This is a genomic window from Streptomyces sp. NPDC045022 (assembly GCF_056432605.1).
The window spans coordinates 1-53,280 of the sequence record NZ_JBWKIR010000007.1 but is presented as its reverse complement, the minus strand read 5'-3'; the positions used below and the strand labels follow the sequence as shown (position 1 = coordinate 53,280).

Sequence of the window (53,280 nt, the reverse complement as noted above, 5' to 3'; positions counted from 1 at the left end):
GAAGTAGACGGGGTCGCACAGCTTGCCCATGCCGGCGTAGATGGAGATGAAACCGAGGAAGATGCGCAGCGGGAGCAGGACGACGCCGAGGTTCATCCGGCGGCCCGGGTAGTACGCGTGCCGGGCCGGGTCGTCGCCGTGGCGCTTGTGGGGGCGCGGGGTGTCGGTGTCGGACGGGTCCGCGTAGGCGTCGTACGGATCCAAGTCGCCGTCCGCGTAGCCCGGTTCGTCGTAGGCGCCGCTCACCGTGCGCATGTGCGGCAGCAGGCGGGTGCCGTTGGCGTCGGGGACGGTGCGCTGGTGGCCGACGAGGGGGGTCTCGACGGTCCGGTCGAGCTCGTCGTAGACGTCCGCGTAGCCGGTCCCGAGCCGCGGGATGACCCGGGTGGCGCCGGCCTCGGGCTCGTCGAGGTGGCGGACGCTGCTGCCCCGCACGGCCTGGAGGAGCCGGTGGGCGCCGGTGTCGTCGGGGGCGGACTTGCCGCTCCACACGAGGGGGCGGCGGCGGCCCGCCGTCCCCGCGACCGGCATGCGGGCGGGGTCCTGGGTGGCGCTCAGGTGCCGGGCGATCCGCGGGGATTGGCTGCGCTTCGCCGACGCGCCCAGCTGCACGCGGAAGCTGGCGTGATTGACGATGACCTGCGCCGGATCGCTCGGCACCTTCACCATGCTCAGCGCGGGAGCGTCGTCGTAGCCCGACGAGTGGTCCTCCGTGGGCGTGCGGGGTGTTCTGGTGTCCACACTCATCTAACCGAGTGACGTGGTGTTAGGACACTGCTTTGACCGCCCGGATGTGTCCGGACCGCGTCAAAGCCGCCCGTGACGCCACATGGATGCCGGAATTACCCCGCACAGGTGAGGTACCGGACGCGCGTTCAGGCGCGTCGGCGCGCCGCCTCGTACAGCACGACCCCCGCCGCCACACCGGCGTTGAGCGACTCGGCGCCGCCCGGCATCGGGATGCGGACGCGGACGTCGCACGTCTCGCCGACCAGGCGGGACAGGCCCTTGCCCTCGCTGCCGACCACGATGACGACCGGGCCCCCCAGGGCCGCCAGCTCCCCGAGTTCGGCCTCGCCGTCCGCCGCCAGGCCCACGACCGTCAGGCCGGCCTTCTTGTAGGCCTCCAGGACCCGGGTGAGGTTGGTGGCGCGGGCGACCGGCGTGCGGGCGGCCGCACCGGCGGAGGTCTTCCAGGCGCCGGCGGTCATGCCGGCCGAGCGGCGCTCGGGGACGACCACGCCGTGGCCGCCGAAGGCGGACACCGAACGCACGATGGCGCCCAGGTTGCGCGGGTCGGTGACGCCGTCCAGGGCGACGATCAGCGGCTCCTCGCCCTCGTCGTGGGCGGCCTCGGTGAGGTCCTCGGGGTGCGCGTACTCGTACGGCGGGACCTGCAGGACCAGGCCCTGGTGGTTGAGGCCGTTCGTCATGCGGTCCAGCTCGGGGCGCGGGGCCTCCATGAGGTTGATGCCGCCGCGCTCGGCGGCGAGCTGCAGGGCCTCGCGGACGCGCTCGTCGTTGTCGATGAACTGCTGGACGTAGAGGGTCGACGCCGGCACGCCCTCACGCAGTGCCTCGACCACCGGGTTGCGGCCGACGACCAGCTCGGAGGCGGACTTGCCGCCGCGGCCCCGGGCGACGGGGCGGCGTACGGCCTGCTTCGTCTTCGCGTTGGCGATGCGGTTCTTCTTGTGGCCCTTGCGCATCTCGGCCGGCGGGGTCGGCCCCCGGCCCTCCAGCCCCTTGCGCCGCTGGCCGCCACTGCCGACCTGCGCGCCCTTCTTGCCGGACATGCGACGGTTGTTCGCGGCCATGACCTACCTGTCTCTGTGGTGCGTGCGGATACGTACGTCTATGCAGTGTGCCGCCCGGGAGGCCGGGCGGCACAATCGATCACCGGATCGAAAGGGAATCAGCGGGGGCCGAGCGTCCAGCGCGGGCCCTGCGGGCTGTCCTCGATGACGAGTCCGGACTGGTTGAGCTGGTCGCGGATGGCGTCGGCGGTGGCCCAGTCCTTGCGGGCGCGGGCGGACTCGCGCTGGTCGAGGACGAGGCGTACGAGGCTGTCGACCACGCCGTGCAGGTCCTCACCCCGGTCTGCCTCACCGGCCCAGTGCGGGTCGAGCGGGTCGAGACCGAGGACGCCGAGCATCGCCCGCACCTCGGCGAGCCGCTCCACCGCGGCCTCCTTGTCGTCGGCGGCCAGCGCGCTGTTGCCCTGCCGGACGGTGGTGTGCACGACGGCGAGGGCCTGCGGGACGCCCAGGTCGTCGTCCATGGCCTCGGCGAAGGCGGGCGGGACCTCGGCGGCGGGCTCGACGACTCCCCCGGTCTTCTCCGCGACGCGCTGGACGAAGCCCTCGATCCGCGCGAACGCGGACTCGGCCTCGCGGAGCGACTCCTCGCTGTACTCGATCATCGAGCGGTAGTGCGGGGTGCCCAGGTAGTAGCGCAGCACGATCGGGCGCCACTGCTTGACCATCTCGCTGACCAGCACGCTGTTGCCGAGCGACTTGGACATCTTGTCACCGGCCATGGTGACCCAGGCGTTGTGCACCCAGTACTGGGCGAAGTCGTCGCCGTAGGCCTTGGCCTGGGCGATCTCGTTCTCGTGGTGCGGGAAGATCAGGTCCAGGCCGCCGCCGTGGATGTCGAAGGCGCTGCCCAGGTACTTGTGCGCCATCGCCGAGCACTCCAGGTGCCAGCCGGGACGGCCGGGGCCCCACGGGGTCGGCCAGGTCGGCTCGCCCGGCTTGGCGGACTTCCACAGCGCGAAGTCGCGGGGGTCCCGCTTGCCGGACTCGCCCTCGCCGGACGGCTGGAGCAGGTTGTCCAGCTCCTGCCGGGACAGCTCCAGGTAGTCCGGGAAGGAGCGCACGTCGAAGTAGACGTTGCCCTCGGCCTCGTAGGCGTGGCCGCGTTCGATGAGGCGCTGCATCATCTCGACCATCTCGGGGATGTGGCCGGTGGCGCGCGGTTCGTACGTCGGCGGGAGGCAGCCGAGGGCGTGGTAGCCCTCGTTGAACGCGCGCTCGTTCTCGTACCCGATCGCCCACCAGGGCCGGTTCTGCTCGCGGGCCTTGGCGATGATCTTGTCGTCGATGTCGGTGACGTTCCTGATGAACGTCACGGACATGCCGCGGTACTGGAACCAGCGGCGCATGATGTCGAAGTTGAGGTACGAGCGGACGTGCCCGATGTGCGGTGCCGCCTGCACGGTGGCGCCACAGAGGTAGATCGAGACACAACCCGGCGTGAGCGGGGTGAAGTCGCGGATCTGCCGGGCGCTGGTGTCGTACAGGCGAATGGTCACCACTCCAGAGTAGTGGGCGCCGGGCAGTGCCATGAGCCCACCGCGCTACGAATGCCGCGCCTCACAGCACCCCGACGACCTTGCGCGGCGTGATCCGCACGACCACCCGCTCGGCGTCGTTGGCCGACGCGGGGTTGAAGTCCGCGTACTGCTTGCCCGTGTACTTCTGGCTCAGCTCGTCGATGAGTTCCCGGCCGCCCTCGGTGGTCATCTCGGCGGTGCCGCGGATCTCGGCGTACTCGTAGGGCTGCTCCGGGTTCATGACGACTACCGTCACCCGGGGGTCGCGGTCCAGGTTCTTCTTCTTGCGGCGGTCGACCGTCGTGGAGAACAGGAGGGTGTCACCGTCACGCTTCACCCACACCGGGGACATCTGCGGGCTGCCGTCGGGCTGGACGGTGCCGACGACGATGAACACCTTCTCGTCGAGCAGGGACTTGAGCCGGTCGGACAGGGCGGCGGACATGCGTACCTCCGGAAAGCCTTGGTCAGCGGTGACTCGTCGGTGACTCTCCGGGTACCCTCGCACGCTCTCGGCTCACCCGCACCACAAGGCACTCCGGCCGGCGCCGTCAGCCCGTCCGGACCACCAGTGCCGTCGCCACCGCCATCAGGCCCTCGTCGCGGCCGGGGAAGCCGAGGCCGTCCGTGGTCGCGCCCGAGACCGACACCGGTGCGCCGGCCGCCGCGGAGAGGATCTTCTGGGCCTCGTCCCGGCGCTTGCCGATCTTCGGGCGGGGCCCGACCACCTGGACGGCGATGTTGCCGATGGTGAAGCCCGCCTCGCGGACGATTCGCGCGGCCTCGGTGAGCAGGGTGGTCCCGGAGGCGCCGGACCACTCGGGGCGGCCGGTGCCGAAGTGCTGCCCGAGGTCACCGAGCCCGGCGGCGGAGAAGAGCGCGTTGCAGGCGGCGTGCGCGACGACGTCCGCGTCGGAGTGACCGGCCAGGCCCGGTCCCTCGTCCTCCCACCGCAGGCCCGCGCACCACAGGTCGCGGCCTTCCTCGAAGGCATGGATGTCGGTGCCGATGCCGACCTGGGGCAGGAGCAGCGGCCCACCCGGCGGCAGCCGGACACCGGACGCCTCAGAAGCCATCGTTGAGCCTCCTGCGGGCCAGGACCGCCTCCGCGAGGACCAGGTCGAGGGGGCGGGTGACCTTGAAGGCCTCCTCGTGGCCGGGGACGGCCACGACCGTCAGCCCCAGCTGCTCCACCATGCTCGCGTCGTCGGTGACGTTCTCGGTGACGGTCTCGTGGGCGCGGATCAGCGTCGTGCGGTCGAAGCCCTGGGGCGTCTGCACCGCGCGCAGCCGGGCCCGCTCGGGCGTGGCGACGACCGGCTCGGGGTCGCCGGGCGCGGCCGTGGGCTCGACCTCCTTGACGGTGTCCGCGAGCGGAAGCGCGGGGACGACGGCGGGGGCGCCCTCGCGTACGGCCTCGATGACCGCGTCGACGGTGTCGACGGGGACGAGCGGGCGGGCCGCGTCATGGACGAGGACCACCGCGTACTCGGGAGGCAGGGCGGCCAGGCCGAGCCGGACCGACTCCTGGCGGGACTCCCCGCCGGGCACGACCAGGAAGTCGGTGCGCTCGGGGAGCGCGTGCGCGTCGAGCAGGGACTTGACCTCGGCCCCGCCGTCCGGCGGGGCGACGACGATCACCAGGGAGACATGGCGGGACGCGGCGAGCGCCCGGACCGCGTGGATGAGCATGGGTGTGCCGTTCAGCGCGCGCAGCGCCTTGGGGGCGCCCGGACCGAGGCGTACGCCCCGGCCGGCGGCGGGAATCACGGCGGCGACGGGGGGCTGCGCGGGCGAAGGGCGCGATTCGTCAGACATCGGTTCCTGTCAGGTTTGTGTGCTCGACCTAGGTGGGTATGGCCTGGAGGAGTGCCGGGCGCGACGCCTTGACCGGACCCTTTCCGTGACCCTGGTCGAGCCATCCGCCCGGGCCCGGCACCTCAAGTATCGGGGGCTCCCCCGAGGTGTACGGCAGGTTTCGCCCGCAGGTGTGCGACGGGCTTCACCCAACCCGGCGACCGCGATCTCCCCGGGGACGAGCATGCCGCAGCGCCCGGCGACAATCAGTGTCATCGGGCACCGCGGCATTTCACCGTGCTGAGCGTGCTGCGGGCAACGGATCGCTGCCGCCGCGTGTCAGGAGGCGAGCACCTCGTCGAGCAGGGCCTCGGCCTTGTCCTCGTTCGTGTTCTCCGCGAGGGCCAGCTCGCTCACCAGGATCTGGCGGGCCTTGGCGAGCATGCGCTTCTCACCGGCGGAGAGTCCACGCTCGCGCTCACGACGCCACAGGTCACGCACGACTTCCGCGACCTTGATGACATCGCCGGAGGCGAGCTTCTCCAGATTTGCCTTGTAGCGACGGGACCAGTTCGTGGGCTCCTCGGCATACGGCGCGCGCAGCACCTCGAAGACCCGGTCCAGCCCGTCCTGACCGACCACATCACGCACGCCGACGAACTCCGCATTGTCCGCTGGCACACGTACCGTCAGGTCACCCTGGGCGACCTTCAGCACCAAGTAGGTCTTGTCCACGCCTTTGATCTGGCGAGTTTCGATAGCCTCGATCAGCGCGGCCCCGTGATGGGGATAGACCACGGTGTCGCCAACCTTGAACGTCATGTGACAGGTACCCCTTCCGTGGCTATCCAGGGTAACACGGATACGGCGTCTTCTGAATGGCGTTTTCGCAGGTCAGGGCATATCTCGGGGCTTGACAACAGCAACCGGAACGTGCTGCGAGGGGCCTGCGGAAGCGGGTATTCGCAGGTCGGAGGGGCTCTCCGGGCGGGGCGAAACACGTACGTCACACGCCTCGGGAGCCCACTCCAAGTGGATGAACGTCCCGATTTGTCCGGTTCCAAGCGTACGACTTCCGCTACTCCGTTCGGTGACCGGAGGCGGATGTGAGCCGTTTCCGAAATTGATCAACGACGGCCGGAGGGGTGACCCCTGATCGATATCCGAGGTGGCCGCGCATTCCTTCACGGAAAATTTCCGGGCCGTGTTGCGAACGTCTTGCCCGGCGTCTTGGGAGCGCCTTGCGTCGCCTTATGTGAATGGCGGACGAGCGCCCCCGCAATGTGACAGCGGAGTCACCGGGGCCGGCCGGGGTACCCCCACCTGGTGGGAAGCCCGGTGCTTGGGGGAGGGTCGGGTGCGGTCGCCCGGGAACGGCTCGGTAACCTAAGGCCGCTGACAGACACTTAGGGTGGCTTTACAAGAGAGCCGCCCGCGCGTTCAAGGAGTTGCCGCCGCCGTGAGCAGCAGCCTTCGACGCGGCGCCCTCGCCGCCTCCGCCATCGTCTTCTCGATCGCCTCGCTCGCCGCATGTGGCGCCGGCAACAACGCCCAGACCCTGCAGGTCAAGCCGGACAACGCGGCGACCACCGTCGGGGACATCAAGATCCAGAACGCCGTGATCATCACCCAGCCGGACCTGAAGTCGACGGGCCCGGCCGCGATCTCCGCGACCGTGTTCAACTCCGGCACCCAGGACCAGACCCTCCAGTCGATCACCGTGGCCGGCGGCACGTCCGCCCAGCTGAAGCCGGCCAAGGGGCGGAGCCTGACCGTTCCGGCCGGTGGTTCGCTGGTCATCGGCGGCAAGGACAACGCCTCCGCGATGCTGCCCAGCGGCCGTGAGGCCGTCCAGGACGGCAACGCCCAGAAGGTCACCTTCACCTTCAGCAGGACCGGCCAGGTCAGCCTGCGTGCCTTCGTGGTCCCGGCCACCGGCTACTTCGGCCCGTGGGGCCCTTCCGAGGTCCCGTCCGCCTCCGCCTCCGCCTCGACGTCCGCCACCGGAGCCCCGGGTGCGAACGCGTCCAGCAGCGGCAAGCCGGCGAAGGGCGGCAAGACGACCCCGTCGTCCGGCGCCTCCGGCGAGGCCGTCATCCCGAGCGACTCGGCCTCGCAGTCGGCCGCCGGTCACTGAGCGGCCGTGAGCACGCGAGGGCGGCACCCCGGCCGGGGTGCCGCCCTTGGTCGTACGCGTGGCTCGGCGTCGTACGCGTGGCTCGGCGCAAGCGGATCGCGGGCCGTGACCGCGCCCCGCTCTACGGCTCGAACTTGTAGCCCAGCCCTCGCACCGTCACCAGGTAGCGCGGGGCACCCGGGTCCGGTTCGATCTTGGCGCGCAGGCGCTTGACGTGGACGTCCAGGGTCTTGGTGTCACCGACGTAGTCGGCGCCCCAGACGCGGTCGATGAGCTGCATGCGGGTCAGGACGCGGCCCGCGTTGCGCAGCAGCATCTCCAGGAGATCGAACTCCTTCAGGGGAAGGTCGACCTTGGAGCCGGCGACCGTGACCACGTGACGGTCGACGTCCATGCGGACCGGGCCGGCCTCCAGGGCGGCCGGGGTCACCTCCTCCGGCTCGCCGCGGCGGCGCAGCACCGCGCGGATGCGGGCGACCAGCTCACGGGAGGAGAAGGGCTTGGTGACGTAGTCGTCGGCTCCTATTTCGAGACCGACCACCTTGTCGATCTCGCTGTCCTTCGCGGTCACCATGATCACGGGGACGTTGGAGCGGCCGCGCAGCTGGCGGCACACCTCCGTACCGGGCAGACCCGGCAGCATCAGGTCGAGGAGGACGAGGTCGGCGCCGTTGCGCTCGAACTCGTCGAGTCCGTCGGGGCCGGTCGCCGCCACGGCGACCTCGAAGCCCTCCTTGCGGAGCATGTATGAGAGGGCGTCGGAGAAGGACTCCTCGTCCTCGACGACGAGCACTCGGGTCACGGAAGGACCTCCGGGGCGGGAAGCGGATCGTACGGGGATGACTCGGTGATCCCGGCCTCGTCGTCGAGGTCGGGGTGCTGCTGGGCGCGGTCGCGGGCCGCACCCGCCTCCGGCAGCCGCAGAGTGAACGTGGAGCCCTGGCCTTCGGCGCTCCACACCGTGACCTCCCCGCCGTGCGAGGCGACCACGTGCTTGACGATCGCGAGACCCAGGCCGGTGCCACCGGTGGCCCGGGAGCGGGCCGGGTCGACGCGGTAGAAGCGCTCGAAGATGCGCTCCTTGTCCCTGTCCGAGATGCCGATGCCCTGGTCGGTGACGGCGAGTTCGATCATGTCGCCGCCGGGCACGGAGAGCCTGCGGGCGGCTATGCCGACGCGGGTGCGGGCCGGGGAGTAGTTCACGGCGTTCTCGACGAGGTTGCCGAGGGCGGCGGCCAGCTGGCCCCGGTTCCCCCAGACGTGCAGGTCGGCCGTGCCGCCGGCGGCCATGGTGATCTGTTTCGCGCCCGCCTGGTGGCGGCAGCGGTCGATGGCCTCGGCGACCAGTTCGTCCACGCGGATCGGCTCGGCGTCCTCGAGGGGGTCGTCGTTCTGCACCCTCGACAGATCGATCAGCTCCTGGACCAGGTTGGTCAGGCGGGTCGCCTCGATCTGCATGCGGCCCGCGAAGCGCTGCACGGCCTCGGGGTCGTCCGAGGCGTCCATGACGGCCTCGGAGAGCAGGGAGAGCGCGCCGACGGGTGTCTTCAGCTCGTGACTGACATTGGCCACGAAGTCGCGTCGTACGGCCTCGATACGGCGGGCCTCCGTCAGGTCCTCGACCAGCAGCAGGACCAGGCGGGAGCCGAGCGGGGCCACGCGCGCGGAGACGGCGAGGGCCTCGCCACGTCCGGTGCCGCGCCGGGGCAGGTCCAGCTCGACCTGACGTATCTCGCCGTCCCGACGAGTGTCCCGGGCCATCTGGAGCATGGGTTCGACGGCGAGCTTGCCGCCGCGGACCAGCCCGAGGGCGTAGGCGGCGGAGCTGGCCTTGACGACGGCGTCGGCCTCGTCGAGGACGACGGCCGAGGAGCGGAGCACGGACAACACGGTGTCCACGCCGGGCGGGAGTACGGGATCGGTGTGCAAGGAAGTCCTGGTGGGTCGCTTCTGGTCGCGTTCGCTCCAGCGGAACGCCAGCATGGCGATGACGCCGGTGAGCACCCCGGCGATCGCTGCCGCTGCGGCGACCGCCGCGTTCACGTCCATGCCTCCAGGTTAGGCATGGGGTACGACATGACCACAGCCGTCCGCGTGCGACCTCGAACACTCGTCGCCCAGAGTTCACCTTGGAGCCAGTACTGGTTCATTTGGGGTGGCAGAAACGGACGCGTAGGGGGCAGAACGTGGGAGCGTGGGGAACGTGGGGGTTCGCACCGCCGGCTGCGCCCGGCGCGAGGTTCACGGCCCCCGGCACCCCCGAAGCACACGTACGAGAGGGAACCCTGATGCGGGACGCGTACCACGAGGAACTTGACTCGATCGGCGACGGACTGGTGGAGATGGCCCGGCTGGTCGGGTCGGCGATCGGGCGCGCCACGACCGCCATCCTCGATGCCGACCTGAAGCTGGCCGAGAGCGTCATCGAGGCGGACCAGAAGGTCGACGAGCTCCAGCACGACCTGGAGGCCCGGGCGATAGCCCTGCTCGCCCGCCAGCAGCCGGTGGCGACGGACCTGCGTATCGTCGTCACCTCGCTCCGCATGTCCGCCGACCTCGAGCGTTCCGGCGACCTCGCCCAGCACGTGGCGAAGCTCGCCCGGCTGCGCTTCCCGGCGCGGGCGGTGCCGCAGGACCTGCACGCCACCATCCTGGAGATGGGCCAGCTCGCCCAGCGCCTGATGGCCAAGGCCGCCGAGGTGATCATCACGAAGGACGTGGACCTCGCGCTCCAGCTGGAGCAGGACGACGACGAGATGGACCTGCTGCACCGCACCCTCTTCCAGCACCTGATCGACGACCGCTGGAAGCACGGCATCGAGACCGCCGTCGACGTCACCCTGCTCGGCCGCTACTACGAGCGGTACGCCGACCACGCCGTCGCCGTCGCCAAGCGCGTGGTCTACCTGGTCACGGGTGAGCACGCGGACGAGCTGCAGCAGGACATCCAGCCGGTGACCGGGGTCGAGGGCGCGTAACCCCTGCGGTGCCGGGGCTCGCACGACGCCGGGCAGGGCGCGCGGACGCCTCCGTGCGCCGTTGATGCGCCCAGCGGAACGGGCATGCAATGGGCGAGGGCATCCCTGCCCCAGCGTCCAGGAGGGACCCATGGCCGAATCGCCCAGCACCACGCCCGACCCCACGCAGGAGCGCGAGACCGAGCAGCCCGCCGAGATCAGGAGTCTTCCGCTGTTCGCCGCGTGCGGCTGCGGCTCGGGTTGCGGCTGCGGATGCCAGTCGGGCAACCCCTGCCAGTGCGGCTGACGGTACCAGCGCGCGTCGAGGGGCCGGTGTGACTCGAGTTCACAACGGCCCCTCGTCGTACCGGATGCCCTTGCCGGGCGCCGGGCGCAGCATGGAGGGGAGCCGGTGAGAAGGAGATGTGAGGCCATGGCCAGATACATGGACGTCCACCACGGGATGAAGGGCATCTCGGCCGACCAGCTGCTACAGGCGCACCAGGCCGACCTCGCCATCGAGCAGGAGGAGGGCGTGCACTTCGAGAGTGCCTGGGCGGATCCGGAGTCCGGGCTCGTCTTCTGCCTCTCCGAGGCGCCCTCGGCCGAGGCCGTCCAGCGCATCCACGAGCGTGCCGGACACCGGGCGGACGAGGTGCATCCGATACCACTGTCGGTCTGAGCGGTACGGCACTGCGGCACAGCGGGCCGCTGCGGAGGCCCTGCCGGCGGTGCGACGCGCGCGCTCCTGTCGTTCGACAGGGCGTCCCGCTCCCGCTGATCCGGTAAGGGCGTCCGTGTTCTCCCCAGCCGGGGGCGTCCGTGTCACCGCCCGCAACCGCCGCCCCCGCTCCGGCCTGCGCCGCCGTGACCGTCCGGTTCCGGGTGGAAGCGGAGCTTGCGGGCCAGCACTTCGCGGGCCAGTTGACTGACCGTACGGCCCTCGGCGAAGGCGCGGGCCCGCAACCGGTCCAGCGCCTGCTCGGGATCCACGTCCAGCTGCACCATCACCATGCCGACCGCCTGGTGGACCTCGGTGTGATCGGCCTCGGAGGCCGCCACCCAGGACGCCACCTCGTCCCCCGCCCCTTCTTCCGCGCCGGCGGGGGCGGTGACCTGCAGGTCCAGCAGCGCGTACGTCACCGCGTCGCGCACCCAGAGCGCGGTTCGCAGATCCCGTTCCACGAGTCCGCCCACATGGTCGCTGTGCAGGTCGACGGTGCCGATCACGGCGCCGCCGACGCCGAGCGGCAGGGAGAACACGGCGCGGACGCCGAGCGCGACGGCCTCGTGCGCGAAGATCGGCCAGCGACGGGCGTCGGGGCCCTGGGTGAGGTCGGCCGCGATGACCGGGGCGCCCCGGTCGAGGGCGGTCTGGCAGGGGCCGTCGCCCACGGTGTACTGCAGCTCGGCCAGCCGGGCGGCGACCCGGTCACTGGCGCACCAGGTGATGCGGACGCCCTTGCCGCCGCAGATCGACAGCGAGGAACCCGTGACCGGCAGCAGCCGTACGCACGCCTCGCACAGCGCGCCCGGCACCCGCTGGGGGTCGTCGGCGCGCCGGACGGCGGCGGCCAGCGTCTCGTTGACCTGCAGCCGCGCCTCCGCGTCGGGCGGCACACCCCCATCGGCCGGCGACTCGGACTCCCCGGGCGGCATGGTCATCACCCCCATCGTGGCGCGCGATCAGCGGACCACCGCGATTCCCGTGAGACCCGCCTGGTCCCGGCCGATGCGCGTCCCGAGTTCCCACCCCGGCGAAAGTAACTGCGGGTTTCTGCCACGGGCCCGGAATTCGTCGACCCGGCACTACGGCACGGTTCACCGCCTCTGGCGGAGGGTGCCGGTTCCGTAGGGTGTGCCGCTGTCCGGGTGCTCCTCGGGCGCCGGATCGCGTACGGGGTGGGCGCGGCGCCGGCTGCACGCGCCGAACGCCTCGAAGTTCCGGCATGCCTGGCGCAGGCTGAGGTCATGGTCGGGGCCGCCGTGCACCTCGTCGGCATCGTGCTCGTCCTGGCCGTCGTCCTCCCAGCGGCAGACCCGGCAGGTCTCGAACGTTCCACGTTCGGCCAGGGTGACGAAGCCACAGCACGGACAGCGGTACGGGCCGTCCTCGACGCTCCCACGGACACTCATGAAGGTCATCCCCGCATCCTGGGTCGCAGGGGGCCGCGGGGCCACCGAGTTCTCCGGCGCACCGAACGGTCCTCGGGCGGAACGACGTGCGCCGTGGGTCTTCCCGGCCGGGAGGGCGTCTGTCAGAGCCGGGATCATGAAGGACACACGAAGACAGGAGGCCGGGCCTGTTCTTGCCCGGCAGCCCTTGCGGGGAGCGGGTGACCCGCCCCGAGCGCTCGTTGGCTTCCGGCCGCGTGGCGCTCGCCCACGAGCCACAGCACCTCGTGGAGGTCTTCGGCGCTGTCGCGGGCGAGGCGTAGTGCGAGCGGACCCTGGCTGAGGGGCTAAGCCGCCTTGGGTCGCGCCGTGCGCGTGCCCGGAGCCGGCTCCTGTTCGTCCTCGGGCAGGAAGGTGTCGTCCTCCCCGAAGTCCGGGGCCTGGAAGGGGTTTGTGGTCGGAGGCGGCAATGCTGCGGTGGAGCAGCGGGGTTGCCCTTCCAGAGCGGAGAACAGCGACGTCGAACTGATGAGAGGTCTCTCTTTCGTTACAGGCCCCTGACGGGGCCTGGTGTGCCGTGACCGGGCACAGCGGTCTACAGCTTGGCCATCTTGGCGTACGGGCTCAAGATCCGCATTTGTGCCGAGCCGAAATCCACGAGTACCGCGATTCCGTCCTCGATGCCGATCACCCGGCCGAGGCCGTACATGTCGTGTGTGACCTGGTCGCCCACAGCGAAGTGCTTCGGAGCCGGGGGGACCGGGGCCTTGAAGGGGCTGGTGGGCAGATGACGCTTGGGTGCAGCAGGCTTAGTCATTGCCCCCAGTATGCGCCTAGGAGCCTCCCATTCGCTGTGGCCGTCCACGTTCGTTGCTCGACACAGACCCGGAAGGCAACAGCCGCTCCGGGAGAGAGGCTGGGGGCCCATGCCACTGACCTGGGTCTTCGAGACCTGGCGAGGCGGCCGGAAAGGCACGGTTGTGGCGCGAATCTCAGCCACCGACAGTCAACCACGGTGGGGCCCACCGACCGATCGGGCACGCGTACGCTCCGCCACCCCACGGCCTCAGCCACGCCACCGGCTCGGCGTTCCAGCGGTCCGAATCCGGCATACACCACTTCTGAGCCACTGACCCGTGAAACTGAATCTTCGCTTGATGCTTGGGCTGCTTCCCTGCGAGCGACTCGTCTACCGACCGCTCAAAGGCCGGTGGTGAACTCGACGCCGACGGCGTCGCGGAGTCGGAGAGCACCGAAGAAGCCCGAGTATGGCTTGATGCCCCATCGGGACTGCACCACAGTCGCGGTACCCGCGACGGTCTGGTCGTCTCGGCGCTGCGCCTCCAGGCGGAGCGGATGGGTCTGCCCCAGCAGAGTCAGGTCTCCCTCAATGGTTGCCCTGTCGTCGTGGAGTTCCACGCCCGTGGAGGTGAAGATCGCATATGGGTGGCGATCGACCTGCAGCAGCTTGTCCATGGTTTGCCGGATCTGTTGCTTGTCGCTGTCGCTGAGCGGCTTGACCCCGCCGGTGCCCTCCAGGACCTTCAGTGCGCGCAGGTCCACGCGTACCGACACGGCCGGCTCGGTCTCGGGGTCTGCGGGCACTGTGACGCGGCCTTCCCATTCGGTGGCCTCGATGAGCAGGTCGTGTCCGACCCTGGCGGCCACGCCTTGACGAGCGGTATGTACCAGCAATCGCCCGACCTGCTGGCCGATCTCGTACTCGCCCGCTGCTATGGCCACGGCTTCAGCCTACGCTTCGCCATCGGCTACAACATCGGGGGCCAACGGCTGACCACCGCCTCAGGAGCTCGATCGCTACTCGGCGCTGCCCGGGAGCCAGGACATCTCCATCCGGCTCGGCTCCGTGCGGGGCGTGCTCGCCCGGCGTCGGCGGTACCTGCTCGACGGGCGACCGGAACATCGGCACGCCAGGCGGCACGTTCGCCCTGTGGGCCCACGCCCCAGCCAAGATCGCCATCCCGACGGCCCCTCTGATCGTCTTCAACATCCGCGTCCGCCACTGGCTTTTTATCCAGGCCAGCAGGGCACCGACTCCCGCTGACCTGCGGTCGGGCGGTCATGGTTGGTCGTTGCTGGCCGTTGCTTGTCACCCTCGGAGGGCCCAGAGAGGGCCCAGCGATGTCGCCGCGGCCCCTCAGTCACAGGCCGGGCTGGGCACGATGATCGGTTCGGATACTGTCCGAGCGAGGAGACTCCACCAGGGGGATGGGATGAACGCGGAGACCGTCACCGCGATATGCGCGGTCGTGATTGCTGTCGCGTCGCTGGTCGTCTCGGTCTACCAGACGCACGCCATGCGACAACACAACCGCCACTCGGTACGCCCGATACTCCAGCTACACCGCGGCTGGCCGACGGGAGGCAGAGCAGGGATCCGGCTCATCAACTCCGGACTTGGACCGGCGGTCATCGTCGACAGCACGCTCACCGTCGATGACGAAGTGATCGGCTCCTGGAACGCACCCGGTGTCGACCGCGTCCGCGACCGCCTGTCGGTGCGCCCATCCGCTGTGACCTTCAACCCAGGAGAGGTCATCGCCACCGACTATGAACAGTACTTGTTGAGTGTCGCGAGCTACGACCCGCAGAACCACACCGAAATCGAGGCCCTGATCAATCGGCGGCTCACACTCAAGATCCGCTACGAGTCCCTGTATGGCGGCGAGAATTACACAGCCGTCCTACGCCCCACCCGTTGACAGAGGCACTCCGGCGATGGCGCCGATCATTGTGTTAGAGGTTGTTAGAAGGCGCTTTGCGAGTTGAGTTTCATCCACGTACTGACCTGCATCTCTTCCTCAAGTGAGGAAGCTTTGCAGCCGGTCTTCCACACGCATTCGACAAGTACTCGGTTCCCCGAAGGTCTGCGTTAGGGAAGCTCGTTGCAGTACTGCGCTTGGAGTGCGACCGTGCCGGCAGTGCTCGGGTCTGCGACGGCTGCCAGTTGGCCTTTGAAGGCTTCGACGTCATCACTCGACGCAAGCGGCGCTGCGTCCGCGGCGGTCTCCGCTTGAGTTCGCGCCCTCAGTCCGCCGTCTCGGCCCAACTCTTTGGCCGACTCGCACACCGTCTCCCGGTTCGGTTTGCCCCCGTCACCGGTTTCAAGCCGGCAAACCGAGTCAGAGACCATCTTCAGGCCCTGAGCCTGCTTCACGATCTTTCCGGCAGCGGTCAGCGCAGCGTCGCTCAGAGATACCGCGCTCACAAGTAAGTTGCCCGACTTGGATAGTGCCTCATTGGCCTTGGCCGAGGCCGCGCAGGCCGCAACGGTAGGTGAGGCAGAGGGCGCCGGATGGGCCGCTGACGCGGGTTCGGCTCTGGAGGGCTCGTGCCCAGATGACGGTGCTGGCGAACAGCCTGCGGCGCAAGCCGCAGTGAGCAACGCGACTGTGACCAACCGACGCACCGGTGCACTCCTGAAGGAGATTTTTCTTTGTAAGCCAGCCGTACTTGGGTCGTTCAGTGCTGCACAGGCGTCAGGACTCCGTGCAGCATCTGTCGCCATCGCACCCCGTTAGAGTATTGGCCCCAGCCTATGTGCTCCACACTGAGCCTATGGTCAGGTAGAAGCTTGACTGACAGACTCACTTGCTCTGGACATTGCCATGGGCCGGTCTCCTTTCGGGCATCCAGCGTATCCTCCTTCTCGTCAGGAAATAGCACATCTCCGTCCACCGCCCATTGGCAAATATTTTTACCTTGAATGGAGTACGTGCCATTTAGAGAATTTGCTGGCCCTGAAATTTCGAGGTGCGATTGGAGGTCGCCATCCGTCCCATCCTGGCGCATCACACCGGACCATTCCCCGTTGAGTGCCACGTCATCTTCTTGGAAAACAGCACTAGCCCACCCGGGTGCGTAGTGCGCAACGGCTAGGCAGACCCCGCCCGTAAGGGCCAGGGCGGATATGATGCCCAATGTGTGAGAGAGTCTCTGTCTGGCAATACTGAGATTCTCAATGCTGTCACCACTCGACAACAGAAAAGCGGTGAGAGTCGCCACCACAGTGACGGCGGCGAGAATCGCTAACGTAAGGGTGCCACCTGGAACGTAATTGGCGATCCTATCTGACAGTAAGCTGCCACTAAGCCCGCCAATGACAGTTGCGCAAATGAGTACTACGATGGCAGTGACAGATCTATTTTGCATTCTCGCCCCCCAGTGAGGGCTTCATTGTAGAGAGTTACCTTGCAGTATTTGGAGGTGTTACCGGATCGGCATGATAAGTACGAGAGGATCGAACAGGACCGGTTTGGGAAACCGTGGTCGGCGGAGCGGCTTTGGGCTGGAGCTGGTTTGGCGAGTGGTAAGCACGACGTTGGGGCCACGCGCTGCGGAGCAGTAGGCCCGAACTCCAGCCGATCCAGTTGCCGAGGGATGATCAACGGTCAGTCCGCCGAAACGTCGTAGCGGATGATGTGGCGATCCCCGGGCAGGACGCTGATCATGACGCGGAGCGGACGACCGTCCTTGTCGTAACCGGTGCGCCGATGGACGGCGACCGGTGTCCCCGCGGGTGGAGCGAGCCTCTCGGACTCCGTGCGAGGTGCCCTGCGGCACTTCTACGCGTCCGTCCTCCTGGACGCCGGGGAGAGCATCAAGGCCCTCGCTGAGCACCTCGGGCACTCCGATCCGGGTCTGACGCTGAAGGTGTACGCGCACCTCATGCCCAGCAGCCGGGACCGCGCCCGGAAGGCTCTCGGCCGCGCCCTCCGGCCGCAATATCCGGGGGACTGGGGGCCCACAGTGGGCCCAGGCCGTGAAAATGCCCCTGAGTCGCGCCGTCTGCGCAGCTCAGGGGCATGATCACGAGCCCTACTTCTTCTTGCCCTGGTTCTTGACCGCCTCGATGGCCGCTGCGGCCGCCTCGGGGTCGAGGTACTTGCCGCCGGGGGTGACCGGCTTGAAGTCCGCGTCGAGTTCGTAGTACAGCGGGATGCCCGTCGGAATGTTCAGGCCCGCGATGTCGGCGTCGGAGATGCCGTCGAGGTGCTTGACCAGGGCGCGCAGGCTGTTGCCGTGGGCCGCGACCAGGACCGTGCGGCCGGCCAGGAGGTCGGGGACGATGCCGTCGTACCAGTAGGGGAGCATGCGGACGACGACGTCCTTGAGGCACTCCGTGCGCGGGCGCAGCTCCGGCGGGATCGTCGCGTAGCGGGCGTCGTTCGCCTGGGAGAACTCCGAGTCGTCCGACAGCGGCGGGGGCGGGGTGTCGTACGAGCGGCGCCAGAGCATGAACTGCTCCTCGCCGAACTCGGCCAGCGTCGCCGCCTTGTCCTTGCCCTGGAGGGCGCCGTAGTGGCGCTCGTTCAGGCGCCATGAACGGTCGACGGGGATCCAGTGGCGGTCCGCGGCCTCGAGGGCCAGCTGGGCCGTGCGGATCGCGCGCTTCTGGAGGGACGTGTGGACCACGTCGGGGAGGAGGTCGGCGTCCTTCAGGAGCTCGCCACCGCGGACTGCCTCCTTCTCGCCCTTCTCGTTCAGGTTGACGTCCACCCAGCCGGTGAACAGGTTCTTCGCGTTCCACTCGCTCTCGCCGTGGCGGAGGAGGATCAGCTTGTACGGTGCGTCGGCCATGGCGTCGAGCCTACCTAAGCGGTCTGGGCGGTGAGGCCCGCGCTCGGGGTGTGGACACGCGGTGGGCACGGCCCGACGTCCGGGCACGACGCCGGCTGACGATTGACGGTTCCTGTTAATGGGGTGGCGGTCCGACAGCCCGCTTATGTAAGTTGTGCTCGCTGCCTGAGACACTTACAACACTGGGGGATCACGAATGTCGCCAGCCACTCTGAGACGCGCTGCCCGGGAAACCGTCTCCGGACTCCCCCGCGAGTTCTGGTGGCTGTGGACCAGCACCCTCGTCAACCGGCTCGGCGGGTTCGTGGCCACGTTCATGGCCCTCTATCTCACCCTCGACCGCGGGTACTCGGCCTCGTACGCCGGTCTCGTCGCCTCCCTGCACGGGTTCGGCGGGGTCGTCTCCTCGCTCGGCGGCGGGGTCATGGCCGACCGGCTGGGACGGCGGCCGACCCTTCTCATCGCCCAGACCGCCACCGCCGCCTCCGTCGCACTGCTCGGCTTCATGACCACCCCGGCCGCCATCGCCGGGGTCGCCTTCCTCGTCGGCATGGCCTCCAACGCCTCCCGGCCGGCCGTGCAGGCGATGATGGCCGACATCGTCCGCCCCGAGGACCGCGTACGCGCCTTCTCCCTGAACTACTGGGCCATCAACCTCGGGTTCGCCGTCTCGTCCACGGCCGCCGGTCTCATCGCCGAGTTCAGCTACCTCGCCGGGTTCCTGATCGAGGCCGGGATGACCCTGGCCTGCGCGCTCGTCGTCTTCCTCAAGGTGCCCGAGTCCCGGCCGGCGGCCGTCGGTGCCAAGGACGCCAAGGACGACGTCAGCCTCGGGACCGTGCTGCGCGACGGCCGGTACATGGCCGTCGTGGGGCTGTCCTTCCTGGTCGCCCTGATCTTCCAGCAGGGGTCGGTGGGACTGCCGGTGGCGATGGGCCGGGCCGGTTTCTCCCCGGCCGACTACGGCCTGGCCATCGCCGTCAACGGCATCCTGATCGTGGTCCTGCAGATCCCCGTGACCCGGTTCATCGAGCACCGTGACCCGCGCACCCTGCTGATCGCCTCCTCGATCCTCGCCGGGTACGGCTTCGGGCTCACCGCCTTCGCCGGGTCGGTCGGCGTCTTCATGCTCACCGTGTGCGTGTGGACCCTGGCCGAGATCGTCAACGCGCCCACCCAGACCGGTCTCGTCGTCCGGCTGTCGCCGGTCCACGGGCGCGGGCGCTACCAGGGCATGTACACGTTGTCGTGGTCCGTCGCCGCGCTGGTCGCCCCCCTGATGTCGGGCGCGGTCATCGACCGGTTCGGCGCCCAGTGGCTGTGGGCGATGTGCGCGGTGGTGGGCACGGTGGCGGGCGCCGGGTACAAGGTGCTCATGCGGCGCCTGCCCGAGGAGGGCCTACCGGTCGCCGTGCGACAGCCGCGGACGGCCGGGTCCGCGCCGGGGCAGGAGCAGGCCGCCTGAGGCAGCCGCGTGGCGAGCGTCACATCCCGCCATGTCACATCCCGCCGGTCCGCTCCGTCACAGAGGTGTAAGCAGCGGCAAGACCACAGGAGCTGACCATGGACGCTCGGCTGAACCTCCACACCAACCCGCTCACCGGCAAGCTGTTCAAGCACTTCAACGCGGCGGGCAAGGTGATCGCGGACTCCACGCTGCCGGCCGCCACGCAGGAGCTGGTGAAGATCCGCGCCAGCCAGATCAACGGGTGCGCGTTCTGCACCGACATGCACACCAAGGACGCCACCGCGGCCGGCGAGACCGCCACCCGCTTGCACCTGGTCGCGACCTGGCGGGAGGCCACGGTGTTCACCGAGGCCGAGCGGGCCGCCCTGGAACTGGCCGAGCAGGGCACCCGGATCGCCGACGCGGCCGGCGGGGTCACGGACGAGGCCTGGGCGAACGCCGTCAAGCACTACGACGAGGAGCAGCTCGCCGCCCTGGTCGCGATCATCGCCCTGATCAACGCCTACAACCGCGCGAACGTCATCGTCCAGCAGCCCGCCGGCGACTACGTGCCCGGCATGTTCGGATGAGCTGATCCAGGGGGGCGTCAGGGATGCATCCGCGCCCCCTTCAGCACCTTGTCCACCCCGTTCCGCGGGCCGTACACCGCCAGCCCGACCAGGTCCAGCCCGGCCGTCGGGACCGCCCGGACCGCCGCGCGGTTGTCGCGGTCGTTGCCCGTCGAGAACAGGTCCGACGTGAACACCGCCCGCGGCAGGGCACGGCTCAGGGCCCTGTCGTGGGCCGCCTTCAGGGTCTCCTTCGTGCCCTCGAAGACCAGTACCGGCTGCCGGAACATCGGCAGGTACGCCACCCCGTCGGCGTCCTCGTACGGCTCTCCGATCACCTCGGGGACCGTCGCGCCCAGGCCGCTGACCAGGAACGCGGTGACGTTCAGGCGCTGCCAGGACTCCAGGTCCTCGCGCAGCAGTACGGCGATCTTCGTGTCGAAACGGATGGGTTCAGCGCTCATGGAATGAGACTGCCGATCGCCGTACGTCGTCGTCTTGTACGTTCTTTGCATGACCACCCGGCAGGAAGTCACCGCGTGGCGTCCCCGGGTGCCGGGTGTCACCGAGGTCTTCCACGCCCACTTCACCGAGTACGCCTATCCGATGCACGTCCATGACGCCTGGACGCTGCTCATCGTGGACGACGGGGCCGTACGGTACGACCTGGACCGGCATGAGCACGGCACCCCGCACGACACCGTCTCGCTGCTGCCGCCGCACGTTCCGCACAACGGCTCCCCGGCCACCCCGGACGGCTTCCGCAAGCGGGTGGTGTACCTCGACAGCAGCCGGCTGGGCGAAGAGCTGATCGGGGCGGCCGTGGACGGGCCCGACCTGCGCGACCCGGTGCTGCGGCGGCGCGTCGGCCGGCTGCACTCGGCCCTCGCCCGGCCCGGTGACGAGCTGGAGGCGGAGAGCCGGCTGACCCTCGTCGGGGAGCGGCTGCGGGACCATCTGCGGCGCCGGACGGAGCCGCCGGGGGTACGCCGCGACCCGGCCCTGGCCCGCCGGTTGCGGGAGCTGCTGGACGCACGGCTGGTCGACGGCGTCTCGCTGGAGGAGGCGGCACGGTTGCTGCACGCCCATCCCGCCCATCTGGTGCGGGCGTTCAGCGGCGCGTACGGCATCGCCCCGCACCAGTACCTGATGTCCCGCCGGGTCGGCCGGGCCCGCCGGTTGCTGCTGGACGGGCTGCCGCCGGGCGAGGTGGCCCCGGTGGCCGGGTTCTACGACCAGGCCCATCTCACCCGGCACTTCAAGAAGCTGGTCGGGGTGACTCCGGGGCGCTACCGCAGCGCGCGCTGAGCCTCGTACAGGTTGGGTGGGCGGACGGCGTCCGTGGTGCCGTACAGCTCCAGCCGGGAGTGCAGGTCACCGGTGAAGTCGGGGACGTCGATCTGGTCGAACTCCGTGACCGCGTTGATGCCGGCCGTCGCCGAGTACGGCGCCAGGCCGTCGATCCTCATCAGGCCCGCGCGGCCGTTGGTGACCCGGATGTTCCAGTGGGTGAAGCGGGCGCCGAAGAGCGGTCCGGCACTGGCGTCGCCGCCGTGGCGGCCGTTGTTGTTCACGGTGATGTCGGTGCGGACGTTGGCGAAGGGCAGCCCGCGGTGGCTGTCGAAGGTGCCCGTCCGCATGTCCCCGCGCGACCAGACGTTGTAGGAGGACAGGCCCTCGACGTTGATGCCGTGCAGCTGTGTGTCCGAGGGGGCGGGCACCGTGCGCTCCTCGATCGTGAAGTCCTCGATCAGGTTGTCGTGGGAGCCCTCGCGGCAGAAGTACGGGTGGTGCGAGCCACGGCCCGCGACCCGGGTGCGGCGCAGGGTGCAGGCGGAGGCGGCGACCAGGCCGAAGCCGTTGTCGACGTGGCGGACCGTGACGTCGTCCACCCAGCAGTCGTAGGCGCACTGGAGGACGACCCCGTTGTAGCCCTTGTCGAGGAGGTGGGGTGACTGCGGGGTCTGCACGGCCTCCAGGGTCAGGCCCTCGACGCCGGAGCCGGTCAACTCGGGGACATGGGTGGTCAGTCGGGGGTCCCACTCCGGGCGTACGTCGAGTGGGAGCGGGCGTTCGAGGGTGACGCGGCGGCCGTAGACGCGGGTGATGCGGACGGGCCACTCGTAGGGCACGTAGGACGTCAGTTTCGTTTTGTCGTCCCAGTGGTAGGCCGCCGGGCCGGGGCCGCCGCCCGCCATGTGCTGGAGGAGGGTGTGGGCGGGGTCGTCGGCGAGGCGGAGGAGGACCAGCTGGCCGGGGCGCAGCCGGGCCGGGTCGGTGACGGTGATCGTGTGGTCGCCCTGGCGGGCCGGCGCGACGGTGGTGAGGGTCGTCCACTCGTCCCGCTTGTTGCCGGTCCAGCCCTCGAAGGGCCAGGCGCGGGACCTGATGGCGGCGACCAGGGAGTCCCAACGTGCCCTCGGGGCGAGCCAGACGAGGCCGCCCGCCCAGGACCAGGAGGACTTGTCGCCGCCGTAGCGGGAGCCGTAGACGCCGATCAGCTCGGTGAGGTTCCTCGTCGCGTACAGCGTGGTACGGCCGCTGCCCGCGCCGCGCAGGACGACGTTCGAGTCACCGACGCGGATGACGTCGTCGATGCGGAAGGTGCCCGGCGGGATGGTGACCGTGCCACCGCCGGCCCTTCCGGCGGCGGCGAGGGCACGGTTGATCGCGGGGGCGGAGTCGGTGCTGCCGTCGGGCACGGCGCCGAAGTCGGTGACGTCGGCGACGACGCGGGGGCGGGGGAAGCGGGTGGCTCCGCCGCGGTGGCCGGACCGGCCGATGTAGGGGATCTGCGGGTGGGTGAACGGGGTGTGCCGGAACTCCTCCCAGAGGGAGGGGACTTCGGCCGCCCGGGCGGTGCCGGTCGCGGCGCCCAGGGCCACCGCCGTCGCGCCCGCGAGCAGGGCCCGTCTGGTGAGGTGCGCGTTGCTCATGTCCACCCGCCCCTTCATCCTCATGCTGATTCATGAATATGAACGTCGTTCAGGAATGCGTTGGCGGTGAGCATGCCACCGCATCCCTCGGACGGGAAAGAGGTCGTACGAAAGAAAGGCGGGTCAGTCGGCCGGGCGTTCGATCAGGTGCTTGAACGCGTCCAGGTTCCGGGTGGACTCGCCGCGGGAGACGCGCCAGGCGTACTCCTTGCGGATCGAGGAGGCGAAGCCCAGTTCCAGGAGGGTGTTGAAGGCGCCGTCGGCGGCTTCCAGGACCTGACCGAGGAGCCGGTCGATCTCGTCCGGGCTGACCGAGGCGAGCGGGAGGCGGGCGGTGACGTAGATGTCGCCCAGGCGGTCGACGGCATAACTCACGCCGTACAGCTTGAGGTTGCGCTCCAGGAGCCAGCGGTGGACGCCGGCCTCGTTCTCGTCGGGGTGACGGATGACGAAGGCGTTGAGGGAGAGGGAGTGGCGGCCGACGAGGAAGGAGACCGTCGTGGAGAGCTTGCGGGTACCGGGGAGTTTGACCACGTAGTTTCCGGTCTCGGGGCTCTCCCACTCCAGTTCGGCGTCCTTGAGGACGGCCTCCAGGACCTGCCCGGCCTTCTCGACGTCACCCATGGTGGGAGCGTACGCGACGGCGGTGGGCCTGGGTCGCGGCCGTGTAGACGTCGGCGGTGGCGGCGGCCGCCGTGTCCCAGCCGAAGGACTGCGCGTGCCGGGCGGCGGCCTGCCCCATGCTCGCCGAGAGGGACGGTTCGTCGGCGAAACGGCCCAGCACGCGCGCGTAGTCGGCCGGGTGGTGGCCGCGCACGAGGAAGCCGGTGTCACCGTCGCGCACGGCCACCGGCAAGCCGCCGACGGAGGCCGCGAGCACCGGGGTGCCGGCCGCCTGCGCCTCTATGGCGACCAGACCGAAGGACTCGCTGTAGGACGGCATGACGAGGACGGACGCGGCCCGGAACCAGTCCGCGAGCTGCTCCTGGCCGACCGGCGGCCGGAACCGTACGACGTCCGCGATGCCGAGCCGGGCGGCGAGCTTCTGCAGCCCCTCCGGTTTGGCGAGCCCGCTGCCGCTGGGGCCGCCGACGACGGGGACGAGGATGCGGGAGCGCAGCTCGGGGCGCTCGTCGAGCAGCACGGCCACCGCGCGCAGGACGATGTCCGGGGCCTTCAGGGGCTGTATGCGGCCCGCGAACAGCGGGATCAGGGCGTCCTGCGGGAGGCCGAGGCGGGCGCGGGCGGCGGCGCGGCCGTCGGCGGGACGGAAGCGGTCGAGGTTCACACCCGGGTGGACGACGGCGACCTTGGCGGGGTCGGCGGCATAGTGCCGGACGAGTTCGCCGGCCTCCTCGGCCGTGTTGGCGATGAGCCGGTCGGCGGCGGAGACGATCTGGGTCTCGCCGATGACCCGGGCGGCGGGCTCGGGGGTGTCGCCGTCGGCCAGGTTGGCGTTCTTGACCTTGGCCATGGTGTGCATGGCGTGCACCAGGGGGACGCCCCAGCGCTGGGCGGCGAGCCAGCCGACGTGACCGGAGAGCCAGTAGTGGGAGTGGACGAGGTCGTAGTGGCCGGGGCGGTGACCGGCCCAGGCCTGCATCACGCCGTGTGTGAAGGCGCACAGCTGGGCCGGGAGGTCCTCCTTGGCGAGGCCCTCGTAGGGGCCCGCGTCGATGTGCCGGACGAGGACGCCGGGGGCCAGCTCGACCGTGGGGGCGAGGCCGCCCGCCGTGGCCCGGGTGAAGATCTCGACCTCGATGTTGATCGCCGCGAGCCGCTGGGCCAGCTCCACGATGTAGACGTTCATGCCGCCGGCGTCGCCGGTGCCGGGCTGGTGGAGCGGGGAGGTGTGCACGGAGAGCATGGCGATCCGGCGGGGCCTTCGGTGCAGCCGGAGCCGGGGGGTGGCCGACGGGGAGCGTCGCCCGAGCCTGCTGACGTACTGGCTCACGTGGCGTTCCTCCTTGCTGCGGGCATGCCGGGCAGAGGACCGAACCGCCCTCCAAGGGGGTCCAACAGCGGATGGGTGCCCCGCCATTTCCCGAACAAGCCGCTTTACCCAATCATTACCTGCGATCAGGCAACGGTGTCCGCCGTGCCCGGCGGGGATCGAGTGCCCCGACGGGCACCGGACCGCCACGGCGCCCACTTACCCTCGTAGGCATGACAGCCCGCACAGCGCTCCTCCCCCACTCTCGGCTTCGCTCGACCGGGGCGACCCCCGTCGTGGGAACGGTGACGCGCGGGACGACCAACCCCAACCGGCTGCGCCGCATGGACCGGTGGATCGCGGCCACGCACGGCGCCGAGCTGCGGCGCGCGGGCGATCCGCTGGCCGTCGACCTGGGATACGGCGCCGCACCCTGGACCGCCGTGGAGCTGCTGCACCGGCTGCGCGCGGCAGCGCCCCGCGCGCGCGTGGTCGGCGTCGAGATCGAACCGGAGCGGGTGGCGGCGGCCGGCCCGTACGAGCGGGACGGGCTGGTCTTCCGGCACGGCGGCTTCGAGATCCCGGTCGCCGGCCGCCCGGTGCTCATCCGGGCCGCCAACGTGCTGCGGCAGTACGACGAGACCGAGGTCGCCGCCGTCTGGGAGCGGCTGTGCGCACGGCTCGCCCCGGCGGACGGCACCTCGCGCGGCGGGCTGCTGGTCGAGGGAACGTGCGACGAGATCGGGCGGCGGCACGTGTGGGTGGCGCTCGGCCCGGAAGGCCCGCGCACGGTCACCTTCGCCACCCGGCTGGGCTCCCTGGACCGCCCCTCCGACCTCGCCGAGCGCCTGCCGAAGGCGCTGATCCACCGCAACGTCCCCGGCGAGCCCGTGCACGCCTTCCTGCGCGACTTCGACCGCGCCTGGGCCGCCGCCGCGCCCTACGCCTCCTACGGCGCCCGTCAGCGCTGGATCCGCACCGTCCGGGACCTCACCGCCGACTGGCCGGTGACGGATTCCGCGGCGCGCTGGCGTCAGGGCGAAGTGACGGTGGCGTGGAGCGCGTTGGCGCCCCTGACCTGACATCACCCTTCCGGGGACGCCGGAACGGAACGATCTCCGTGCGTCGTTCGTCACACCGGCGGGGAGATCGTCGTACTCGCCGGTCACCGGGGGAAATCCGACTTCCGCCGGCCTCTGTCACTTTGCGCGCCGCCGTGGCACGATCCCTCAGGCGACCGTAAGTTACTGACAGTAAATCAGCTTGGGGGAAGTGGTATGGGTACGGGCAAGCGCGGCCTGCTCACGGCCGCCCTGACCGTGGTCTGCGCGGTGACCGTGCTCGCGGCTCCCGGCGCGGCGTTCGCGGCCCCCACCCCCACCCCCTCGTCGAGCGGTTCTGCGGCCACCCCGACGCCGAGCGGTTCGCCGGCCACTCCGACTCCCCCGCCGGACAAGGATCTTGAGCAGGTCCGCGAGAAGCTCGACACGCTGTACCACGACGCGGCCGTCGCCACCGACGCCTACAACGCGGCCGAGGAGAAGGCGAAGAAGCAGTCCGCCGAGATCGTCGCGCTGGCGAAGAAGATCGTCGAGGGACAGCAGAAGCTGAAGAAGCTCAAGGACCAGGCGGGCGCGTCCGCCCGGGCCCAGTACCGCACCGGCGGGCTGTCGCCCACCGCCCAGTTCCTGCTCAGCGACGACCCGGGACAGGTCCTGGACGGGGCCGGACTGGTCTTGCAGGGCCAGCAGGCGGCGAAGAAGCTGCTCGGTGAAATGACCCGCACGCAGAAGGAGTTGCGGGAGTACGCCGACGACGCCTCCGCCCGGTGGAAGAAGCTGGAGGCGGGCCGCAAGGCCAAGGCCGCCGCCAAGAAGAAGATCGAGCAGCAGATCGCCGCCGCCAAGAAACTCGAGTCGAAGCTGGAGAAGAAGCAGCGGGAACGGCTCGCCGAGCTGGAGGAAGAGGCCGCCCGCAAGGCCCAGACCGCCTGGCTGGACACCGGCGCCCTCAAGGACGTCGACGGCAAGGCCTCCGTGCAGGGCAAGCAGGCCGTGCGGTTCGCCACCGCCCAGCTCGGCAAGCCCTACGTGTGGGGCGCCGAGGGGCCGGACGCCTTCGACTGCTCGGGACTGACCTCCCAGGCCTGGGCGGCGGCCGGCCACCCCGTTCCGCGCACCTCGCAGGAACAGTGGAAGCAGCTGAAGCACGTCGCCACCAAGGACATGCGCCCCGGCGACCTCGTCATCTACTTCGACGACGCCAGCCATGTCGCCCTGTACATCGGGGACGGCACGATCATCCACGCCCCGCGCCCCGGGCGGACGGTGACGGTCGCGGGCGCCGGCTCGATGCCGATCCTGGGTGTCGTACGCCCCGACGCGTGAGGCGCGTCATGAAGCGGGGGGACGGGCCGCGTCATTCGGCCATACCCCCGGTGACGCACGTCATGTGACGCACCGCACGGCCGCTCGCCGCCCAAACCGGGCCAGGACGTGAGCTTCGTCATCCCCTCCGGGCCCTCACCGTGTCCAACTGCGGTACGGAAAGCGGCATATGACAGCGGTCTGCACGGGAGCGACGCGGCTCACACCATTCCATCGGGGCGGGCACAGCCGCTATGGTCACCCGTCGGTGGGTCGAGACCCCTCGACGCGCCGTGCCCTCGGGGGGAGGGAAGGAACCCAAGACGATGCCCGTACCCGTACCGCGGCAGAGAGCGATCCCGGCCGTGGAGAGTGGTCAGGCGCAGGCCGCCTCCGCAGTCGGCGGCCCCCTCAAGGAAGAGGCCCACCGCGACGCCACGCCCACCAGCGGCACCGGCGCCACTCTCACCCTGCTGATGATCGAGGACGACCCGGCCGCCTCGCCGATCGTGCCCGGCCTGCTGGACTGGGCCGGCAAGCCGATCCGCGTCCGCACCGCCCGCAACCTCACCGAGGCCGAGCGGCTGCTCACCGACGACGTCCACTGCATCCTGCTGGACCTCGCGCTCCCGGCCCCGGGAGGCAGCGACGCGGACGACGAGCTGGCCGTGCTCAAGCACGTGCTGCAGCTCGCGCCGCGGCACGCCGTGCTCGCGCTGACCGCTTCCGCCGACGCCGAGCGCGGCGCCGAGGCCGTGCGCGTGGGCGCCCAGGACTACCTCTTCCGGGACGAGCTGGACGGCCGTCTGCTCAGCCGCGCCATCCGGTACGCGGTGGAGCGGAAGCGGTCCGACACCGCCGAGCGCCGGCTCGCCGAGGGCAAGCTGCGCGCGCAGGAGAACCGCCGTCTGGAGCGCGGTCTGCTGCCCACCCCGCTGCTGGAGGGCTCCTCGCTGCGCTTCGCCGCGCGCTACCGCCCCGGCCGCTCCCGGGCCCTGCTCGGCGGCGACTTCTACGACGCCGTCCGCACCCCGGACGGCACCGTGCACGCCATGATCGGTGACGTCTGCGGCCACGGCCCGGACGAGGCCGCGCTCGGCGTGGAGCTGCGCATCGCCTGGCGGGCACTGACCCTGGCCGGGCTGTGCGGGGACGAGTTGCTGAGCACGCTGCAGGAGGTGCTGGAGCACGAACGCGCCGACGAGGAGATCTTCGCGACGCTGTGCACGGTGGACATCGCCCCCGACGGCCGCCGCGCGGGCCTGTGCCTGGCCGGTCATCCGGCGCCGCTGATCGCCCGCCCCGGCCGGCCCGCGCGGCTGCTGCCGTACGACAACAACGGCCCCGCCCTCGGCCTGCTGCCCGGCGCCCGCTGGCCGCGCATGCAGGTGGAGCTGGGCGCCGAGTGGAGCCTGATGCTCTACACCGACGGCCTGATCGAGGGCCGGGTCGGTGCGGACGGGGACCGGCTCGGCCAGGACGGCATGGTGCAGATGATCCGCCGCCAGCTCTCCGAGGGGCTGCGGGGCGAGGAGTTGCTGCGGGCCGCGGTGCACGAGGTACGCGACCTCAATGGCGGTGAGCTGACGGACGACGTGGCGGTCGTGCTGCTGGACCGGACCGGCTGAGCGGCGGCCCGCCGTTCGTGGACCGGACCGGCTGAGCGGCGGCCCGCCGTTCATGGACCGGACCGGCTGAGCGGCGGCCCGCCGTTCATGGACCGGTCGCACGCCGGTTTCCGGTCCGCTGTGGCCGGCCGCGCGGTTCCCCGCGCCCGCTGCGGGGCGCTTCAGCGACCGCCGTTCCACGGGCCGTAGGGACCGTCGCTGCTGCTTCCGCCGCGGCGGCGGCCCCACCCGCGGCCGCCGGAGACCTGCTGGAGCGCCGGGCGGACGTCCACGAAGAAGACGATCGTGGCCACCAGACCCGCCAGCTGCAGGAACAGCATCGGAACCAACAGGTTCACCGCGACCACGACACCCAGGATGATCAGCCAGAAGCCCTTGTTCTGCTTGTCGGCGGCGCGGTAGGCGTCCTCGCGGAACAGCGCGGCCATCACGAAGGCCACCACGGCCATGGCCAGCATGGCGGTGAAGACCAGCCACATGAGGCCGCCGAATGCCGTCATCAGCACAATGCCCACCACCTGAGTCGAGTCGTCGCTACAGCCACCGTACCCACCCAACGGGCCGGACACCCCGAAGGTGCCCGGCCCGTACGCGCCTCGTCGGTCACGGTCACTTGGCCGGCGGGGTCGTCTTCTTCGCGGTGGTGCCGTTCTTGCGGGGGGCCGGTGCCTTCTTCGCCACGGGCTTCGTCTCCGCCGCGGGCTCGGTCCTGGGCCCGGCCGGCTTCGGCTCGTCGCTGACCTCGACCGGATCGGGCTTGCCCTCGACAGCGATGGCCAGGTCCTCGATCTCCTCGGCGGCCTCGCCGCGCCAGGTCTTCACGGCCTGCTCCCCGTGCTCGGCGACCTTCTCGTAGGTCTCGCGGGCCCTGACGGCGTACTCGGCGGCGACGCCGACACCGCGCAGGGCGAGGTCCTGGGCGGTCTCACCGAGCTTCTTCAGGTCGACGTCGAGGGTGCCGAAGAACTCGTTGACCCTGGTCTGGAGGGTCTCCTGCGCCTCCTTGGCCCGGGCCGCGGCCTTCTCCTGCACGGCCTTCGGGTCGGTGTTGCGCACGGCCTCGATGCGGGCCGGGGCCTCGGCGCGCAGCTGCTCGACCAGGCCGGGCACCTTCCGGGCCTGCTGGAGGGCGAGGTCGGCGGTGCCGGCGGCGAAGTAGAGCGGGGTCGGGTCGCTGAGGGTCTTGCGCAGGTCGTCGGTGATGGCCATGGTGATGGTCCTCCCGGATTCGCGTTCGGCTGAGGTTGGTGTGGTCCGCGGTGGGGCGGCCGGCGCCCTGGTCCGGTTACCCGGCCGTCCGCCGCGGACCGGCATCGTCTTCGTCGGCCGTGCGGGTGCCGCGCACGGCGGTGCCGCCGGTGCCCTCGTCCGTGAACCCCGCGCCGTTCTCGTCGTCCTCGTCCGCGGCGGGCTCGCCGATCCCGAATCCGTTCTCTTTCCGGAAGGACTCGTAGATCTGGAGCAGCACCTGCTTCTGCCGCTCGTTGAGCGAGGGATCGGCGAGGATGACGGCGCGCGTCTCCACTTCATCCCGGTCCCGCTCGGCGTCGAGGATCCCGGCGCGGACGTACAAGGTCTCGGCGGAGATGCGCAGGGCCTTGGCGACCTGCTGGAGCACCTCCGCGCTCGGCTTGCGCAGCCCGCGCTCGATCTGGCTCAGGTACGGATTGGACACCCCGGCGGCGTCGGCGAGTTGCCGCAGCGACAGCTGGGCGTTGCGCCGCTGCTCGCGCAGGTACTCACCGAGATTGCCGACGTTCAGCGATGCCATGCCTCCACCTTGCCCCACCTTCGCTAACAATTGCAAGCACCCGCTTGCAATTGTGTGTCGAAGCGGAACGGGCTTCGGCGGGGACCGGTCAGAATTCGAGAAGCACCGCGCGTGGCGCTGCGGCTAGCGTGTCGGGGGCGGCCCCCCCAGAGACGGAGAGACGATGACCACGACCACGAGGACCCACGCCCCGGCGTCCGCGCCGGACCTCGCCGACCGCCACGACCTGATCCGGGTGCAGGGCGCGCGGGAGAACAACCTCAAGGACGTCAGCGTCGAGATCCCCAAGCGCCGGCTGACGGTGTTCACCGGCGTCTCCGGCTCGGGCAAGAGCTCCCTGGTGTTCGACACCATCGCCGCGGAGTCGCAGCGGCTGATCAACGAGACCTACAGCGCCTTCGTACAGGGCTTCATGCCGACGCTGGCGCGGCCCGACGTCGACGTCCTCGACGGGCTCACCACCGCGATCATCGTCGACCAGCAGCGGATGGGCGCCGACCCCCGGTCCACCGTCGGCACCGCCACCGACGCCAACGCGATGCTGCGCATCCTCTTCAGCCGCCTCGGCACCCCGCACATCGGCTCGCCCAAGGCGTTCTCCTTCAACGTCGCCTCGATCAGCGGAGCGGGCGCGGTCACCCTGGAGCGCGGCGGGCAGACCGTCAAGGAGCGGCGCGAGTTCAGCATCGTCGGCGGCATGTGCCCGCGCTGCGAGGGCCGCGGCTCGGTCACCGACATCGACCTCACCCAGCTCTTCGACGACTCCAAGTCCCTGAGCGAGGGCGCCCTGACCATCCCCGGCTACAAGCCCGGCGGCTGGAACCACCGCCTCTACACCGAGTCCGGCCTCTTCGACCCGGACAAGCCGATCCGCACGTTCACCAAGAGGCAGCTGCACGACTTCCTGCACCGCGAGCCGGCCAGGATGAAGATCGCGGGCATCAACATGACCTACGAGGGACTCGTCCCGCGGATCCAGAAGTCGATGCTCGCCAAGGACCGGGAGGCGATGCAGCCGCACATCCGGGAGTTCGTGGACCGGGCGGTCACCTTCACCACCTGTCCCGAGTGCGAGGGCACCCGGCTGAGCGAGGCGGCCCGGTCGTCGAAGATCCAGGGCGTCAGCATCGCCGACGCCTGCGCCATGCAGATCAGCGACCTGGCGGAATGGGTGCGCGGCCTGGCCGAGCCGTCCGTGGCGCCGCTGCTCACCTCGCTGGGCGACACCCTCGACTCGTTCGTCGAGATCGGCCTCGGCTACCTCTCGCTCGACCGTCCCGCGGGCACGCTCTCGGGCGGCGAGGCGCAGCGCGTCAAGATGATCCGGCACCTCGGCTCCTCGCTCACCGACGTCACCTACGTCTTCGACGAGCCCACCATCGGCCTGCACCCGCACGACATCCAGCGGATGAACGACCTGCTGCTGCGCCTGCGCGACAAGGGCAACACCGTGCTGGTCGTGGAGCACAAGCCGGAGGCGATCGCGATCGCCGACCATGTCGTCGACCTCGGTCCCGGCGCGGGCACGGCGGGCGGCACCGTCTGCTTCGAGGGCACCGTCGAGGGGCTGCGGGCCAGCGGCACCCTCACCGGCCGCCATCTCGACGACCGGGCCGCCCTGAAGGAGACGGTGCGCAAGCCGACCGGCGCGCTGGAGATCCGTGGCGCCACGACGCACAACCTGCGGGGCGTCGACGTCGACATCCCACTCGGCGTGCTCGCCGTCGTCACCGGTGTCGCCGGCTCGGGCAAGAGTTCCCTCGTGCACGGGTCGATCCCGGCCGGCGAGGGCGTGGTGTCGATCGACCAGACCCCGATCCGCGGCTCGCGCCGGAGCAACCCGGCGACGTACACCGGACTGCTCGAGCCGATCCGCAAGGCCTTCGCCAAGGCCAACGGCGTGAAGCCCGCACTGTTCAGCGCCAACTCCGAGGGCGCCTGCCCCACCTGCAACGGCGCCGGCGTCGTCTACACCGACCTGGCGATGATGGCCGGCGTCGCCACCACCTGCGAGGAGTGCGAGGGCAAGCGGTTCGAGGCCTCGGTGCTGGAGTACCACCTCGGCGGCCGGGACATCAGCGAGGTGCTGGCGATGTCGGTGACCGAGGCCGAGGAGTTCTTCGGCGCCGGCGAGGCGCGCACCCCCGCCGCCCACCGGATCCTGCGGAACATGGCCGACGTGGGCCTCGGCTACCTCACCCTCGGCCAGCCGCTCACCACGCTCTCCGGCGGTGAGCGGCAGCGGCTGAAGCTGGCCACCCACATGGCCGAGAAGGGCGGTGTCTACGTCCTCGACGAGCCGACCACCGGCCTCCACCTCGCCGATGTCGAACAACTGCTCGGCCTGCTCGACCGGCTCGTCGACTCCGGCAAGTCCGTCATCGTCATCGAGCACCACCAGGCGGTCATGGCCCACGCCGACTGGATCATCGACCTCGGCCCGGGCGCCGGCCACGACGGCGGCCGCGTCGTCTTCGAGGGCACCCCGGCCGACCTCGTCGCCGCCCGCTCCACCCTCACGGGCGAACACCTCGCGGACTACGTCGGCGCCTGAGCCGGCCCCTCCGTCGGTTACCCGGCCGGCAGCGAAGCGCAGTCCGACCAGGCCGGGCGGCTCAGCAGGGGACGGAAGTCGGTGAAGAGGGAGAGGAGAGCGGGCCCCCACTGGCCGCGGAATTCCGGGTCCACGCAGGCCAGGTCCAGTTCGTTGGCGGCGGTCAGTTCGGCGACGTCCCGGCGCGGACCGGACTCGGGGAGATGGGCACGGCCGGTGAAGCGGTCGTGGAAGAGGCCGTCGGCCGCGGGGAGCGCCGGATAGGTGGCCTTCCGGTCGCAGGACGCGTAGAGGTACACGATCGATTCGGCCTCCGTGCCGATGATCGCCGCGAGGTCGGTACGGCGGTCCAGGGGGAGGAGAGCCGTGGGGAAGCCGTCGGTGCCGTAGCAGGCGTGGCACAGGCCCGCGAGGCGAAGGGCCGGTCGGGCGCCCCAGTCGGCGAGGCGCCGTTCGACGCGCCGGAGGTGGGCGAGGAGGGTGCCGCCCGGGTGGGCGAGACCGGCGGCACCCAGGTCGCGCAGGAGGGCGACCGCCTGAGCGGATGCGGCCGGTGCGGCCGGCTCCTGGGACGTGGACACGGTGTTTCCTCCGTCCGGCTCTCGGCGGTGGCAGGGATCCGCCGGCGGCCCTACCGGGCCTGGTTCGGGTCTGCCGATCATCCGGGGGCATCGGCACTCCGGTCAATCCTCGGGATCTCTTCGCACACCCAAGCTCCGGCTCGACTTCGGCGAGCCACTCGCCGCGTACAGCAACTCCCGGATTCCCTGCTCCTGTTCGGCCCCCTCGCTCCACACGAGCCGCAGTCGCAGGTCGAAGGTGGGCAGCGGCAGGCGGACCAGGCGGCCGGCGGACCAGGGCGTCGGCGACGGCGACGGCGACGGCGAAGCGCGGTAGCAGGGCGGGACCGAGACCCTGCTCCGCCCAGGCCGGCAGCACCGGGACGCCACCGTGCCGGGCTCAGCGGCCGGCTGACCCGAGCCACTCCTCCAGCGTCCCGAAGTCGGCCTCCGTGAGCCCGTACCGGTGGTCGACCCGGTGCAGCAGGGCCGGACCGGGATGGTGGACGGCGGTCCAGGCGCGGTCCGCCTCGGTGATCTCGTCGTCCACCCAGATGAAGGGCCGGCCCGCCGCCCAGGCGACCAGCGGCCGGGTCTTCCAGTGCCGCAGACCGGGCGGCGCGTTCTCGTCCGGCCACTCCACGACCGGCAGCGGGGGCAGGCCCAGCCAGGGTCCGAGGCAGGAGTTGGCGTCGTCCATCCAGGTCGTGGCCCACACCAGCTCGCAACCCAGCGCGGCGAGCCGGGCGCCGAGCGCCGGGTCGACGCGGCGCAGCAGCGGGTGCGTGGCGGCGACGGCCGGCGGGCCCGCGTACACCCGGTAGGCCCGGTCCGCCGCCCCGAACGGGATGAGCGGGCCGTCGACGTCGAGGAAGAGCAGCGTCACGGTCCAGGGTCAGCCCTGCGAACCCGGCACGTCCAGATCGGCTGAGCCCTGTGCCGTGAGGATCTCGTCGATCCCGGTGCGGTGGGCCTTCTCCCAGTAGTCCAGGGTCTCGGTGGCCTCCTTGGCGAGTCCGGCGTGCGCGGCCACCAACCTCCGCCCCGCGGGCGGCCGGTACGACGACCACGCCGGGCGGGCAGCTCCCGGTGCACGCCGGGCCGGCGACGCGTGGCGCGGGTCCCCACAGGGGGCGTATGCCGATGTCCATGACCTGCTCACGGCCGAGGAGGTCGGCGAGGGGGATGGTGGGGACGGGACGGCGGGGGCTCAGAACGGCAGGGGCCGGGCGTGCACCACGTCCAGCCGGGACACCGCCCGCGTCAGCACCACGTACAGCCGGTGGGCGCCCCGCTCCTCCGCCTCGGCCACGGCTGCCGGTTCCACGGCGACGACATGGTCGTACTCCAGGCCCTTGACCAGGCTCGCGGGTACGACGGTGACGCGGGCACCGAGTGCGTCGGGGCCGGCCGAGCCGATACCGGACGCGGTGAGCGCCTCCCGTACGCCGTCCACGTCCGCGTCCGCCGCGACGACCCCGACCGACCCCTCCCTGGTGAGGGCGTCCCGTACGGCGGTCACGGTCGTGCCGAGGACGTCCTCGGTCGGGTGGACGGTCAGCTCGCCGTCCGTGCGCAGGGACCGGGCGGCCGGTACGGCCACGCCGAGGCGGGCGAGCAGCCGGTTGGCCAGCTCGACGACCGCCGCGGGCACCCGGAACCCGGTGGTCAGCGGCACCACGGCCGCGTCCGGCCTGCCGAGGTGGCGCAACTGGACGGACCAGTCCCGGGCGGCCCACGGCGTGGTGCCCTGGGCGAGATCGCCGAGGACGGTCAGCGAGCCGAAGGCGGCCCGGCGGGCGATGGCCCGGCACTCCATAAGAGACAGGTCCTGCGCCTCGTCCACGACGATGTGGCCGTAGCCCTCGGGGTGTGCGATCAGTCCGGACAGCTCGTCGATGAGGACGAGGTCGGCGGCCGACCAGCGGGCGGACTTCCACGAGCGCGGCGGGCGCGGCCACAGCAGCGCTGCCTGCTCCTCCGGGTCGAGCAGTCCGTCGGCCGCCCGGGCCAGCACCGTGCGGTCGGTGAGGAGTTCGGCGAGGACCTCCTCGGCGCGGGCCTTGGGCCAGACGGTGTCGAGGTGGGCGGTGAGCGGCCGGGAACGCTCGACACGGCGGACCCAGGAGGCCGGCCGGACCCCGGAGCGCCGCTCGGCCTGCTCCCGCAGGCGCCGTACCACCCGGGTGCGCACCCGCTCCCGGCCGACGGCGTACGGCGGCTGCTCGGCGCGCACCTGCTCGACGATGGCGGCCAGTTCACCGGCGGGCACCCGCCATCGGTAGGAGCCCTCCGGTACGGCGAGGTCGGCCACGCCCTCGACGGTCACGCGCGCGTACAGCGCCCGGCGCAGCACCTCGGCCATGCGGGCGTCGTGCTTGACGGTCGCCGTGGGGACGGGGTCGGTGCCGGTGACCGGGTGGTGGGCGATCTCGGCCTGGAGGGTGGACTGCCGGACGCCCGTCTCACCGAGGGCGGGCAGCACCTCGGCGATGTAGCCGAGGAAGGTGGGGTTGGGGCCGAGGATGAGCAGGCCGGAGCGCTGGAGCCGCTTGGGGTGGGTGTAGAGCAGGTAGGCGGCGCGGTGCAGGCCGACGGCGGTCTTGCCGGTGCCGGGGGCGCCCTGCACGCACACGGAGTCGGCGAGGTCCGCCCGCACGAGGTCGTCCTGTTCGGGCTGGATGGTGGCGGCGATGTCCCGCATGGGTCCGACCCGGGGCCGTTCGATCTCGCGGGCGACGATGTCGCTCGCCCGTGACTCGCCCCGGTCCAGGTGCTCGTCCTCCAGGCCGGTGAGGTCGGCCGAGTCGCCCTGGGTGCCCGGCGCCCAGCCGAACCGGCGCCGTGTCCCGACACCCTGCGGGGCGCGGGCGCTCGCCTGGTAGAAGGCGCGGGAGACGGGGGCCCGCCAGTCGACGACCAGGGGCGGGGCGGCCGGGTCCTCGGTGATCCGGACCCGGCCGACGTGGTAGTGCTGGCCGCCGTGCCCGGGTGCCTGGTCGGTGAAGTCGAGACGCCCGAAGAACAGCGGTCCGGGCGGCAGTTCGCGCATGGCCTTGGCCTGGCTGCGCAACCGGTGACCGAGGACCTCGGCGTCGGCACCGGAGGCGGAGACGTCCTCTCCGACGACGACCTGTTCGGCGGCGCCCTCGATCATCGCGACGAGGGCGGCGCGGCAGGTGTCGTGGTAGGCGCGCTCGGCGTGGAGGGCGGCATCGAGGGCGGGGTGGACTGACGTCATGACCCCAGCGTACGGGAAATTTGTAACCGAGTTAAATTTTTAACCGAGTCTCATTCGGTGTCCTCGGCGTCTCGCCCGAGCGGTCCCGGCACCCCCGCGGCCAGTCGCCCGAACGCCCGCTCGGCCGCCCGCACCGCGTCCGGCGCGACCCGCTCGACACTCTCCCCCGCCGCGATCCGCCGCCAGTTCTCGTGGGCGAGAACGCGCTGGACGGCGATGATCTGCCCCGCCGCCAGCCGGGCGTCCAGCCCCCCGCCCAGGGCCGCGGCGAGCGCCGCCTCCGACCGCTCCAGATAGCCGTACACCCGAGCCACCAGGGCCGGGGTCCCGTACAGCAGGGTGTGGAAGGCGAGCACCGCGGGATGGTCGTTCAGCCCGGTGACCGGATCACGCCGCTCCAGCCCGGCGAGGAAGTTCCGGCGCAGCGCGTCCACCGGATCGGCCGCCCCGGCGACCACCCGCGCGGCCTCCGCCTCATGGTCCGCGATCCGGTGCAGCACGAGGTCTTCCTTGGCCGGGAAGTACCGGAAGAGGGTCGGCTTGGAGATCCCGGCCGCCGCGGCGACCTCCGCCACCGAGACCGCGTCGAAGCCCCGCTCCAGGAACAGCCCGACGGCGATGTCCGAAACGTCCTGGTACATCCGCTGCTTCTTGCGCTCACGCAGGCCCATCTCTCCCATGGGGGGAGCCTACGCAGGCGCTGAGGGACGCGTCAGTCACCCGCCTGCGGCCCGGGCACCGGGCCCACCGGGGAGGACGCGCGCAAGGGGCGGGCAGGAGCCCAGAGATCGTCGAAGAGCTGACGGCGGCGCCGAATGGTCTCCTCCGCCACCGGCCCGTCGTCCAAGTGCCAGCGGGTCAGCAGCGTGGCGTCCCCGATGGGGTCGAGCAGTTCCCCTCGGGTTTCGCCCTCCGCGGGAGGCGGGCTGTACCGGTCCGGCCGCCGCCTGACCTTGTCGTAGATGCCCTCGACCAGGCGGTCGTCGTTGATGAGATGCAGTTTCAGGATCGGCGACGTGTGCAGCACCCGGAACTGGAGGTCCAGCGTCCCCAGCCCGGCGTGGCGCATCGTGCTGACCGTGTCGTTCAGGTCCGACTCGAAACCGAGGATCTTGCCTCTCAGGTAGGCACGGAACGCCGCCGCGTCGCCGACCGTGCCGTTCAGCACCAGCCCGGGCAGCTCGATCTCCTTGCTGAAGTCGGGCACGAGATAGCGGACGGTCACCTCGCGCCGCGGATTGGGAGGCAGGTCCTCGAGGAACTGCTTCAGTCGGGGGGCGGTGTTCTCCCCGGTGAAGCCCATGATGGCCAGCTGGACGTTCTCCTTGCGCCGCAGCTCCCGGTGGATCTCCTCCAGCAGTTCGTCCTTGGTGACCTGCACGCCCGGCGCCGAACGCTGTGCCACTCCGAACTCCGCGACATGCTCGCTCAGGACACGGATGGTGTCCCGCAGGTCCACCACGGCCTCCCGCTGGTCCGCATGGGCCACGGTCAGCCGTTCCATGGCGTCCCGCTGGGTCTCGTGAGCCGAGTTCAGCCGCTGTACCTCGCTGTAGAGCACATAGCCGACCAGGCTCAGCAGCGCACCGCCGATGTACGCCTTGCCCTCCAAGGCGTCACCCACCGGCTTGACGAACTGGGCGATCAGGCCGACGGCGAAGACCATCAGCAGCAGAATCCTGGAGACCGTGCCCTCGGCCTGCGCCCAACGGGCTGCCACCCTGTTTCTCAGCGTGCTGTCCGCCACCAGATCCCCCCGCCGGCAAGCACCTTGGAACCGTCGTGTTCATGGTGCCCGGTGAGCGGCCCGGTGAGGAAGGGGGCGAGCCGTGCCCGACTCAGCGTGACAGGCGTTCCTGCAGCGGCTGGTACGAGGCCAGCACGACCTTCGCCCCGGCATCGCGCATCCGCTGCCGCTTCACGGCATCGCGCCCGATGCCGATGAACCGGACCCCCGCTTGCTCGGCCGCCATGAAGTCCGTCGGGGTGTCCCCGATCATCACCGCCTCTTCGGGCGGCAGCCGCAGATCCCGCAGGGCACGGCGCAGGACGTCCGGGTGCGGCTTCATCAGATCGGGGTCGGCGCTCCGGCCGTGGACGGCGTCGAAACACCGCCGCAGATCGTTGGCGCGCAGGTACTCGTCCGCCGCCTCGGCGGCGTTGTTCGTGACGACGGCCAGCCGCACACCGCGCGCGTCCAGCCACCTGGCCAGCTCGGCCGCGCCGGAGGTGGCGCGCGCGACCAGGGCGGCCTTCCGCTCTCCGTCGGTGACCTGCTTGTCCAGGCGGGCCACCAGGTCGCCCAGGTCCCTGTTCCGTCGGGCCCGGTGGACGGCGCGCAACACCACGTGCGGGTCCTTGTCGGTGAGTTCGTCCCCGGACAGGACGCCCAGCAGGCCGGCGTCCGCGACGGTTCTCCGCAGGGCGTTCGCCAGTGGCATGGAACTGTTGTCCGGGAACAGCCGGCACAACGGCCCGTCGAAGTCGAACAGCACGCAGCCCGGTCCGGTGCCGCCCGTCAGGAGTTCCCACGCCTCCTCGACGTCGTCGTGCTCACCAGTCATGCCGTTCCATCCGCTCCTCGGACCGGTCGCCCGCGCCGGGGACCCCGAACAGCCTCGACGGCTGCGGGGCCGGGGGCAAGACCCGACACGCCCGTCGGGCCTACATCAAGGGTTCCCGGCTCCTGACCATCCATAGGAGCGGTTCCAGAGAGCGCACAACGTGCTCGGCGCCCGCCGCTCGTAGCTGTTTCTCGTTGCTCTCGGCATGTGCGTAGCCCAGGAAGGGGACGCCGGCCTCGCGGGCCGCATGGATGTCCGCGCCGGAGGCGCTGATCAACAGGGCGGCGGACGGGGCCGCTCCCATCGTGTTCAGGGCGCGGTTGAGGCAGTGCGGGTCCGGTTTGAGGCGGTGGAGGTGCTGGGTGCGGCCGTACAGGTGGGGGGTGAAACAGCCGGCGAGGCCCCGGGTCTCCAGGTACGTGCGGGCCGCCTGCGGCGAGTTGTCGGTGGTGATCGCGAGCCGGGCGCCGACGGCGGTCCAGGTGCGGATCAGCGGGTCGGCGTAGGCGGTCGGCAGCGCGGAGGCGGCCGCCCGCAGTTCCTCCCGGGTGAGCCGTTCCTCCAGTTCGGCGGCGAGGTCGCCGTGCGGGTGGCGGCGTCCGGCGGCGCGCAGGACGACCTGCGGGTCCAGCGTCCTGCGTTCGGAGTCGGTGAGCAGCCCCCGCAGGCCCCGCAGCTCCAGCCACTCCACGAGGTCCGCGGCCACCCGTTCCGCCCTGTGCCTGGCGTAGAGGCGGCAGATCGGGCCGTCGAAGTCCCACAGCACGACCCGAGCACTTGTGATCAGTTTCCGTAGCTTCTCGGTCTCAAGGGTCACTAGGAGAGTGTCAGGTCCGTGGTGATGGTTTCCCAGAGGGCGTCGAACCACTTCTGCGATTGCTCCACGAACGCCGCGTCCCGCTGTCCGGCCCGCTTGTCGAAGCAGAAGAGGAGGGATGCCGGGCCGAGGGTGTCGTACATCTCCAGCGTCCCGAAGTCGGTGGGCTCCTCACGGCGCGCGATCGTGTAGTACGCGAGCAGCGCCTCCACGCCGTTGAGCAGGTACAGCTTCACCGGCGGGGTGAACGGCAGGGCCCGGAAGGTGACATGGACGTCGATGTCGTGGGTGGAGCGCAGGGCTTGCAGGTTGTACTGGAGCACCTGCCCCTGGGCGTTGCGCATCGCCAGCCAGCGCTGGTGGACGGGGTCGTCGTCGCTCCCGGCGTCGACCGAAACCGGGAAGGCGAGCGCGATGTCCCGGGACGGGAGCATGATGCGGACGTCGACCCGCTCGGGGCGGATGCTGCCCATATGGATCAGGCGCAGCACCTCACCGAGGGCCGGAATCAGACTCTCCGCGGTCAGGCAGACCGCGTCGACCCGCACGTGCCGCGCCGAGAAGGCCTCCGTCAGCCGGGGGGCGAGGGCCACACAGGTCGGCTGGGGCTCGTCCGGGGCCGACCGCGGCTCGGCGACGCGGGGAGGGCTGCCCTTGCTGACGGTGCTGAGCAGCCCGTCCTCCTGGAGCGCCCGCAGGGCCTGGCGCACGGCACCGCGCTCCACCCCGAACTCCTCGGCCAGCTCGGCCTGCGTGGGCAGCCGCTCGCCGACCCGCAGGACGCCGGCGCTGATGCGTTCGCGCAGGGCGTCGGCGATCTGCTGGGGCGTGAACCTTCTGCCGCCGGTCACTGCCACGTTCTCCTGGGCCACGGACTCCTGGGCCACGGACGAACGGCACAACTTCCCGCCATCTCCCGGCACTTCATCGACAGCCGGCACGGACTCTCAGAAGAGGTCCGGGCACCACGGGCGCCCGGGGGAGCGGAACAGGGTGTCGGCCTTTCGGGCGGCGCCCTCTCGTTCCTCCTGGATCCGGCCGAGGGCGGCGAGCCGGAGCGGGGACTCCTCACCGAGCCACAGCCGGGCCAACTCGCCCACCTCGACGGTCAGATCGGCGCTCTCGGCGCTCGTCGGCGTGCAGGACGCCCCCTCCGGCGAGACCTCCAGCCGGAACCGGCCCCCGCCCAGTCCCTCCCGGTCGACGACCTCCAGCACCAGCGCGCCCTCCCCCTCGTACGTCCGCGCCTCCAGGGCCCGTACGACGTCCAGGATCCGCACCCAGAGCCAGTCCGTGTACTCGGTGAGCCGGGCGGCGCGCGGGTCGGGCAGGAAATCGGGCAGCAGGCCGTCCGGGCCGCGGCGACCGCTCTTGACCTTGGTGATCCAGTCGATCGAGCACACGTGATACCAGAGCGCGCGCTCGGCCGCCGGCGTCGAGGCGAGCAGCCAGTTCACGGCCGCGGTGCCGTCCGGTTGGTTGCCGTGCCAGCTGTCGTCGGACCGGTACGACACCAGGCCCTCGACCTCCCCGGAGGCGGCACGGTAGACGGCGTAGAACGGCTCCGTCCAGTTCGTGACGAAGCGGATCGCGCCGGTGGTCGTCTCCCACCACGTCCCGGTGCGGCTGACCGCACCGGGCTGCGTGCGGCGGACCCGCTCGTGCAGCTCCGGACCCAGCTTGCGCACCTCCGCGCCGTCCGCCATGTCGATCCGGCCCCCGTCCGCGGGACCCGACCAGCGCGGGTCGAGACCCGCCCGGCCCACCTCCACGGTCCACTCCGCCGTCCGGGTCGCCGGGCCGAAGCCGTAACGGCCGTAGATCGGGTACTCGGCCGCGATCAGGGTGGCCACGACGTCCCCGCGCTCCTTGGCAGCCGCGAGGTCCTGGTTCATCATCCGGGTCAGCAGGCCCCGGCGGCGGTGGGTGGGGCTGACGGTGACGCTGGAGACGGCGTTCGCGGGGACCAGGGTGCCGCCCACCGCGGTGACTTCCTGGGGGAAGGAGCGGAAGGTCGCCACGCACCGGCCGTCGTCGAACGCACCGAGCAGGCGGGCCGGCGCGCACTGCCGCCGGTGGGCCTCGACCTGCTCCTCGGTCAGCACCGGCGGGCGCAGGAACCCCGTGGAGAGGGCGCGCAGCCAGGTCTCGAAGTCGGCCTCACCGACCGGGCGTACGTCAGTCATGAGGTCACCGTAGGCAGCCGGCGCGGGCCCTGTCGCGCCTATTTCCGCCGCCTCCCCGGGTCACGTCAGCAGGTCGTCCACCTGCGCCTCGCCCACCCGGTACCGGCGTGCGATCTCCCCGCTGCAGTCGTCGGTCGTGTGCTGCAGCCGCTGGCGTCGCCGGGAGACCTCCTGCTCGTAGCGGACCAGGCGGCCCATGGCGCTGGCCAGTTCGAGGTCCGTGCGGGCCTCGAGGTCGGACAGCTCGACCTCGGCGAGCATCTCCGCGGCCAGCTGCCGGTACTCCTCGTTGTGCGGGGTGCCGAGCGTGACATGGCGGGCGGAGGAGCGGTGCCGGGCCGGGGCGTCCTTGAGGATCTCCGGGAGCCGGTCGACCACGGAGCCGTCCGCGGGCGCCGGCACGGATGCCCGGCCGCGCCGGCACAGCTCAGCGCGCAGGATGTCGATCCGGCCCTGCAGCAGCCGCCGCAGATAGCTGAGGTCGGCCTCGTCACGCTGGGCGTCGCGGCGCAGGGCGCGCAGTTCGGGCAGGCTCAGCCGGGCCAGGTCGTGTTCGGGTGGGTCCGCGGGGAGCGCCGGGCTCGTCGTGCCGTCGCCGCGCTGCGCGGGCGGCCGGCATGTGCCGTGCGTTCCCAGCCGCCCGCTGGTACTCGGTGTGCTCATGTGGTTTCGACCGTCCCCTCGACCGGCGTGTGCAAGCATCGTGCCACCCCAACCGACCCCTATGTGACCGAGTGCCCCCGAACGGCCCCAGATGGGCGGTAAGAGATCCATATTGGACCCCCTGTGGCCGAGCGCGGGGCACCCGGCATGATGGTCCGCATGCGTGCGGTGGTGCAGAGGGTGGACGGCGCGAGCGTCGTCGTGGACGGCGAGACGGTGGGCGCGATCGAGGGCGAGGGGCTGTGCGTCCTCGTCGGGGTGACCCACGAGGACACCAAGGAGAAGGCGGCCCAGCTGGCCCGCAAACTCTGGTCGATCCGGATGCTCCAGGACGAGAGGTCGTGCAGCGACATCGACGCCCCGCTGCTCGTGATCAGCCAGTTCACGCTGTACGGCGACGCCCGCAAGGGCCGCCGGCCCACCTGGAACGCGGCGGCCCCGGGCGATGTCGCGGAGCCGCTGGTGGACGAGGTGGTGGCCCGGCTGCGGGACCTGGGCGCGACGGTGGCGACGGGCCGGTTCGGCGCGCGGATGCGGGTGTCGCTGACGAACGACGGCCCGTTCACCGTGCTGCTGGAGATCTAGGGCGCGCGCCGGCGGGGTGCCGGCACACCGGGGCGAGAGCACCGCGGTTCCCGAGGGGCGCGGGGAACTGCGCGACGAGCCCCCCACGCGCCCGCGGTCGCGCGACTACGGCTCGACCACGACCTCCTGCGCGGCCGCCGTCTCTCCGGCCAGGAGCCTCGCGTCGGTGGGGATGTTGCGCTTGACGAGGGCGAGGGCGACCGGGCCCAGTTCGTGGTGGCGTGCGGACGTCGTCACGAAGCCGATCTTGCGGCCGTCGGGGCCCTCGTCCGCGAGGCGGATGTCCGTGCCGGGCACCGGCAGGTGGACCTCGCTGCCGTCCAGGTGCAGGAAGACCAGCCGGCGGGGCGGCTTGCCCAGGTTCTGCACGCGGGCGACCGTCTCCTGGCCGCGGTAGCAGCCCTTCTGCAGATGCACCGCCGTGCCGATCCAGCCCAGCTCGTGCGGGATCGTGCGGTGGTCGGTCTCGAAACCGAGCCGGGGGCGGTGGTGCTCCACGCGCAGCGCCTCGTAGCCGAGCAGTCCGGCGGCGGGGCCGTACTGCGCCGCGAAGGACTCCAGGTCGGCTCGCGGGAGGAAGAGATCACGGCCGTACGCCGTCTCGCGGACGACGACGCCCTCGGGCACCTCGGCGATCGAACCGGCCGGCAGGTGGACGACCGCGACGTCGGCGGTGCGGTCGGCGACCTCCACCCGGTAGAAGAACTTCATCGACTCCAGGTAGGCGATCAGCGCGTCCTGGGTGCCGGGCTCGACGTGCGCCCAGACCGTCGTACCGTCATCCACCAGGTACAGGGCGTGCTCGATGTGGCCGTGCGCGGAGAGGATCAGCGCCTCGGTCGCCTGGCCCGCGGGCAGTTCGCTGACGTGCTGGGTGAGGAGGAGGTGCAGCCAGCTCAGCCGGTCCTCGCCGCTGACGGTGATGACACCGCGATGCGAGAGATCGACGAAACCGGTGCCGTCGGCGAGGGCACGCTGCTCGCGGAACAGGTCGCCGTAGTGGGCGGCGACTCCTTCGTCCACTCCTTCACCGGGGACGGCGCCGGGCAGGGACAGCAGAGGGCTCTTCATACCGCAAGCCTACGACGTGGTAGTTGAGCTCTTCAGTGAACAGTCCTCGCACCGGCCGAAGATCGCGAAGTGCTTCAGGTCGGTGTCGAACCCGAACTGCTGCCGGAGCTTGGCCGTGAACTCGGCCGCCACGTCGACGTCCGCCTCGATCACGTTCTCGCAGTCCCGGCACACCAGGTGCAGATGGTGGTGGCGGTCGGCGAGGTGGTAGGTGGGCGCCCCGTGGCCGAGGTGGGCGTGGCTGACCAGGCCCAGTTCCTCCAGCAGCTCGAGCGTCCGGTAGACCGTGGAAATGTTGACCCCCGACGCCGTCTTCCTCACTTCCACGAGGATGTCGTCGGGGGTCGCGTGCTCAAGGGTGTCCACGGCTTCGAGGACAAGCTGCCGCTGCGGCGTCAGCCGGTAGCCGCGCTGCCTGAGGTCGCTCTTCCAGTCGATGCTCACCACACCGAAGAGTCTAGGACCACTTGGGCGGGCCTACTTGAAGAAGGCGATGCCGTCGTCCGGCAGGTCGTCCGGCAGGGCCTTCGCCCAGCGCTCGACCTCCTCGGGGGTGACGACCTTCTTCAGGTGGGCCGACATGTAGGGGCGCAGCTCGACCCCGGGGGTCTGCTTCTCGCCGACCCACATCAGGTCACTCTTGACATAGCCGTACAGCCGCTTGCCGCCGGTGTACGGCTGGGCGGCGGCGGTCCGGGCGACGGTGTCCGTGACCAGGTCGATCTGCGGCTTCTTGTCGGCCATCTCGCCGTACCAGACCTCGACCGTGCCGTCGTCGCGGGTCATCGTGACCTCGACCTTGCGGTCGGCGTCGATCCGCCAGAAGCCGGACTCCGACTCCAGCGGACGGACCTTGTTGCCGTCCTTGTCCAGCACCCAGGTGTGGGAGTGGTACTCCAGGAAGTCCCGGCCGTCGTGGATGAAGCTGACCTCCTGCCCGAAGTTGCACTTCTCCGAGCCGGGGAAGTCGTGCACCCCCGCGCCGGCCCAGTTGCCGAGCAGGAAGGCGAGCGGGACGAGGTCCTTGTGCAGGTCGGACGGGATCTCGATCATGAGGGGAAGCTTTCCTAGGTGTGGATCAGCGCTGGCCCTGGTACAGCTTCTTCACGGTCAGACCGGCGAAGGCGAGCACGCCGACGCACACCAGGACCAGCAGGGTTTCGAAGAAGATCTCCACGGGGTGCTCCTTGAGCGGGGTCGGGGGTCCCCCTGCTCCAAGGCCCGGGGGAATACGACAGAGCCGGGGCCCAGCTTACGCGGCCCCGGCCCGGCTCACTTTGTGAGGTGGGCGGTACGGCTACCCTGCCCGCATGGCGAAGAAGCTCGTGATCAAAGTGACGGCCGGGGCCGACGCCCCCGAGCGCTGCTCGCAGGCGTTCACGGTGGCGGCGGTGGCGGTGGCCAGCGGGGTCGATGTCTCGCTGTGGCTGACCGGGGAATCGTCCTGGTTCGCGCTGCCGGGACGGGCGGCCGAGTTCGAGCTTCCGCACGCGGCCCCGCTGCCGGACCTGATCGACTCGGTCCTCGCGGCCGGCCGGATCACGCTGTGCACGCAGTGCGCGGCCCGCCGGGAGATCACGGAGAAGGACGTCCTGGAGGGCGTCCGGATCGCGGGCGCGCAGGTCTTCGTCCAGGAGTCCCTGGCGGACGACACGCAGGCGCTCGTGTACTGAGCCTCTTCACGAGTGGCCTTTCACCGGCGCTCACGACCGCGGGCGCTTCTTGCCGTCCAGCTCGTCCCACCAGTCGTCGGACTGCGGATCCCCGGACGGGTCGTCCCACCAGCGGTCCTCGGGGCCCCGCCGGTTGGCGATCATGGCGGCGACCGGCGGGATGACCATGGCCACGACGCACATGCCGACGGCGGCCGGCACCGACCACAGGCGCACGACGCTCCAGGCCAGGACGAAGAGCCCGATGCACGTCCCCATCATGGCGAAGTAGAGATGACGCCGCCGCGCGTACATGGTTCCAGGGTAGGGCCGACGGCCCTGTCACAGCTGATCGACAATCCCGGCTCGTGCCCGGCCCGCAGGGTTACCGTGGCGTAGTCGTACCGGATTCCGAACGCTCTCACCGACCCGGGGGAACCACCACATGCGTGCCCTGCGAATACTTCTGATCGTCGTCGTGATCCTGGGCGGGCTCTTCGTGATCGCGGACCGGGTCGCCGTGCACTTCGCGGAGGGCAAGGCCGCGGACAAGCTGAAGGCGACGGAGAACCTGGCCTCCACCCCGGACGTGGACATCAAGGGCTTCCCGTTCCTCACCCAGGCCGCGGGCGGCTCCCTCGACGACGTCGAGGTCGGCATCAAGGACTACGAGGCGGACACCGGCAAGGCCGGTCAGACCATCCGCATCGACGACCTGACGGCCGACATGAAGGGCGTGGAGTTCTCCGGCGACTACAGCTCCGCCACCGCGGACACCGCCACCGGCACCGCGACGATCTCCTACGCCGAGCTGCTCAGGACCGCCAAGTCCGAGCCGACCGACGTCGGCCTCGGCGTCACGGCCCGTGTCGTCGGCCTCTCCGACGGCGGCAACGGCAAGATCAAGGTCGCGGTCAAGGTGAAGGGCACGGTGGCGGGGGCCGTACCCATCGACCGGACGGTGTCCGTGCTCAGCTCGGTGACCGTCGAGAACGACAGGGTCCAGGTCCACGCCGACTCCCTGCCCGCGGTCAGCGGCCTCGCGCTCGCCGAGAACCGGGTCCGCACGATCACCGACTTCCAGCAGGCCATCGACCGGCTGCCCGGCGGCATCAAGCTGGACAAGGTCCAGGCCGCCCCGGACGGGGTCGAGATCAGCGTGAAGGGTTCGCACGTCAGGCTGGCGGGGTAGACAGCATGCTGATGGACGCCCGCGTCCGACTGGCGAGACGGTGGCGTCCGTAGCGTAGATGCGTCGCCTTCACGTGTGCCCGGAGGCCCTAGGACGGCTGCCCGGGCACCTCTCTTGTCCCACTATCCGGACCATCGCGTCTCGCCATATGACACCCCGGTGACACGCCCGCCCGGACGTCCCTACGATCGACCGCATGAAGCGACAGGCGGATCTCACGAAGCGGCGGGCAGTGGACCTGTGCCGCGTTGCCGCCATGCTCTGTCGCCCCTTCTGAGCGAAAGTCCCCGACTTCCGCGTCTCACCGCCGCCCTGCTGGAAGGGCACCCGTGCGCCGTACGCGCGCACCCTCTGCATTCGCACGCCCCGCCGCAACTGCCCCGGAGGAGAAAGAGCATGAGCCGCAGCGACGTCCTGGTCGACGCCGACTGGGTCCAGGAGCACCTGGACGACCCCACGATCGCGATCGTCGAGGTGGACGAGGACACGTCCGCCTACGAGAAGAACCACATCAAGAACGCGATCCGCATCGACTGGACCAAGGATCTGCAGGACCCGGTCCGCCGTGACTTCATCGACCAGGAGGGCTTCGAGAAGCTCCTGTCGGAGAAGGGCATCGCCAACGACACCCAGGTGATCCTCTACGGCGGCAACAACAACTGGTTCGCGTCCTACGCCTACTGGTACTTCAAGCTGTACGGCCACGAGAACGTCAAGCTCCTCGACGGCGGCCGCAAGAAGTGGGAGCTGGACGCCCGCGAGCTGGTCCCCGGCGACGAGGTGCCCGAGCGCCCGAAGACGGACTACAAGGCCAAGCCGCAGGACACCTCCATCCGTGCCTTCCGCGACGACGTCGTCGCCGCGATCGGCGCGCAGAACCTGGTCGACGTCCGTTCCCCCGACGAGTTCTCCGGCAAGCTGCTCGCCCCGGCGCACCTGCCGCAGGAGCAGTCGCAGCGTCCGGGTCACGTCCCGAGCGCCCGGAACATCCCGTGGTCGAAGAACGCCAACGACGACGGCACCTTCAAGTCGGACGACGAGCTGAAGGAGCTGTACACCGAGGAGAACGTGGACCTCGCCAAGGACACGATCGCCTACTGCCGCATCGGTGAGCGCTCGGCCCTGACGTGGTTCGTGCTGCACGAGCTGCTCGGTGTGCAGAACGTCAAGAACTACGACGGCTCCTGGACCGAGTACGGCTCCCTCGTCGGCGTGCCGATCGAGCTCGGCGCCAACAAGTAACCCATCCCGACCGACCTTCCGGTCAGACCCCTCTGGAGAAACAGCATGTGTGGAGCGAAGGCCGGCGGCCCGGACGCCTCGACGATCAAGCCGGGTGAGACCACGATCCAGGGTCAGGTGACCCGCGACGGTGAGCCGGTGACGGGCTACGTCCGTCTGCTGGACTCGACCGGTGAGTTCACCGCGGAGGTTCCCACCTCCGCCACGGGGCAGTTCCGCTTCTACGCGGCCGAGGGCACGTGGACCGTTCGCGCGCTGGTGCCCGGCGGCACGGCCGACCGCACGGTTGTCGCCCAGCAGGGCGGGCTGGCTGAGGTCGCCATCGCGGTCTGAGCAGCCCGTCAGGGCTCAGTGACGGCTGAGGGCCGCATCCCCTGGGTTGGACGCCAGTGGGGGTGCGGCCCTTCGGCTGTTCCCGGCGTTCCGTGGGCGTTCCGTCAGCAGCGTGCCCGCACGGCCGCGAGGCCGATCGCCGCGAGCAGGGCGGCGACACAGAGGGCGGTGAGCAGGCCGCTCACGGCCGAACCGTCGGCCACCCGGCGTTTGGAACGACGCGCGGGACGACGCACCTGACGAGGGGCGGGCCGAGGGAGGGGGCGAGGGGCGGGGGCGTCGTGCGTGCCCCGCACTCCGGGATGAAACGGCGGTAGCGCGTAGGCCGGCCATGGGCCCGTCGGCCGGTCCCGCGGCGGCACCTGCTCCCGCTGCCGCGCGCACTCCTCGTACGGCAGTCCCCCGGCGGCCGTCATGCGCGGTGCTCCTGTCGCTGGTGCTGGCGCAGCAGAACGTTGGCGTCGGTCTCGGCGCTGCGGTCGTACACCCCCCGCGCGGCCTCCCGCCGCTCCGCCAGAGCCAGGCACGCGGCACAGCCGGGGACGGGACGCGGCGGCCGGCCGGCGTCGTCCAGGGGCGGGGGAAGCGACGGCACCGCTCGGATGCGCTGATTGACGGCCTGGACACTCGCGCCGATCCGCTCCCGGTCCGTGGCCGGACGCACGGCCTCCGGGTCGGCCTGCCACTCCACTCCCCCGCCGACGGGGCGGAGCATCACGTAGGGACCGGCTCGGTCGCGGTACTCGCCGACCTTGCCCGTGGCGAGGTCGTAGAGGAGGCGTCCGGGCTCGTGGGGCGCGGGCTTCGTCGACATGGCGGCCAGCTCCTTTCCTTGAACGTGTGCGCAGCGCGAAGTTGCAGCTACGCTGCGTGTTCGTGCGGTGTTCAAGAGCATGGCGCACGGAAAGAGCGTCTGGGCTGTTGAGAGGCCCAAATTCAACGCTGGGCCTGCCAAATTCAACAAATTCAACAGGAGCGGGATGCCGCAGCGACTGGTGATCACGGGGCGGAGTCAGGAGCCGAGGGGGCGGTTCACCGAGGAACTGCGGCGCCTGAGAAGCGAGCGCGGCCTGAGCCTGCGGGACCTCGCGAAGGAAGTGGGCTGGGACTCCTCCCAGTTCAGCAAGATGGAGAGCGGGCGGACGCTGGGCGGCCCGGAGGTCGTGCAGGCGCTGGACCAGTTCTACGGGACGCCGGGGTTGCTGGTGACCTTGTGGGAGCTGGCGGTGGCGGATCCGACGCAGTTCAGGGAGCAGTACCGGCGGTACATGGTGCTGGAGGCCGAGGCGATCAGCCTGTGGCACTACGCGGTGAGCGCGCCACCGGGTCTTCTTCAAACAGCCGGGTACGCGCGCGAGGCGCTCGGAGTGGGCTGGCTCAAGGGCCCCGAACTGGACCAGCAGGTCGAGGCGCGCCTGGGACGACGACAGTTGCTGGAGGGTGACGACCCGCCGCCTTTCCGCGTCATCCTCTCCGAGGCGGTGCTGCGAACGTCGCTGGAAGACGTGGGGGCTTGGCGGAAACAGTTGGCGTACTTGGCGGAAGCCGCCGAGCGCCCGAACATCACCCTCCAGGTGCTGCCGTTCAGCGCTGGTCTCCACGGCCTGTTGAACACCGCCGTGATGTTCTTGCGACTGCTTGACGGCCGCACGGTCGCCTACACAGAAAACGACCTGCGGGGCGAACTGGTCGAAGATAACGCCTCAGTTGAGCTTCTACAGCGTAGGTACGATGCGATGCGTGACCTGGCGCTGCCACCGGCCGAGTCGTGCAAGTTCATCCTGCGAATGTTGGAGGAGACGCAGTGCGAGCCATCGACCTGAGCGGTGTGACCTGGCGCAAGAGCAGCTACAGCAACACGAGCGGCGGCGAGTGCGTGGAGGTCTCCGACGACTTCCTGAACGCCGCCGCCTGGCGCAAGAGCAGCTACAGCAACTCGGACGGCGGCCAGTGCGTGGAGGTCGCCGACAACCTCCCCTCCGTCGTCCCCGTCCGCGACAGCAAGGCCCCCGCCCGCGGAGCCCTGGTCTTCCAGGCCACCGCCTGGGCGGCCTTCGTTGACGGAGTCAAGCGTCAACTCTCCTGATCCGGAGCGCGCTTGACGGCCCCCACAGCCCCCACCTGCCAGGTGAAGGTGTCCGAGTTCGAGACGGGCCCGGCCCGGATCGTACGGTTTTGGGCCGGGCCGCACTTCACCTGCCGATCAGCTCGACATACTGGCGAACATGCCGGGCTCGTACGAACCCCCTGGGTTGTGCACGATCACGTTCATCCGGGTGGCCGCATTGATCAGGGCGACCAGGCAGACCAGCGCGCCGACCTGGTCGTCGTCGTAGTGCTTGCGCACCTCGGCCCAGGTCTCGTCGGACACGCCGTGGTCGCCGAGCCGAGTGCCCTCCTCGGCGAGCGCCAGTGCGGCCCGCTCGGCCTGGGTGAACACGGTGCTGTGACGCCAGGCGGCGACCAGGTTGAGCCGAAGCGCGGTCTCACCAGCGGCTGCTGCCTCCTTGGTGTGGATGTCGACACAGAAACCGCAGCCGTTGATCTGGCCGACACGCAACTCCACCAGCTCCCGCAGGGTCTTCGGCAACGTCGACTGTTCCAGGACCGACGAGACGTTGTAGAACCGCTTGGCGACCTTCGCGGCGGTCGGGCTGTCGAACAGGTTGAAACGAGGTTCCATGACTTCGTCCTCACTCGTGGGGTGGCGTGCCCCGCGGATTGTCCGCACGGCGTCATGACGGACATGGAGATGCCGCCGCCCCGCTCCCTGTGACAGCGGGGTCGTGTGACGTCCGCCACCGATCGTGGGTGTCACAAAGCGGTCGGGACCGGCGTCCTGTGTGCGTCACGGTCGACGTCGAACAGGCAGGAGCCAGCCATGGGCGAGCGCAGCGAGCGAACAAGAGGCACAGCCGAGCCGCTCGCACACGGCAGCGGCATGGACTCCGCCACCGAGGCATTCGTCGCCCACCGGAACCTGCTGTTCACCGTCGCCTACGAGATGCTCGGCTCAGCAGCCGACGCGGAGGACGTTTTGCAGGAGACCTGGATGCGATGGGTGGGCGTCGCTCTCGACACCGTGCACGATCAGCGCGCTTACCTGGTCCGGATCACCACCCGCCAGGCGCTCGGCCGGCTGCGCACACTCCGTCGGCGCAAGGAGTCCTACGTCGGCCCCTGGCTGCCCGAGCCGCTGCTCACCACGCCGGACGTGGCCGAGGACGTCGAGCTGGCCGACAGCGTCTCGATGGCGATGCTGCTGGTACTGGAGACGCTCATGCCGACCGAGCGGGCGGTGTTCGTGCTGCGCGAGGTCTTCGGTCTGGAGTACGACGAGATCGCGGAAGCCGTCGACAAGAGCCCGGCCGCGGTCCGCCAGATCGCGCACCGGGCGCGGGCACACGTCGCAGCGCGTCGACCGCGTGGGGTCCCTTCTCCGGCCGAGACCCGAGAAGCGCTCAAGGCGTTCCAACGCGCGATCGAGACGGGCGATCTGCAAAGCCTGCTCGACATCCTCGCGCCGAATGTCGTCTTCTTGGGTGACGGCGGCGGAGTCGTGCAGGCCGTGCCGGCCCCCGTCGTAGGGGCCGGTCCAGTGGCCGAGCTGGTCGCTGGGGTGGGCAGGTTCGGCGCCGCGGCATCACTGCAGCCGGCACAGGTCAATGGCTACCAAGCGCTCATTCTCCGGCTCGACGGCGAGATCGACACCGTCATGGCGGTGCGCATCGACGACGGCCTCATCACCGGGCTCTACGCCGTGCGCAACCCCGAGAAGCTCTCACGTGTCGAGCTGCCGACCCCCCTGTGCCGCTGATCGGTGAGCGGCTCGCATATCGCCGCTCATGCGGTCGGGCCCCCGGCGTCTCCGGGACGAGGTGACCGACGCCTGCCACCCCCGGCACCCCGACGGCGACTAGGGCCTGTGTGACGTTGTGATCAGCCAGTTGCCTTCAGCAGGTCGTTGATCCAGATCATTGAGGCACGGAGGTGGAGGCCGGCGAGGTAGCTCTCGGGCGACTTGTC

59 protein-coding genes and 2 pseudogenes (1 of these 61 only partly in view) are annotated in these 53,280 nt (G+C 70.6%); 22 read left to right on the top strand and 39 right to left on the bottom strand.

The features are described 5' to 3' along the window. The 7 genes from AC07C1_RS14915 to AC07C1_RS14885 all read right to left on the bottom strand — a co-directional run. Positions 1-747, bottom strand: partial view of a DoxX family protein gene (locus tag AC07C1_RS14915; protein WP_478939091.1) — the 5' end (the start) only. Its footprint begins 885 nt before the window's first position; the window shows 747 of its 1,632 coding nt (coding positions 1-747); its start codon is at positions 745-747; its stop codon lies beyond the left edge, outside the window. Positions 748-875: 128 nt separating this feature from the next. Further along, a complete protein-coding gene (gene rlmB, locus AC07C1_RS14910; RefSeq protein WP_478939090.1) occupies positions 876-1,817 on the bottom strand; it encodes a 23S rRNA (guanosine(2251)-2'-O)-methyltransferase RlmB in 942 nt (313 codons plus the stop codon). Between the two features lie 98 nt (positions 1,818-1,915). Further along, positions 1,916-3,316 carry a cysteine--tRNA ligase gene (cysS, locus tag AC07C1_RS14905; protein WP_478939089.1) on the bottom strand — a complete coding sequence of 467 codons (1,401 nt, stop codon included), beginning with the start codon at positions 3,314-3,316 and terminating at the stop codon, positions 1,916-1,918. Positions 3,317-3,377: 61 nt separating this feature from the next. Further along, the gene (locus AC07C1_RS14900) at positions 3,378-3,782 is read right to left on the bottom strand and encodes a PPOX class F420-dependent oxidoreductase (protein WP_478939088.1); all 405 of its coding nucleotides are present in this window, start codon (positions 3,780-3,782) and stop codon (positions 3,378-3,380) included. 106 nt (positions 3,783-3,888) lie between these two features. Continuing rightward, a complete protein-coding gene (gene ispF, locus AC07C1_RS14895; RefSeq protein WP_478939087.1) occupies positions 3,889-4,413 on the bottom strand; it encodes a 2-C-methyl-D-erythritol 2,4-cyclodiphosphate synthase in 525 nt (174 codons plus the stop codon). Then, complete coding sequence (gene ispD, locus AC07C1_RS14890; protein ID WP_478939086.1) at positions 4,403-5,155, bottom strand: 2-C-methyl-D-erythritol 4-phosphate cytidylyltransferase; 753 nt, start codon at positions 5,153-5,155, stop codon at positions 4,403-4,405. Before ispD ends, ispF begins: the two co-directional genes overlap by 11 nt. A gap of 318 nt (positions 5,156-5,473) precedes the next feature. Next, positions 5,474-5,956 carry a CarD family transcriptional regulator gene (locus AC07C1_RS14885; protein WP_003953493.1) on the bottom strand — a complete coding sequence of 161 codons (483 nt, stop codon included), beginning with the start codon at positions 5,954-5,956 and terminating at the stop codon, positions 5,474-5,476. A gap of 637 nt (positions 5,957-6,593) precedes the next feature. Between AC07C1_RS14885 and AC07C1_RS14880 the strand changes: the two genes are divergently transcribed. Beyond that, positions 6,594-7,271: a copper chaperone PCu(A)C domain-containing protein gene (locus AC07C1_RS14880; protein WP_478939085.1), complete on the top strand. Its 678-nt coding sequence runs from the start codon at positions 6,594-6,596 to the stop codon at positions 7,269-7,271. A 121-nt stretch (positions 7,272-7,392) separates the two neighbouring features. Here the strand turns inward: AC07C1_RS14880 and phoP are convergent, their stop codons facing one another. Together phoP and phoR are read right to left on the bottom strand one after the other, a co-directional pair. Next, positions 7,393-8,064 carry a two-component system response regulator PhoP gene (gene phoP, locus AC07C1_RS14875; RefSeq protein WP_466437636.1) on the bottom strand — a complete coding sequence of 224 codons (672 nt, stop codon included), beginning with the start codon at positions 8,062-8,064 and terminating at the stop codon, positions 7,393-7,395. A 5-nt stretch (positions 8,065-8,069) separates the two neighbouring features. Next, complete coding sequence (gene phoR / locus AC07C1_RS14870; RefSeq protein ID WP_478939084.1) at positions 8,070-9,320, bottom strand: two-component system sensor histidine kinase PhoR; 1,251 nt, start codon at positions 9,318-9,320, stop codon at positions 8,070-8,072. Between the two features lie 239 nt (positions 9,321-9,559). On the opposite strand from phoR, the gene phoU reads away from it, so the two are divergent. The 3 genes from phoU to AC07C1_RS14855 all read left to right on the top strand — a co-directional run bounded on the left by phoU (position 9,560) and on the right by AC07C1_RS14855 (position 10,910). After that, positions 9,560-10,249, top strand: a complete 690-nt coding sequence (phoU, locus tag AC07C1_RS14865) for a phosphate signaling complex protein PhoU (RefSeq protein WP_478939083.1) — start codon at positions 9,560-9,562, stop codon at positions 10,247-10,249. A 130-nt stretch (positions 10,250-10,379) separates the two neighbouring features. After that, entirely contained in the window at positions 10,380-10,535 is a 156-nt protein-coding gene (locus AC07C1_RS14860) for a hypothetical protein (protein WP_478939082.1), read from the top strand. Positions 10,536-10,661: 126 nt separating this feature from the next. Further along, on the top strand, positions 10,662-10,910 hold the full coding sequence (locus AC07C1_RS14855; RefSeq protein ID WP_478939081.1) for an SCO4226 family nickel-binding protein: 249 nt from the start codon (positions 10,662-10,664) through the stop codon (positions 10,908-10,910). Positions 10,911-11,053: 143 nt separating this feature from the next. Here AC07C1_RS14855 and AC07C1_RS14850 read toward each other — a convergent pair whose 3' ends face one another. From AC07C1_RS14850 to AC07C1_RS14835, 4 genes are all read right to left on the bottom strand, one after another. Continuing rightward, entirely contained in the window at positions 11,054-11,893 is an 840-nt protein-coding gene (locus AC07C1_RS14850; protein WP_478939080.1) for a GAF and ANTAR domain-containing protein, read from the bottom strand. 156 nt (positions 11,894-12,049) lie between these two features. Beyond that, complete coding sequence (locus tag AC07C1_RS14845; protein WP_478939079.1) at positions 12,050-12,373, bottom strand: CPCC family cysteine-rich protein; 324 nt, start codon at positions 12,371-12,373, stop codon at positions 12,050-12,052. 565 nt (positions 12,374-12,938) lie between these two features. After that, the gene (locus AC07C1_RS14840) at positions 12,939-13,160 is read right to left on the bottom strand and encodes a CarD family transcriptional regulator (RefSeq protein WP_478939078.1); all 222 of its coding nucleotides are present in this window, start codon (positions 13,158-13,160) and stop codon (positions 12,939-12,941) included. A gap of 383 nt (positions 13,161-13,543) precedes the next feature. Beyond that, positions 13,544-14,086: a YceI family protein gene (locus AC07C1_RS14835; protein WP_478939077.1), complete on the bottom strand. Its 543-nt coding sequence runs from the start codon at positions 14,084-14,086 to the stop codon at positions 13,544-13,546. Between the two features lie 491 nt (positions 14,087-14,577). On the opposite strand from AC07C1_RS14835, the gene AC07C1_RS14830 reads away from it, so the two are divergent. After that, positions 14,578-15,066: a hypothetical protein gene (locus AC07C1_RS14830; protein ID WP_478939076.1), complete on the top strand. Its 489-nt coding sequence runs from the start codon at positions 14,578-14,580 to the stop codon at positions 15,064-15,066. A 1,689-nt stretch (positions 15,067-16,755) separates the two neighbouring features. Here AC07C1_RS14830 and AC07C1_RS14825 read toward each other — a convergent pair. Further along, positions 16,756-16,863 (bottom strand): annotated as a pseudogene (locus tag AC07C1_RS14825) (hypothetical protein); the annotation flags it as partial. Positions 16,864-16,915: 52 nt separating this feature from the next. Between AC07C1_RS14825 and AC07C1_RS14820 the strand changes: the two are divergent. Continuing rightward, positions 16,916-17,173 (top strand): annotated as a pseudogene (locus AC07C1_RS14820) (tyrosine-type recombinase/integrase); the annotation flags it as partial. Positions 17,174-17,182: 9 nt separating this feature from the next. On the opposite strand, the gene AC07C1_RS14815 reads toward AC07C1_RS14820, so the two are convergent. Next, positions 17,183-17,944: a phosphoglyceromutase gene (locus AC07C1_RS14815; RefSeq protein ID WP_478939075.1), complete on the bottom strand. Its 762-nt coding sequence runs from the start codon at positions 17,942-17,944 to the stop codon at positions 17,183-17,185. A 196-nt stretch (positions 17,945-18,140) separates the two neighbouring features. Between AC07C1_RS14815 and AC07C1_RS14810 the strand changes: the two genes are divergently transcribed. After that, entirely contained in the window at positions 18,141-19,409 is a 1,269-nt protein-coding gene (locus AC07C1_RS14810) for an MDR family MFS transporter (protein ID WP_478939074.1), read from the top strand. 98 nt (positions 19,410-19,507) lie between these two features. Next, positions 19,508-19,981, top strand: coding sequence for a carboxymuconolactone decarboxylase family protein (locus AC07C1_RS14805; protein ID WP_478939073.1), 474 nt, complete (start codon positions 19,508-19,510; stop codon positions 19,979-19,981). Positions 19,982-19,998: 17 nt separating this feature from the next. Here AC07C1_RS14805 and AC07C1_RS14800 read toward each other — a convergent pair whose 3' ends face one another. Further along, complete coding sequence (locus AC07C1_RS14800; RefSeq protein ID WP_478939072.1) at positions 19,999-20,475, bottom strand: DUF2000 family protein; 477 nt, start codon at positions 20,473-20,475, stop codon at positions 19,999-20,001. Here AC07C1_RS14800 and AC07C1_RS14795 point away from each other — a divergent pair. Next, entirely contained in the window at positions 20,474-21,268 is a 795-nt protein-coding gene (locus AC07C1_RS14795) for a helix-turn-helix transcriptional regulator (protein WP_478939071.1), read from the top strand. The genes AC07C1_RS14800 and AC07C1_RS14795 overlap by 2 nt on opposite strands. On the opposite strand, the gene AC07C1_RS14790 is transcribed toward AC07C1_RS14795, so the two are convergent. The 3 genes from AC07C1_RS14790 to mshA all read right to left on the bottom strand — a co-directional run bounded on the left by AC07C1_RS14790 (position 21,250) and on the right by mshA (position 24,850). Beyond that, positions 21,250-22,896, bottom strand: a complete 1,647-nt coding sequence (locus AC07C1_RS14790) for a glycosyl hydrolase family 28-related protein (RefSeq protein WP_478939070.1) — start codon at positions 22,894-22,896, stop codon at positions 21,250-21,252. The genes AC07C1_RS14795 and AC07C1_RS14790 overlap by 19 nt on opposite strands. A gap of 123 nt (positions 22,897-23,019) precedes the next feature. Continuing rightward, a complete protein-coding gene (locus AC07C1_RS14785) occupies positions 23,020-23,520 on the bottom strand; it encodes a type III secretion system chaperone family protein (protein ID WP_478939069.1) in 501 nt (166 codons plus the stop codon). Continuing rightward, the gene (gene mshA, locus AC07C1_RS14780; protein WP_478939068.1) at positions 23,513-24,850 is read right to left on the bottom strand and encodes a D-inositol-3-phosphate glycosyltransferase; all 1,338 of its coding nucleotides are present in this window, start codon (positions 24,848-24,850) and stop codon (positions 23,513-23,515) included. Before mshA ends, AC07C1_RS14785 begins: the two co-directional genes overlap by 8 nt. A 275-nt stretch (positions 24,851-25,125) precedes the next feature. On the opposite strand from mshA, the gene AC07C1_RS14775 reads away from it, so the two are divergent. The 3 genes from AC07C1_RS14775 to AC07C1_RS14765 all read left to right on the top strand — a co-directional run bounded on the left by AC07C1_RS14775 (position 25,126) and on the right by AC07C1_RS14765 (position 28,823). Next, complete coding sequence (locus tag AC07C1_RS14775; RefSeq protein ID WP_478939431.1) at positions 25,126-25,911, top strand: class I SAM-dependent methyltransferase; 786 nt, start codon at positions 25,126-25,128, stop codon at positions 25,909-25,911. Positions 25,912-26,106: 195 nt separating this feature from the next. Then, positions 26,107-27,216, top strand: a complete 1,110-nt coding sequence (locus tag AC07C1_RS14770) for a C40 family peptidase (protein WP_478939067.1) — start codon at positions 26,107-26,109, stop codon at positions 27,214-27,216. A 305-nt stretch (positions 27,217-27,521) separates the two neighbouring features. After that, on the top strand, positions 27,522-28,823 hold the full coding sequence (locus AC07C1_RS14765) for a PP2C family protein-serine/threonine phosphatase (protein ID WP_478939066.1): 1,302 nt from the start codon (positions 27,522-27,524) through the stop codon (positions 28,821-28,823). Positions 28,824-28,984: 161 nt separating this feature from the next. Here the strand turns inward: AC07C1_RS14765 and AC07C1_RS14760 are convergent, their stop codons facing one another. The 3 genes from AC07C1_RS14760 to AC07C1_RS14750 all read right to left on the bottom strand — a co-directional run bounded on the left by AC07C1_RS14760 (position 28,985) and on the right by AC07C1_RS14750 (position 30,594). Beyond that, entirely contained in the window at positions 28,985-29,329 is a 345-nt protein-coding gene (locus AC07C1_RS14760) for a DUF2516 family protein (protein ID WP_478939429.1), read from the bottom strand. A 103-nt stretch (positions 29,330-29,432) separates the two neighbouring features. Continuing rightward, positions 29,433-30,032: a hypothetical protein gene (locus AC07C1_RS14755; protein WP_478939065.1), complete on the bottom strand. Its 600-nt coding sequence runs from the start codon at positions 30,030-30,032 to the stop codon at positions 29,433-29,435. Positions 30,033-30,108: 76 nt separating this feature from the next. Then, positions 30,109-30,594: a helix-turn-helix domain-containing protein gene (locus AC07C1_RS14750; protein WP_478939064.1), complete on the bottom strand. Its 486-nt coding sequence runs from the start codon at positions 30,592-30,594 to the stop codon at positions 30,109-30,111. Positions 30,595-30,757: 163 nt separating this feature from the next. On the opposite strand from AC07C1_RS14750, the gene AC07C1_RS14745 reads away from it, so the two are divergent. Then, the gene (locus AC07C1_RS14745) at positions 30,758-33,148 is read left to right on the top strand and encodes an ATP-binding cassette domain-containing protein (protein ID WP_478939063.1); all 2,391 of its coding nucleotides are present in this window, start codon (positions 30,758-30,760) and stop codon (positions 33,146-33,148) included. 17 nt (positions 33,149-33,165) lie between these two features. Here AC07C1_RS14745 and AC07C1_RS14740 read toward each other — a convergent pair whose 3' ends face one another. The 11 genes from AC07C1_RS14740 to AC07C1_RS14690 all read right to left on the bottom strand — a co-directional run bounded on the left by AC07C1_RS14740 (position 33,166) and on the right by AC07C1_RS14690 (position 43,179). Then, a complete protein-coding gene (locus tag AC07C1_RS14740; RefSeq protein WP_478939062.1) occupies positions 33,166-33,729 on the bottom strand; it encodes a DUF6817 domain-containing protein in 564 nt (187 codons plus the stop codon). Positions 33,730-34,108: 379 nt separating this feature from the next. After that, a complete protein-coding gene (locus AC07C1_RS14735; RefSeq protein WP_478939061.1) occupies positions 34,109-34,594 on the bottom strand; it encodes an HAD domain-containing protein in 486 nt (161 codons plus the stop codon). 9 nt (positions 34,595-34,603) lie between these two features. Beyond that, positions 34,604-34,741, bottom strand: a complete 138-nt coding sequence (locus tag AC07C1_RS14730) for a hypothetical protein (protein WP_478939060.1) — start codon at positions 34,739-34,741, stop codon at positions 34,604-34,606. Between the two features lie 177 nt (positions 34,742-34,918). Next, the gene (locus AC07C1_RS14725) at positions 34,919-36,949 is read right to left on the bottom strand and encodes a HelD family protein (RefSeq protein WP_478939059.1); all 2,031 of its coding nucleotides are present in this window, start codon (positions 36,947-36,949) and stop codon (positions 34,919-34,921) included. A gap of 50 nt (positions 36,950-36,999) precedes the next feature. Continuing rightward, the gene (locus tag AC07C1_RS14720; protein WP_478939058.1) at positions 37,000-37,629 is read right to left on the bottom strand and encodes a TetR family transcriptional regulator; all 630 of its coding nucleotides are present in this window, start codon (positions 37,627-37,629) and stop codon (positions 37,000-37,002) included. Positions 37,630-37,661: 32 nt separating this feature from the next. Then, a complete protein-coding gene (locus AC07C1_RS14715) occupies positions 37,662-38,669 on the bottom strand; it encodes an ATP/GTP-binding protein (protein ID WP_478939057.1) in 1,008 nt (335 codons plus the stop codon). 118 nt (positions 38,670-38,787) lie between these two features. Further along, a complete protein-coding gene (locus tag AC07C1_RS14710; protein WP_478939056.1) occupies positions 38,788-39,513 on the bottom strand; it encodes an HAD family hydrolase in 726 nt (241 codons plus the stop codon). A gap of 100 nt (positions 39,514-39,613) precedes the next feature. Beyond that, positions 39,614-40,330: an HAD family hydrolase gene (locus AC07C1_RS14705; RefSeq protein ID WP_478939055.1), complete on the bottom strand. Its 717-nt coding sequence runs from the start codon at positions 40,328-40,330 to the stop codon at positions 39,614-39,616. After that, the gene (locus tag AC07C1_RS14700) at positions 40,330-41,217 is read right to left on the bottom strand and encodes a GntR family transcriptional regulator (RefSeq protein ID WP_478939054.1); all 888 of its coding nucleotides are present in this window, start codon (positions 41,215-41,217) and stop codon (positions 40,330-40,332) included. The genes AC07C1_RS14705 and AC07C1_RS14700 overlap by 1 nt, the downstream gene beginning before the upstream one ends. 60 nt (positions 41,218-41,277) lie before the next feature. After that, a complete protein-coding gene (locus tag AC07C1_RS14695; RefSeq protein ID WP_478939053.1) occupies positions 41,278-42,516 on the bottom strand; it encodes a GNAT family N-acetyltransferase in 1,239 nt (412 codons plus the stop codon). Between the two features lie 60 nt (positions 42,517-42,576). Continuing rightward, positions 42,577-43,179 (bottom strand): RsiG family protein, encoded by a 603-nt coding sequence (locus AC07C1_RS14690; RefSeq protein WP_478939052.1) that lies wholly within the window; start codon positions 43,177-43,179, stop codon positions 42,577-42,579. A 159-nt stretch (positions 43,180-43,338) separates the two neighbouring features. Here AC07C1_RS14690 and dtd point away from each other — a divergent pair, with 159 nt between their 5' ends. After that, positions 43,339-43,764: a D-aminoacyl-tRNA deacylase gene (gene dtd, locus AC07C1_RS14685; RefSeq protein ID WP_478939051.1), complete on the top strand. Its 426-nt coding sequence runs from the start codon at positions 43,339-43,341 to the stop codon at positions 43,762-43,764. A 105-nt stretch (positions 43,765-43,869) separates the two neighbouring features. Here dtd and ygfZ read toward each other — a convergent pair whose 3' ends face one another. The 3 genes from ygfZ to AC07C1_RS14670 are packed head-to-tail and all read right to left on the bottom strand — an operon-like array spanning position 43,870 to position 45,888. Continuing rightward, the gene (ygfZ, locus tag AC07C1_RS14680) at positions 43,870-44,835 is read right to left on the bottom strand and encodes a CAF17-like 4Fe-4S cluster assembly/insertion protein YgfZ (protein ID WP_478939050.1); all 966 of its coding nucleotides are present in this window, start codon (positions 44,833-44,835) and stop codon (positions 43,870-43,872) included. A 9-nt stretch (positions 44,836-44,844) separates the two neighbouring features. Beyond that, positions 44,845-45,282 (bottom strand): Fur family transcriptional regulator, encoded by a 438-nt coding sequence (locus tag AC07C1_RS14675; RefSeq protein ID WP_478939049.1) that lies wholly within the window; start codon positions 45,280-45,282, stop codon positions 44,845-44,847. Between the two features lie 30 nt (positions 45,283-45,312). Continuing rightward, positions 45,313-45,888 carry a heme-binding beta-barrel domain-containing protein gene (locus AC07C1_RS14670; RefSeq protein WP_478939048.1) on the bottom strand — a complete coding sequence of 192 codons (576 nt, stop codon included), beginning with the start codon at positions 45,886-45,888 and terminating at the stop codon, positions 45,313-45,315. A gap of 257 nt (positions 45,889-46,145) precedes the next feature. On the opposite strand from AC07C1_RS14670, the gene AC07C1_RS14665 reads away from it, so the two are divergent. After that, entirely contained in the window at positions 46,146-46,508 is a 363-nt protein-coding gene (locus AC07C1_RS14665) for a DsrE family protein (RefSeq protein WP_478939047.1), read from the top strand. A 30-nt stretch (positions 46,509-46,538) separates the two neighbouring features. On the opposite strand, the gene AC07C1_RS14660 is transcribed toward AC07C1_RS14665, so the two are convergent. Next, positions 46,539-46,802 (bottom strand): DUF3099 domain-containing protein, encoded by a 264-nt coding sequence (locus tag AC07C1_RS14660; protein ID WP_478939046.1) that lies wholly within the window; start codon positions 46,800-46,802, stop codon positions 46,539-46,541. Positions 46,803-46,932: 130 nt separating this feature from the next. On the opposite strand from AC07C1_RS14660, the gene AC07C1_RS14655 reads away from it, so the two are divergent. The 4 genes from AC07C1_RS14655 (at position 46,933) to AC07C1_RS14640 (ending at position 49,254) form a co-directional block, all read left to right on the top strand. Then, positions 46,933-47,679 (top strand): LmeA family phospholipid-binding protein, encoded by a 747-nt coding sequence (locus AC07C1_RS14655; RefSeq protein WP_478939045.1) that lies wholly within the window; start codon positions 46,933-46,935, stop codon positions 47,677-47,679. A 196-nt stretch (positions 47,680-47,875) separates the two neighbouring features. Then, positions 47,876-47,956 carry an Ms5788A family Cys-rich leader peptide gene (locus AC07C1_RS14650; RefSeq protein WP_350751515.1) on the top strand — a complete coding sequence of 27 codons (81 nt, stop codon included), beginning with the start codon at positions 47,876-47,878 and terminating at the stop codon, positions 47,954-47,956. A 119-nt stretch (positions 47,957-48,075) separates the two neighbouring features. After that, the gene (locus AC07C1_RS14645) at positions 48,076-48,921 is read left to right on the top strand and encodes a sulfurtransferase (protein WP_478939044.1); all 846 of its coding nucleotides are present in this window, start codon (positions 48,076-48,078) and stop codon (positions 48,919-48,921) included. Positions 48,922-48,966: 45 nt separating this feature from the next. Continuing rightward, positions 48,967-49,254 carry a DUF1416 domain-containing protein gene (locus AC07C1_RS14640; RefSeq protein WP_004986406.1) on the top strand — a complete coding sequence of 96 codons (288 nt, stop codon included), beginning with the start codon at positions 48,967-48,969 and terminating at the stop codon, positions 49,252-49,254. A 412-nt stretch (positions 49,255-49,666) separates the two neighbouring features. Here AC07C1_RS14640 and AC07C1_RS14635 read toward each other — a convergent pair whose 3' ends face one another. Next, on the bottom strand, positions 49,667-50,068 hold the full coding sequence (locus AC07C1_RS14635; protein WP_478939043.1) for a hypothetical protein: 402 nt from the start codon (positions 50,066-50,068) through the stop codon (positions 49,667-49,669). Positions 50,069-50,234: 166 nt separating this feature from the next. Here AC07C1_RS14635 and AC07C1_RS14630 point away from each other — a divergent pair, with 166 nt between their 5' ends. Both AC07C1_RS14630 and AC07C1_RS14625 read left to right on the top strand, forming a co-directional pair. Further along, positions 50,235-51,077 (top strand): helix-turn-helix domain-containing protein, encoded by an 843-nt coding sequence (locus AC07C1_RS14630; RefSeq protein ID WP_478939427.1) that lies wholly within the window; start codon positions 50,235-50,237, stop codon positions 51,075-51,077. Further along, complete coding sequence (locus AC07C1_RS14625) at positions 51,059-51,340, top strand: DUF397 domain-containing protein (protein ID WP_478939042.1); 282 nt, start codon at positions 51,059-51,061, stop codon at positions 51,338-51,340. The genes AC07C1_RS14630 and AC07C1_RS14625 overlap by 19 nt, the downstream gene beginning before the upstream one ends. 117 nt (positions 51,341-51,457) lie before the next feature. Here the strand turns inward: AC07C1_RS14625 and AC07C1_RS14620 are convergent, their stop codons facing one another. Next, the gene (locus AC07C1_RS14620; protein WP_478939041.1) at positions 51,458-51,937 is read right to left on the bottom strand and encodes a carboxymuconolactone decarboxylase family protein; all 480 of its coding nucleotides are present in this window, start codon (positions 51,935-51,937) and stop codon (positions 51,458-51,460) included. Positions 51,938-52,135: 198 nt separating this feature from the next. On the opposite strand from AC07C1_RS14620, the gene AC07C1_RS14615 reads away from it, so the two are divergent. Next, positions 52,136-53,071, top strand: a complete 936-nt coding sequence (locus AC07C1_RS14615; protein ID WP_478939040.1) for an RNA polymerase sigma-70 factor — start codon at positions 52,136-52,138, stop codon at positions 53,069-53,071. Positions 53,072-53,280 lie beyond the last annotated feature (209 nt).

What these genes read in the sequence shown, in the direction of transcription:
- AC07C1_RS14640 (WP_004986406.1), top strand. Translation starts at nt 48,967, where the DNA reads ATGTGTGGAGCGAAGGCCGGCGGCCCGGACGCCTCGACGATCAAGCCG.
- AC07C1_RS14795 (WP_478939071.1), top strand. Translation starts at nt 20,474, where the DNA reads ATGACCACCCGGCAGGAAGTCACCGCGTGGCGTCCCCGGGTGCCGGGT.
- AC07C1_RS14770 (WP_478939067.1), top strand. Translation starts at nt 26,107, where the DNA reads ATGGGTACGGGCAAGCGCGGCCTGCTCACGGCCGCCCTGACCGTGGTC.
- AC07C1_RS14785 (WP_478939069.1), bottom strand. Translation starts at nt 23,520, where the DNA reads ATGGGTGACGTCGAGAAGGCCGGGCAGGTCCTGGAGGCCGTCCTCAAG.
- AC07C1_RS14670 (WP_478939048.1), bottom strand. Translation starts at nt 45,888, where the DNA reads ATGATCGAGATCCCGTCCGACCTGCACAAGGACCTCGTCCCGCTCGCC.
- phoU (WP_478939083.1), top strand. Translation starts at nt 9,560, where the DNA reads ATGCGGGACGCGTACCACGAGGAACTTGACTCGATCGGCGACGGACTG.
- AC07C1_RS14755 (WP_478939065.1), bottom strand. Translation starts at nt 30,032, where the DNA reads ATGGCCATCACCGACGACCTGCGCAAGACCCTCAGCGACCCGACCCCG.
- rlmB (WP_478939090.1), bottom strand. Translation starts at nt 1,817, where the DNA reads ATGGCCGCGAACAACCGTCGCATGTCCGGCAAGAAGGGCGCGCAGGTC.
- AC07C1_RS14665 (WP_478939047.1), top strand. Translation starts at nt 46,146, where the DNA reads ATGGCGAAGAAGCTCGTGATCAAAGTGACGGCCGGGGCCGACGCCCCC.
- AC07C1_RS14720 (WP_478939058.1), bottom strand. Translation starts at nt 37,629, where the DNA reads ATGGGAGAGATGGGCCTGCGTGAGCGCAAGAAGCAGCGGATGTACCAG.
- AC07C1_RS14845 (WP_478939079.1), bottom strand. Translation starts at nt 12,373, where the DNA reads ATGACCTTCATGAGTGTCCGTGGGAGCGTCGAGGACGGCCCGTACCGC.
- AC07C1_RS14655 (WP_478939045.1), top strand. Translation starts at nt 46,933, where the DNA reads ATGCGTGCCCTGCGAATACTTCTGATCGTCGTCGTGATCCTGGGCGGG.
- ispF (WP_478939087.1), bottom strand. Translation starts at nt 4,413, where the DNA reads ATGGCTTCTGAGGCGTCCGGTGTCCGGCTGCCGCCGGGTGGGCCGCTG.
- AC07C1_RS14850 (WP_478939080.1), bottom strand. Translation starts at nt 11,893, where the DNA reads ATGACCATGCCGCCCGGGGAGTCCGAGTCGCCGGCCGATGGGGGTGTG.
- AC07C1_RS14745 (WP_478939063.1), top strand. Translation starts at nt 30,758, where the DNA reads ATGACCACGACCACGAGGACCCACGCCCCGGCGTCCGCGCCGGACCTC.
- AC07C1_RS14695 (WP_478939053.1), bottom strand. Translation starts at nt 42,516, where the DNA reads ATGACTGACGTACGCCCGGTCGGTGAGGCCGACTTCGAGACCTGGCTG.
- AC07C1_RS14815 (WP_478939075.1), bottom strand. Translation starts at nt 17,944, where the DNA reads ATGGCCGACGCACCGTACAAGCTGATCCTCCTCCGCCACGGCGAGAGC.
- AC07C1_RS14710 (WP_478939056.1), bottom strand. Translation starts at nt 39,513, where the DNA reads ATGACTGGTGAGCACGACGACGTCGAGGAGGCGTGGGAACTCCTGACG.
- AC07C1_RS14765 (WP_478939066.1), top strand. Translation starts at nt 27,522, where the DNA reads ATGCCCGTACCCGTACCGCGGCAGAGAGCGATCCCGGCCGTGGAGAGT.
- AC07C1_RS14725 (WP_478939059.1), bottom strand. Translation starts at nt 36,949, where the DNA reads ATGACGTCAGTCCACCCCGCCCTCGATGCCGCCCTCCACGCCGAGCGC.
- AC07C1_RS14885 (WP_003953493.1), bottom strand. Translation starts at nt 5,956, where the DNA reads ATGACGTTCAAGGTTGGCGACACCGTGGTCTATCCCCATCACGGGGCC.
- ygfZ (WP_478939050.1), bottom strand. Translation starts at nt 44,835, where the DNA reads ATGAAGAGCCCTCTGCTGTCCCTGCCCGGCGCCGTCCCCGGTGAAGGA.
- AC07C1_RS14800 (WP_478939072.1), bottom strand. Translation starts at nt 20,475, where the DNA reads ATGCAAAGAACGTACAAGACGACGACGTACGGCGATCGGCAGTCTCAT.
- AC07C1_RS14615 (WP_478939040.1), top strand. Translation starts at nt 52,136, where the DNA reads ATGGGCGAGCGCAGCGAGCGAACAAGAGGCACAGCCGAGCCGCTCGCA.
- AC07C1_RS14690 (WP_478939052.1), bottom strand. Translation starts at nt 43,179, where the DNA reads ATGAGCACACCGAGTACCAGCGGGCGGCTGGGAACGCACGGCACATGC.
- AC07C1_RS14830 (WP_478939076.1), top strand. Translation starts at nt 14,578, where the DNA reads ATGAACGCGGAGACCGTCACCGCGATATGCGCGGTCGTGATTGCTGTC.
- phoR (WP_478939084.1), bottom strand. Translation starts at nt 9,320, where the DNA reads ATGGACGTGAACGCGGCGGTCGCCGCAGCGGCAGCGATCGCCGGGGTG.
- AC07C1_RS14860 (WP_478939082.1), top strand. Translation starts at nt 10,380, where the DNA reads ATGGCCGAATCGCCCAGCACCACGCCCGACCCCACGCAGGAGCGCGAG.
- AC07C1_RS14855 (WP_478939081.1), top strand. Translation starts at nt 10,662, where the DNA reads ATGGCCAGATACATGGACGTCCACCACGGGATGAAGGGCATCTCGGCC.
- AC07C1_RS14630 (WP_478939427.1), top strand. Translation starts at nt 50,235, where the DNA reads ATGCCGCAGCGACTGGTGATCACGGGGCGGAGTCAGGAGCCGAGGGGG.
- AC07C1_RS14645 (WP_478939044.1), top strand. Translation starts at nt 48,076, where the DNA reads ATGAGCCGCAGCGACGTCCTGGTCGACGCCGACTGGGTCCAGGAGCAC.
- ispD (WP_478939086.1), bottom strand. Translation starts at nt 5,155, where the DNA reads ATGTCTGACGAATCGCGCCCTTCGCCCGCGCAGCCCCCCGTCGCCGCC.
- dtd (WP_478939051.1), top strand. Translation starts at nt 43,339, where the DNA reads ATGCGTGCGGTGGTGCAGAGGGTGGACGGCGCGAGCGTCGTCGTGGAC.
- AC07C1_RS14840 (WP_478939078.1), bottom strand. Translation starts at nt 13,160, where the DNA reads ATGACTAAGCCTGCTGCACCCAAGCGTCATCTGCCCACCAGCCCCTTC.
- AC07C1_RS14805 (WP_478939073.1), top strand. Translation starts at nt 19,508, where the DNA reads ATGGACGCTCGGCTGAACCTCCACACCAACCCGCTCACCGGCAAGCTG.
- AC07C1_RS14635 (WP_478939043.1), bottom strand. Translation starts at nt 50,068, where the DNA reads ATGTCGACGAAGCCCGCGCCCCACGAGCCCGGACGCCTCCTCTACGAC.
- AC07C1_RS14900 (WP_478939088.1), bottom strand. Translation starts at nt 3,782, where the DNA reads ATGTCCGCCGCCCTGTCCGACCGGCTCAAGTCCCTGCTCGACGAGAAG.
- AC07C1_RS14660 (WP_478939046.1), bottom strand. Translation starts at nt 46,802, where the DNA reads ATGTACGCGCGGCGGCGTCATCTCTACTTCGCCATGATGGGGACGTGC.
- AC07C1_RS14750 (WP_478939064.1), bottom strand. Translation starts at nt 30,594, where the DNA reads ATGGCATCGCTGAACGTCGGCAATCTCGGTGAGTACCTGCGCGAGCAG.
- AC07C1_RS14790 (WP_478939070.1), bottom strand. Translation starts at nt 22,896, where the DNA reads ATGAGCAACGCGCACCTCACCAGACGGGCCCTGCTCGCGGGCGCGACG.
- AC07C1_RS14650 (WP_350751515.1), top strand. Translation starts at nt 47,876, where the DNA reads ATGAAGCGACAGGCGGATCTCACGAAGCGGCGGGCAGTGGACCTGTGC.
- AC07C1_RS14810 (WP_478939074.1), top strand. Translation starts at nt 18,141, where the DNA reads ATGTCGCCAGCCACTCTGAGACGCGCTGCCCGGGAAACCGTCTCCGGA.
- AC07C1_RS14620 (WP_478939041.1), bottom strand. Translation starts at nt 51,937, where the DNA reads ATGGAACCTCGTTTCAACCTGTTCGACAGCCCGACCGCCGCGAAGGTC.